The sequence below is a fragment of the Anabaena sp. UHCC 0399 genome (genome assembly GCF_034931465.1).
Lineage (GTDB): Bacteria > Cyanobacteriota > Cyanobacteriia > Cyanobacteriales > Nostocaceae > Trichormus > Trichormus minutissimus.
This window is the reverse complement of sequence record NZ_JAYGGZ010000026.1, coordinates 1-57,671: the sequence shown is the minus strand read 5'-3', so window position 1 is coordinate 57,671 and position 57,671 is coordinate 1. Positions and strand designations below refer to the sequence as shown.

Genomic DNA, 57,671 nt, shown 5'->3' with positions numbered 1-57,671 from the left:
TCAACAAAGAAAATGATTAGGGTAATTCGTCACCACGCATTAGAAGCAGTTTTAAAGATATTATCGTCATCAACTCCAGGGCGAAAACCTTTTTTACAAGTCATTATTGACTTAACAACTTTAGAAAAGCGCGGTAAATTTTCAGCATTTGGTGACTTAATTAGAGTTTATAATGGCAAGCGTGGTCTACATATAGTTGTTGTTTATTTAGTTGTAGGTAGATGGCGTATCCCTTCTCCTTACGGAGACGCTACGCGAAGGAATTTTCGAGTTTGGAGAGGTAAGGGGACACCTTCACCGGCACAACTTGGGCTGAAATTAGTTAAACGTTTACCTCAATCTTTAACTCAACACTTCCAGACAATTATTTTAGCTGATACAGCCTTTGGGAGTATAGAATTTCTTGAAGGTGTGCGTCGTCTAAAATATCATGTTGTTACAGGTGTATCTATTAGTCGTAAATTAGCCGATGGCAGACTTCTAAGACGTTTACATCAACAGGGGCAACAAATTTATTTGTTTGGTTTAAAGTTTCCTGTTACTGTTTCTTGGTATTACTTAAAGCGCGATAACGGCAAATTAGAAAAACGTTTTGTTTTGTCTATCCGTCCAATTAAAGCTTCTACTCTCAAATGGTGGGGTAAGCGTCGATGGCAAATTGAGGGTTGGTTTAAAACCGCAAAGCATCGTTTTGGTTTGCATCGCTTTGGGCAAGGAACTTTACTGGGTATGTATCGCTGGCTGATTCTTTCTCTGTCCGCTTATCTCATCGCTCATTGGACTTATCTACATACTCACTCAACATCACCACCTGATTGGGGTCAGGCTGCACAAACTGCCCTTGAGTCTATTTTTCCTCATATAGTTGTGTATCTACTTTTACTTGACATTTAACGGCTAACTCCCCTTGCACTTAGTCATGGTTTTGACATCCAGTTTTCCAGGTGCAAGAAGTGAGGCCGGTTAAAGCCAGATGGGTCATTGAAAGAAGTAATGCTTGGATGGAACGCTGTAAAAGCTTGGTCAAAAATTTTGAAAGAACTTTGGCGAATGCGACGACTAAAATTCATCTCTGCTTTGTCAGACTTATGCTCAAACGGTTAGCTACTTCATAGATCCCAAATGGGTTCTATAAAGCCTGATAGCAAGATTCCTTTTGATGAATGCTTTGATTCACTGCGGATCGCAAAGCAAAATATAGACTTGAGATTAAAATTAACCGTTACTGTTGTTGATAAGACAGATAGTAGCGTTACTGCTACTGCTAATAACTCTGAATTAACCGTATAGTCAGTTTAATTATTTCACTTTCAACCAACTAAAAATATCTGCTGCTTTTATTTGCCATTCTCCTAATACATCAAGAACAGTTAAAATATCAGTATCATATTTCACTACTGGCAACTGATTTGGTTGAAATACCAACACCGATTTATCATTTGGGTCAATAAACCAACCTAATTTTGTACCATGATTAATACAGAAAATAATTTTATTAATTACCCGATTAGGAGCTTGGTCTGGTGATAAAATTTCAATAGTCCAATCTGGGTAACTTTCAAACCTATTGGCAATCTCTCCATCTTCATCAGTTGGAAGGCGTGACCACTCAAATACGGCAATGTCTGGAACTAAGGAACGTCCAGCAAATGTACAGCGTAACTCGGTTAATGCTAAAGCTATCTTTTGAGATGTACCAAGTTGATTAATTTTAGATGATAACTCAGTTTGAATCCTGCTATGTTTTCCTTGAGGCATTGGTTTTTGATAAATGCGTCCATTGATATATTCGCTAGCTGGCTTAGTTTCTGGTAATTGCAAAAACTCATCCAAGGAAAGGTGAGAGTATACCTGACTTGATAGCGTCATCAGCAATAATTCCTTTACAATAGTTTTGCTAAAGGCAATGTAAATCCAGGTAAAATATCTTCACAGCTTAAAATTGTTGTGGCTGGATACGAGGTAATCGAACCATCACGACGATAAACTAAAGCTTGCTGATTTTGACGATCAATTAACCATCCCAATTGCACACCATTGGTGATGTATTCTGCCATTTTGGTTTTGAGTTTTGTCAAGCTGTCATTTTTTGAACGAATTTCAATTACAAAGTCGGGTGCTAGATTGATAAATCCATCTTCTTGGTGATCCCAATTTTCTGGTAAGCGTCCTTTAGCTACGAAAGCAGCATCAGGCGATCGCACCGCAGTATTTGCTAATCTAAAACCTGTACTCGTCCCAAAAACTTCGCCTAAATCCTGACTTTCTACCCAAACTAGTAAATAAGCACCTGCTTTTATCTCTCGATTGCCAGAAATTCCCCCGGTTGGTGGCATAGTTTCTATAGTTCCATCAGCATTACGTTCAAAACGGAGTTCTGGATTTTGCGAACTCATCAGCATTAGTTCTTCATCGGTGACAGTGTACAAAGATTGGCTGTTCATGATGCTATGGCTGAGTGAACACTTTCATTCTAGGCTGAGTAGAGATAATGAATGCTCAGGAAATGACTACAACAGGGGCGATATACTGCTCAAAAGTCGAACTATTAGAATCTGTATCGACTGTTAAGAGACTTTCCGCACCGTCTACTACTAAACGCGCTAGGTAAGTTCCTGGCGCACAGTCGTTGACTGCAAAGGTGAGTATGTGGGAACTATTACGCCGATTTTTGGTTTGCTCGTAGGAATATCCTGTAAATTGTGTGAGTGAGAGTTCCGTGAGGATTAAAGTTACTTGCTGGGCTTTACCAATTGTGAAATTAACTTGTACAGTGATATCAGCCGATTGCAAATCACTTCCCCTACCTTCTAAATTAGATACTGTGATTTCTTCGATGGTTGGACGCAACAATATTGGGACTAAATTTGAGCTAACTCGTTGCTGGGGATGAATAACTTGTACACTCTGCATCCCGGCGCGTAAGGATTCTATGGGTATGGAGGAGAGATTTAGAGTAATTTGTTTGTCTGTAACTGTTTGAGGTGTTACCGTCACATCACCGATGCGGACTTGAGTAATATCTGCGCTTAATTTATTGCCTTTTATGATTAAGGTGCTGGTAGCCAGAATCAAGGGGGTTGCAGCTAGCTGTGTTTGCCAGACTTGAGATAGTTCCTCTTGGACTTTGATTTGAGCGATCGCTGGTTGGTATGGTGTAACATGACGCTGGAGATTGCGTACTGGTAGGGGTTTTTTGGGTATCTCACCCGCATCAATTAAGACAACACTTGTTTTATACGCAATTGATAAACAATATGGTGTCTGGAAAAATACCGACCAAATTTTTGATATTTCTTCAACATTCAAATCAACGGGAGTGATAGAGATTGTCTCTACTTGTTCAGCTAAATCAGAATCTGCCAAAAATGTCAAGGTTGAATCTGCTACCGTCTCCCGAATTACCTCTTGGGTAATATTAGATTTGCTATTAAAGGTGCGAATAATGCTACCCATCAGGCGTTGCGGTTCTAACTCGACATCGTTACCGTAGCAAGTTAGTAAGTAGTAGAGATCCAAACCAGTTTGCGATCGCTTGGTATACTTTTCTTCTGAATGGCGTTGTCTTAAATCTGCACTCCGCCAAGCCGGATTGAGTAAAATATCATATAGGTAAATATTTACACCAGCTTCCGGTGAACCACTATTCAGGCGATCGGGTCTAACAGTTGTCACCCTAGCACCATCTACATCTATTTGTATACTGGCTTGCAAGCTTCTTTGCAAAGTTGCCGTCACAGTCGCAATGGCTAAATAATTACTCATTGGTGATTAGTTATTAGTCGTTAGTCATTAGTCCATAGTCATGAGTCTTTAGTCTATAGTCCATAGTCTATAGTTTTGAATTTCTCCTCATTTAATCACCTAAAAGCCTCAGAACCAATTACGTAGCTAGCTTATAGCCGAAGGCGAGTATTACGTAACCGATCACTGCATAGAGGTGTTACGAATTACAAATTACGAACTACGAATTACGAATTATTTTAGGGGCAAACCAAACCCAACTTTAAGGCTTTAACAATTGCTTGAGTACGACTAGTAACACTTAATTTGTCAAATATGGCAGTTAAGTGAGCTTTAACAGTGGCAACTGTAATATAAAGATGAGAGGCAATTTGTTCGTTAGATGCTCCTTGAACTAACCAGTTGAGTACCTCCCGTTCTCTTTCAGTTAGGTGAACTCCAGCACTGGCAACAAGAGATTGTCCAGTATAGTAATGAAACAAGCGAAAAAAGGCGGTTGCTACTTCTGGGGGTAAATAGACTTTGTTCTCAACAACCGTATTAATGGCTTCACATAATTGGGTGGCTATTTTGTCTTTAAAAACATAACCCCAAGCACCGGCTTGCATGGCTTTAAACACCCATTCATCTTGTTGGTGTGCTGATAATATGAGAACTTTGCCGTTATAAGATATTTCTGCTAACCGCATTAAAGCAGTAATACCATCTTCTGGAGGTAATTCTAAATCCAACAAAATTAAAGCGGGGTGTTGTTCGGTAGTTAATTTCACGGCTTGTTCTACAGAAGCCGCTTCACCTACTACATTAAAGCCTAAATAACTGCTGTTGTTATAAAAGTTTAATAAGGTACGTATTCCTTGCCGAAAATGTGGTTCGTCATCGACAAGCAGAATGGAAATAGGTTCTTTTTTGGCGTTCATGGTAGCTGACCTGGGGACAAATCAATTCAAAATTCGTCTTGAAAAGTTGAGCCACTGCGTTGGACGGGTTTCCCGGCTTGTAGCAAGTGGCGTTCCTACGGCGGGAAACCCGCCTACAGAACTTTTCGCAAAATTCAAAATTAAAGAAATTTTGGGGACTGGAAAAAAGCATGGCTGACTTTTTCTTGCCCAATTCCCTATCTCGGTAAAGTAAAAGAGAATTGCGCGCCGCCTTCGGGGAGATTTTCTGCCCATAAGTTGCCTTTGTGGTCGAGAATAATCTTTTGGGCGATCGCTAGTCCTAATCCTGTACCGCCGACTCGCCGAGAATAATAGGGTTTAAATATTTGCTTCAAGTCTGTTTCCGAAATTCCCGAACCGCGATCGCAAATTTCTATTAATACTTCATTTCTATAAATCCGCCAATCACAGGTTACTGTTCCACCTGGGGGGCTAAAATGAATGGCATTGCCCAATAAGTTATCAAATACCTGTTTCATCTGCCAACTATCAACTTTCACCTTGAGAGCTTTAGCAGGATGGGATATTGTGATATTTTTTTCTTTTAAGCTAGGTTCTAACGATTTGATACATTCAGCAATAATTGTTTGTAAATTGTGTAATTGAATATGTAATTTTGCTTTCTGCCCGTAATAGAGTAAGTCTGTTAACTTAGCACTCAACTCATCGACTGTTTGGCGAATTACTAAGGCTTGTGCTTGTAAAGCATTATCTGGCAAAGCTAAACGGAGATTTTCAGCATAAAGATTAATTAATGCTAAAGGATTTCGCAGTTGATGTTCGATTTTGCCGCACGCCTGAGATAAAGTATTAATTTGGTCAAGGTGATGCGATCGCTCTTTAGACATCGCTAAATATTGACTCAAAATCTGAGCGTTGCCTAGAAACCCTTGTTGCTGTTGAGTTGTGAGTAATTCATCTGTACAAATTAAGATGTACTCTGAGGCGATCGCCTTCTCTTCTCCTACACAGCAAACATAGACTTGATACTCGTTGACTAAATTTAGTTGAGTTACTTTAAGAAAAGATAAATCATTTAATAACCATTTTTCTTGTTGCAGATATGTAATAATTTGAGATTGGCTAGATGTCAAACTACTATTATTTATGGCAGCAGAATGTGCCACAAATTCGCGTTTGCCTGTATCTAAGTTTTGATATAACGTCCATACAGCCCTAGTCGGTAATAAAGTTGCTAACTGTTGCACAATCAGTTGGCAAATCTTGCTAACATCGACTACCGATAAATTATTGGGTAGATTTTGCATGGACGAAGGTAGAAGTGTCGGAGCAGTTAATTTTTGAGTCGCAACCTTCATCGTTTACTCTCCGGTTGAATCGCCAGAAACATCGCAGACTTAACCACATTGCAGATATTATCTGCCTGTAGTAGAAATAGTTACTCTTACTGTATAACTACGGACAGATTTTAGCTTACTCCACAGGTATGGAATTTTTTAAATTTACAACAATTATTTAGAATCTCGACCAAAGTCTAATAACTTCAAACGGACTGGATCTCTAAGCTATAAACATTTAGTCCCAAAACTATAAATCAACCAACCAGCCTCATTTAAAGGTTTATTTTGTGCTGCAAGCACTGAAGTTCCCCTAGTGTAGATAGCAAAGTCGCAACTTTGTGGTCTGCATCAGGGACTCTGGTAAGTACATCCCCACAACCACACATTCATTTTGGTGACATCAAATACACTCATCAAAGTGATTTGGGGCGTTTGGGGGCATTCTCCGAAACCCTGCTGTTGTGTCCTATGATTCCAGCTGCTACCCAGACTTTAGCAGAAATTTTAGCTGGTGGAATTTCTCTGCTTAGTACAGAGCAAATTGATTTTAGCCACCCTGGTATAAGCCAAAATCTAAACCCCAGACTGAATTTGTATTGTTACAACATTCAGGAAAACGTTTACATAGAGCAACATACCAGACAGGGAATAAAACCTCTACCGCCGCCTCGGTGGTTTGATGTGTCTTTTTTAGTGAGTGCTTGGGACTTTACCAGTTTAGGGGAACAACGTCTGCTGTCAGAGGCCTTGATACTACTGTTGCATCACGATTGTTTGCAAGAGGAGTTGCTAGCTCCGGCGTTACGCGGTCACGGTGAACTGTCGATGACCGTTTGTGCCATTAATCCCATTGATGCTGCGGCTTTGTGGAGTGCTTTGGGTGTGCCATTACGTCCAGCTTTGTATGTGACGTTGACAATTCCCTTTAATCGGCAAAGCGATCCTTTAACTCATAGTGATGAGGAAATTTTACTCAGACATCACTGAGCAAATGGATAGAGAGGACTAAGAACCGTTATTCAGCAACTACAGGAAAATGACTAATTATGCCTAGATTAGATTACTTTGCTCCTGGGGTCTACGTCGAAGAAGTAGATCGAGGTAGTCGTCCCATTGAGGGCGTGAGTACAAATATTGCTGGATTTATTGGCTTTACCGAAGATATACGCGGTGATGCCGAATTATTTAAACCGATGTTGGTGACATCGTGGAATGAATATCTAGAATACTACGCTAAACAAGGTTCTGACGGCTATACAGATTTTGATGCTTATTTGCCTTTTGCGGTCAATGGTTGGTTTTTAAATGGTGGTGGACGTTGTTGGATAGCCAGCATTGGGACGAAATTACCAGGTTCACAAGCACCATCTGCCGATGAAACAGCCCTAAAAATTCGTACCACAGGGAATCGTCCTTCTTTGCAGTTGGCGATCAAAGCCGCAGAAGGTGAGGATGCTAACGCAGAGGGGGGACGATTAAATGTAGTCATTACCGAAAGTGAACCGCTTCCGCCAGCAGACCCAGCCGCCGAACCACCCCTGAACACCGGTGAATTTTTTAAAGTCACCATCAGCCGCAATGGGGAAGTTCTAGAAGAGTATGACAACCTCTCGATGAACCCCCAAGTGCAAGCTGAGGCCGGTGTTTATGCGGTTACAGCTTTAGAAGGGTCAGAATTTGTCAGTGCGATAGACCTAGAAACACCAGGACAGCCCCTATCTCGCCGTCCAGCTAACGGCTTCTATGAAGTAAGTCCCCCCCCTGTTGTCTCCACACCCGATCGCTTTCCCCGTGATGTACAGGGTGTAAGAGACGATCGCACCGGGATGCAAGGTATCTTTGAAATCGACGAAGTGACCATGATTGCTTGTCCTGACTTGATGCGCGTCTATCAAGATGGCATCTTGGATCTGGATCAGGTGCATGGGATTATGGAAACAATGGTCAGCTTGTGCGAAAACACAGCTCCCAACCGCATGGTAGTGTTAGACCCACCCCCCTGCAAAGGTGGTGGTGAGCCTGTACCCCCGACCCAAGTGAAGCCCCAACATATTGCTCAGTGGTTGAGCGCATTTAACAGGCGATCGCAATTTGCCGCTCTCTACTATCCTTGGATTAAAGTCCCCAACCCTCGCAACGGCGGTAGACCAATTCTCGTTCCCCCAGCTGGTCATATGTTGGGCGTTTGGTGTCGCACCGATGAAACACGTGGCGTTTATAAAGCACCAGCCAACGACACACCCAGAGGTGTTATCGGTTTAGCCTACGAGACTAACCTGCGCGAACAAGAATTACTCAACCCCTTGGGTATCAACTGTATCCGCACCTTCCCCAACCGAGGTATTCGGATTTGGGGCGCACGCACTTTGGTAGAACCAGACAATGTGCAATGGCGTTATATCAGCGTCCGCCGCTTGATGAGCTACATTGAAAAGTCTGTAGAACTCGGTACTCAGTGGGTAGTATTTGAACCCAACGACCAAGATTTATGGGCGCGTGTCAGCCGTACCGTTAGCAACTTCTTAGAAAGACTCTGGCGAGAAGGTGCTTTATTTGGTGCGACGGCGGCGGAAGCCTTTTACGTCAAATGTGACGCTAGCATCAACACCCACGAAACTATGATGTTGGGTCGTCTATATATCGAAGTTGGTGTATGTCCTGTACGTCCGGCGGAGTTTGTTATCTTCCGCTTTAGTCAATGGTCTCCTAATCAGTAATATCAATTCAAAATGACGCTCGTTCGCTCTTAGCGTCTCCCTTTGGGAGATGACTCGCTAACGCTGCGCTAACAAAATTCAAAATTGAAGAAATCTAAATTTTAAAAGGTTTCTAAGTTTGAATATGTTACTGAATTTTGAATAATTGATCAGTTGTAGGGTGTGTTATGCCGCAGGCTAACGCACCCCACCAAACAAATGCTAGTAAAAACCATACAAAAACAAATCTTGTTGTTAATTTAAGGAGTTGCAAATATGCCCAGCGAACTGAAACCGATTGCCGCCAGTAACTTTTACTTTGAAATAGATGGCATGACCGATATGGCTTTTAGCAAAGTTGGTGGTGTCAAATTTGAAGCTAAAGTCAAAGGTCAAGATAAACCTTTAATGTCTACTAAAGGTGGAACTACTGTTCGACAAATTAACTCTGCTGGTTTTGAAGGACTATTCACAATTGAGGTGACAACCCTCATGAGTGGTGATAGTGATAGCACTAGCAAGAAAATGTATGATTGGTTTAAAAAGTGTATGCCTAAAACCGAAAAGGGTGAAGGTAAATGGGCAGAAGGTAAAAAAACAGGTTCTATTACTGCCTATGATACTGATGGAAAAGAGGTAATGCGTTGGGAGTTAAAAGAAGCTTGGCCTTCTGAATATAAAATCGGGGATTTAGACGTAAATGGTAATGACTATATTGAAGAAACTTATACATTAACTTGCGAAAACATGAACAGAAAAACATGAATTTGACCATAAAATCTAGCTGATTCATCCAAACCATTCTGAAACTATTTTGGGAGATTTAATTTATGCCAGAGTTTATTTCTAACGCCAAGTTCTACTGGGAAGCCGATGGACTTACTGAGATTTTAATTCAAAAAATTAGTGGGATGCAAATGAAAATGGTAGTTGCTGGTGGAGACGCACCTATCGGTGTTACCAAAGATGGCAAAACTCAAACACAAGCTACCATTGGTGGCGTAGAATGTTCTGAGATTACTATCGAATGTGTCGCAACTGCTGAATCTAAACAATTGCTGGACTGGTATAATAAATGTCATGCTGAAGCTCTTTCAGGAGGTAAAGCAGAGGGACGTAAAAATCGTAAATTAGGGAAAATCTCTATTTATGATGGTGAACAAGAAAAAGTGCAGTACGAATTCACAGATATCTTTCCTACTAGCTACGCAACAAGTGATTTTTCAGCCGGTTCTGGTGATTTACTAACAGAAACAGTTACGGTAGGTTTCACCTATTTTGAGCGCAAAAAGTAAACAGTGCTGAGTGCTGAGTGCTGAGTAACGCACCACAATCATGCGGTGCGTTACTTACGGCTAACTTCTACTATCTGTAACTCTCAAATTTTCACGCCTTAACATACCCTATTTGATGTAATTTTTACTTTTGCCTTGTTCTAATATTAGGTAATTAATGATGGCGGATTTTCCAGAAATCCTGACTAATAGCCGTTTTTATTTAGAATTAAAACTTGCTGGTAGCCAAGAACCTATCGATGGCTACTTTATGGAATGTCAAGGGTTTAAAACTACACAAGAAGTCATAGAAATATCAGAAGTTACACCTCAAACTTGGGGTAAAGCCGGAAATGCTAATGGTCGCATTGTCCGCACTAAAATTCCTGGTAATATAACTTATTCCAACATAATTTTACGCCGTGGCTTAACTATTTCTATGACTATGTGGAATTGGTTAACTGCTATCCAAGAAGGAAATTGGAGTGAGCAAAGACGCGATGGTTCTTTAGTGCTTTACAACCAAGCGGCTGAAGAAAAGTTTAGATTAGAATTTAAAAATGCCTGGCCTAGTAGTTATATAATTTCTGATGTTAAAGCTGATGGTAGTGAACATGAAATTGAGGAGATAGAAGTAGTAGTTGAAGAATTGAAACGAGTTAAAGTCAGTTAATTTTTATGCTCTTGAGTTTAATATTGAATGTTACAAACTGAGTTTGAATTTACTTTACCTAAAGGTTATCTTGATGAGGATGGGAATTTACACCGTAAAGGAGTAATGCGTTTATCTAGAGCCATTGATGAAATTGTACCGTTACGTGACCCCCGTGTAAAATTAAATCCGGCTTATGCTACGGTGATTATTTTATCTCGTGTGATTACTCGTTTAGGTGCTTTAGACGAAGTTACACCTGCGGTAGTTGAAAACTTTTTCGCCTGCGATTTAAGTTATTTACAGCAATTTTATCGCCAGATTAATGAATTAGAAGAGCAATAATCTTAAGAATGAGGAATAGAACTTTTCAAGCTTTTTTTGAATACTATTGTATAGAGTTTCTATTAATATTTAATGAATTAAATTTATGACTAATGACTATATTATTCAAACAGAATTTGATTTTATTCTACCCAGAGGTTTAGTAGATGCAGAGGGTAATTTACATCGTCATGGTGTGATGCGTCTAGCTACAGCTAAAGATGAAATTATAGTGCAGAAAAACCGCGCTGCTCAAGATAATTCTGGGTATGGTGTGATTGTGATATTATCAAGAGTCATCATAAAATTGGGTAATTTAACAGAAATAACTCCTGATTTATTGGAGAATCTTTTTTCTAAAGATTTGGCGTATTTACGAGAGTTTTATAATCGCATTAATCAGCAAGGTGATGCTTACATTCCCGTGCAGTGTCCCCAATGTCAGAATCAGTTTCAAGTGGAGTTAGCTTTAGCGGGGGAATAGTTGGCTACCCCTCAGAAATGTTAGATGAGGAGGTAGCCTGTATTGCTTTTCATTTCCACTGGAGTTTATCAGATATTCTCACTTTAGAACATCGCGATCGCCGTCGTTGGGTCGGAGAAATCGGTAAAATCAAAGCGGACGAGTCCTGAGTCCTGAGTCCTGAGTCCTGAGTCCTGAGTCCTGAGTCCTGAGTCCTGAGTCCTGAGTCCTGAGTCCTGAGTCCTAAGTCCTGAGTCCTGAGTCCTGAGTAAATAATTCTTTAATTTTGAATTGATTAGGTCTTCCCGCTACCCAACAAATACAACAACGCCATCCGCACAGCAACACCGCTTGTCACCTGCGACTGAATCAAACTAAATTCCGGGTCATCCATTAAATCAGAACTGATTTCCACACCTCGATTTACTGGCCCCGGATGCAAAACTTTGACATGAGGCTGACACAGTTGTAACTTAGCGCGGGTAATCCCAAATAACTGATGATATTCTCGTAAACTCGGCAGTAAATGGGCGGTCATACGTTCTTTTTGCAAACGCAATGTCATGACAAAATCAGCATTGTCTAAAGCCGGTTCTAACTGCCAATGAATGAATAGTTTACCTGGAGGTACTTCTATTCCTTCTGCATAGATATACTCACCAAAGAACTTAGGTAATAGAGTCGGTGGTGCAGCTAGATGTACTTCCGCACCACTGGCGATTAAACTCCAAATATTGGAACGGGCGACACGAGAATGTAAAATATCTCCTACGATCGCAATTTTCTTATCCTTTAATAGTTCCAGTCGGGGATTAGCTGGATCAATCAGACTACAAATTGTAAATAAATCTAGCAATGCTTGGGAAGGATGCTCATGTTGTCCATCGCCAGCATTGAGGACGCTAACTTTTACACCTAAACGATCCATTTCATCAGCGATCGCATTTGGTACTCCGGCCTCTTTATGGCGGATCACCATAATATCAGTTCCCATCGCCAAATAAGTTTTCGCTGTGTCGAGAATTGTCTCGCCTTTAGTCATGGAAGAAGTCGCAGCCGAAAAGTTCAGTGTATCTGCACTCAGGCGTTTAGCAGCGATTTCAAAACTGCTACGAGTGCGGGTAGATGGTTCAAAAAATAAATTCGCCACCACTTGTCCTTGCAAAGTTGGCACTTTCTTCGTTCGCCGTGATAATACCTCCCGAAAACTAGCAGCAGTTTGTAAAACGATATCGTATTCAGTCGAGGTGAAGTCAGTTAAAGACAGGACGTGATGACGATTCCAAGTGGATGTGGGCATGGACTGGAGATTGGGGACTGGGGATTGGGGACTGGGTACACAAGGGAGAAAAACAGCTTCTCCCACTCCTACAACCCTACACCCCTGCTTTCTAAGTTGGTAAATTAAAAACTTTCAAAGCTACAGAAATCATACTGAGGAAAGTTAAAAACCCAATTGTATCAAGCATGGTGGTGACTAAGGGGCCGCTCATGAGGGCAGGGTCTAGCTTTAGGCGTTTTAAAGCCATTGGCAGCAGAGTCCCAAGGGTTACAGCTACCATTGTATTAGTTGCCATGACCACTCCGGCAATTAAAGCGACCCATCTCTCTTGGGGTTTAGCCCAAATTAGCGAAAGGGCAAACATCGTTATAGCTAAAACTACTGCTGTACCTAAACCTGCGAGAATTTCCTTACGGAGAATTTTCATAGTATCTTTGGGTGTGACTTCCCCCACCCCCAAACCTCGGATAGTAACTGTGAGTGATTGAATGCCCACAGTACCACCTGTATTAGAAAATATAGGCATAATTACTGCTAATACTGGCACAGCTGCAATTACAGATTGAAATGGTGCGATCGCACTTGCAGCTCCAATATACAAAGCCATAATCCCCAACAACCAAGGCAAACGCTTACGCATAGTCACTTGGGGAGAAGACAAAGTATCTTCATCACCGCTAGCACCTGCCAATCTTTGGAAGTCTTCTGTCGCTTCTTCTTCTAAAACATCGACTACATCATCAATCGTAATAATACCGACTAATCGCTCCTCCTTGTCAACCACAGGGATAGCGATTAAGTCATAGCGTTTCATGATTTGGGCGACTTCTTCTTGGGGTGTATCAGTTCTTACCTTAATGACGCGATCGCTAGCAATATCTCGAATCAAAACTTCCGGGAAGGTAAACAACAACTGTCGCAGTGACACAACCCGCCCCAGCTTACGGTTATCATCTGTGACATAAGCATAGTAGATGGTTTCTTTGTCTTCATCTTGACGGCGAATCTTACTGAGGGCTTCTCCTACAGTCAATCCTTCCCGCAACCGCACATATTCTGTAGTCATGATCCGCCCGGCCGTACCTTCGGGATAACCGAGAATAGTTGCAGTTGCTTGCCGTTGTTCTGGACTCAGCTCTCGCAATAGCCGTTTAATGACTACAGCAGGCAATTCATCAAATAATTCTGCCCGTTCATCAGGACTCATTGCTTCTACAAGTTGCACCACTTGAGTATCATGTAGAGAATTGATGAGTTCTTCCTGAACCTCTGTTGGTAAATATTCAAATACATCAATTGCTTGATCTTTGTTGAGCAAACGAAAAGCGATCGCACGCTTTTTTTCGGGCAATTGTGCAATATATTCTCCCACATCCACAGGTGGCGACTGATTTAAATCCCACTTCAGCTGGTTTAAGTCAGCAATATCGATGAGCGAATTGCGAATATCCTGTGTGAGCATGATACTACCTCCTATAGTCTCCCCCGCGTTGGGAGACTAACTCGCCAACTCAGAGGAGGATGATACTGCCATCTAGTGGACTTTTGTCCATAAAATTCCAAAAATTGAACTCGATATTGAATTAAAGCACCGCTAAACAACAATCCTAACTCGGAATTTGTTTAACCGCATAGGTTTTGATGGAAAATGTACAATATTTTGACTTTTCCATATAAGTTCACTATATCGCCATGATTTTTAATTAGCTGTAAATTCTACTATTATCAGCATCTATCTCCAGCTTATTTGAGCATAACTGACTACAGAAGTTAGCAAATTCTCGGCGTAACTTTGCGCTTACCTCCGCGCCCCTCTGCGTTTAAACTTCCACCTCAATTCACACCCAATCAAGTTAAAATAGCACCACCCATCAAACGTTCATAGCGATATTTCAACTCTGCCTTCATTAAAGTCCAACGCTCTAAACTAGCATCTATTTCTATTACTTTCTCCGCCGCTTGCCTTGCTAACAATAAAACTTCCTCATCTTCTACTAAACTAGCCAAAGTAAAATCCGCCACGCCTGATTGGCGAGTCCCTAAAACCTCTCCCGGCCCTCGAAACCGCATATCCATTTCCGAAATGAAAAAGCCATCTTGGGACTGTTCCAAAACTTTTAATCGTTGTTGAGCATCAGGACTTTTGGAACTACTCATCAATAAACAGTAGGATTTAGCTGCACCCCGGCCAACCCGTCCTCGCAATTGGTGCAGTTGTGACAAACCAAATCGCTCCGCATTTTCAATGAGCATCACTGTTGCATTAGGTACATCTACACCAACTTCCACAACAGTAGTAGAAACTAAAATCTGCGTTTGATTATCACGGAACTTAGTAATGGCTTCGTCCTTCTCAACCGAACTCATGCGCCCATGCAACAACCCCACCTGAAACTCTGGAAAAATACTTTCTTTGAGCTTTTGGTGTTCTTCCACAGCCGATCGCAAATCTAGTTTCTCAGATTCTTCCACCAAAGGTAATACTACATAAACTTGCCTACCTTGGGCAATTTCTCGCCGCATCAGGTCATAAGCAGAGGTGCGTTGCTGACTGGTCAATGCTGTAGTTTGAATAGCTTGCCGTCCTGGTGGTAACTCATCAATCTGGCTGACATCCAAATCCCCATGTACAGTTAACGCCAATGTGCGGGGAATCGGGGTCGCAGTCATAGTTAAGACATGGGGTTGTTCACCTTTTTGTTGTAACAAAGCCCGTTGTTTCACCCCAAAGCGATGCTGCTCATCAATTACCACTAATCCCAATCGCTGAAAGTTTACAGTGTCTTGAATTAAGGCGTGAGTTCCCACTAGTAAGGGTAATTCACCAGTTACTAGCTGTGAATGGATTTCTCGCCGTTTCACAGTTTTAGTTGAGCCTGTCAGTAATTCCACTGGCAAATGTAACAAGTTAAACCAACTAACTAACTTACGATAATGCTGCTCGGCTAAAACTTCTGTCGGGGCCATTAAGGCTGCTTGGTAGCCCGATTGAATGGCAGCTAAAATTGCCACTACCGCCACAACAGTTTTACCTGAACCCACATCACCCTGTACTAGCCGATTCATCGGTGTAGTTTTTTGCAGGTCGTTGAGGATATCATTCAGGACTCGTTGCTGTGCGCCGGTGAGTTGAAATGGTAGGACTTCGTAGAAGTTCTCAATTAACTGTCCTTTGGGAGCGAGAATAGCACTAGTTTGGATAGCTTTGGCTTGCTGCTGACGTTGTAATAAACCTAGTTGTAGGTAGAAAAATTCATCAAAGACCAAGCGACGACGGGCAGTTTTGAGACTATCGCTATCGTCAGGGAAATGGATATTAGCGATCGCATCCTTTAATTCCATCAAACCATACTTTTCCCGCAAACCTTTGGGCAATGGGTCTTTCAGTTGCGCCGCCGCAGGTAAAACCGCAATCACCGCCTCTCGTACCATATTCGCCATCACTCCCTCAGTGAGAGCATAAATTGGTACTACCCGCCCCATAGTTAAGGATTCAATGCTATCCCCTGGATTTGCCAACACTTCCAACTCAGGGTTATCCAGCGTCAAGCCGTATTTACTACCTTTCACTAACCCACAAGCCGCCACCACACTCCCCACTGGGTAGCGTCGTTTTAGAGTTTCTTGCCAAGCACGACTAGTAAAACGCGCACCCGCCCAAAAACGACCGACTTTAATTTGGCCTGTATTATCTTTGAGGACTAATTCTAAAATCAATAATTTTTGATTTTTAGGGCTAGTAAAGCAGTTGCAACGTTTGACTGTAGCCACAATTGTCACCGTTTCACCCCCCTGCAACTCCCGGATATTCACCTGACGGGCATAGTCAATATGGTCACGGGGGTAGTAAAACAGTAAATCCCGCACGGTGTACAAACCCAAAGCCGCCAATTTATCAGCTTTACGAATGCCTATTTCTGGTAAATCACTGAGTTTTTGGTCAATTTTGGGAGCTAATCTCCGGCTAACTTCTGCTACAAGCGGCGCAGAATTAGGCACTTTAGATTTATAACTTTTCCCCTGCTCCCCTGCTCCCCTGCTCCCCTGCTCTTTTTCCAGTTGATAAAGATATCTCCGCGTTTCCGCTATTAAATGTTGACGCTCTTTCAGTTGTAGATTGGGATAATTAGCAAATTGCGCTGCTAGTTCTTGCCAGCGTCGGCGTTCCATTGGCGGTAAACTCGTAGGGAATTTCCCAAATGTCAGGCTGAGAAATTCACTGAAGCGGTATTGTCTACCCACCAAGTCTGTAAAGCCGTGTTCTGCTTCTACTGCCAAGGCTTTATGTAAGCGTATCCAATCTGGCTGATCGTTAGTCATTTAAAATTCAAAATTTCAAATCTCTTCCCCAGTCCCCAGTCCCTAGTCCCCAGTCCCCTCTTATTAATTGTCATACCAACTAGCTCGCCATGCAGCTTCTGCTTCTGCAATTGAGCGTTCCCTTTGCTTTCTTTGATACTCTCTTCCTAGTTTATTCAGTTGTACTAAAATGTCACGAATTTGCTTGCGACTAGTAGCAAGTGTCGCATCAGCAAATTCTATTTCTCCTAACCGCAAATTAATAGTCATAATTCGGGTTAAGCTGGATTCTTCTACATCTTGCTCATCTTCAATTTCAATAACTAAGTTTAAGATGTTAGGCGGCCCTGGCATCATTTCTGCTGAAGCTTCCGAGGCGGCGGCGGCGGCGGCTTCTAAAATGGGTTCTGGTAATTTTTGCGGCAAAACTCCAGCTTTTTGTAAGATCAAATTAGCTTCATGGGAAACTTTTCTCAGGGTGCGTTGGGTTTCAGCTTCTACGTGCTGTTGCCATTTTGCTAATTCGATTGGGTTAGAAATGTCAAAAATATGAGGTTCAGGAGCAGAATCAGGAGATTGTTCAATATCTGAGGATAATAAGCCAGATGTGACTTCTTCATCTGCCTCATTCTCCATGCTGTCAATATCTTCCTCATCTTCAACGGTGTCGGAAGTTGCAATTATTTCTACATCTTCCTCAATCATCAGATGAGTAAGTAATACCTCTGCTGCTTGTTGACCCAAATTGCGGATACTTTGTTGTAATTTTTGTCGCTGATTTAATGACAACTTCAGAAAATTTTCGGGATACCCTTGGGTACATAGGTGGTAACTTGCCAGAATTAACTGTTTTCGTAGTGCTTGACCCAAGGCTGCTAAATAATTAGTATAAGCACTTTGGAGTTCTGTGGCGATCGCTTGAATCGCTTCTTGCAACACCGCAATATCCCGTTCAATTCGCTCAATTGCTCTGGCCATATCTTTATCCACTTGAGCCTTAATAGTACAAATGTATGTAATTATTGGCAAATAATCATCTATATTCTTTAAAATTTTAAATAAAATACAGGTCAGGCTATTTGCTTGACCTGTCTGTAAAAAGTGCTGAGTGCTGAGTGCTGAGTTATGTTAGCGGTAGCGCGGCGTTTAGCCAGTGCTGAGTAACGAGTGATTCTATCATTTCTCACATACTTATGTACTTGTACTTGATGTCAACCATAAGCATTGTAGAAGTCTTTTAACTCACTACTCACTACTCACTACTCACTACTCAGCACTCAGCACTCAGCACTCAGCACTACGCAGAACTATTTCGCACCCATTTGAGCGGCAACTTCTTCAGCAAAATTGCTTTCTTGCTTTTCAATGCCTTCGCCTAGGATATAGCGAACAAAGCGGCGTGCTGAGATATCTTCGCCGACTTTAGCCTTCACTTGCTTCATTAAGTCTTCTACAGAAATACTTTGGTCGCGAATGTAAGGTTGGTCTAGCAAAGTCATTTCTTTCAGGCGTTTTTCAATTCGTCCCTGAACGATTTTTTCTCTGATGTTTTCTGGTTTGTTAGCCAAGTCATCCTTGCCCATTTCGATGTCTTTTTCTTTGTTGACAAATGCGGCAGGAATTTGGTCTACACTGACATATTCCACATTGGGACAAGCTGCAACTTGCATTGCGGCGTTCCGAGCCAATGCTTGGAATTCTTCGTTGCTAGCAGCTGCTTCAGATTGAGAATTCAGCTCGACTAAGACACCAACTCGACCACCAGTATGAATGTAGCTATCGACTACTCCTGGTGTATCGCCGATGGCGTAATTTACAAAGCGACGTACCTGAATGTTTTCACCCAAACTAGCAGTGGTTTGCTTGATGAATTCATCTACGGTGACGTTATTATTTTCAATGTAGGGTTGAGCTAGCAAAGACTCAACACTATCGGCAGTCGCGGCTTGCTGGGCTAGACTTTTAACTAGAGCTTTAAAAGCATCGTTACGGGCAACAAAATCTGTTTGGCAGTTCACTTCAATGAGTACGCCGACTTTGCCATCCGGTCGAATGTAGGTTTCTACCAGACCTTCTGCCGCAATGCGATCGCTTTTTTTACCCGCAGAGGCGATGCCTTTTTTCCGTAGCCAGTCTGTAGCTAGTTCTATATCGCCTTCATTTTCTTTCAGTGCCTTTTTGCAGTCCATCATGCCTGCACCAGTTTTTTGGCGTAGCTCTTGGACGAGTTTTGCAGATATTTCCGCCATGTTGCCTCAATTCCTAACTTGACCTTGAGTTGTAATCGCTCACCAAAACAGTGCTGAGTTAAAAGTGATGAGTGCTGAGTATCTAGGCTAGAAGTATTTGAAACTTATTTGCTTTGCTCGCGTTTTTTTATAGAGAAACAAGCAATTTTTTGTTGTTTAGTTCTCCAAACTTGAGCTATTGGGATCATACTCAGCACTCGTAACTCAGGACTCAACACTATGCAAGAGTTTTGAGTATTTCTATCTTACTCAGGGCTGGGGAAGAAAAACGATGAAATTTCAACTCTTGAAGATGAAGTATGAAGTGTGAGCTTTTTATTGTTCATGCTTCATCCTCATGTTGTGCTTATTCTCCCTCTTCTCCTTCGGGAGCAGACTCAGCGTAATCACTTTCGTCGTATTCGTAATCTTCCTCGCCACCTTCGTAGTCTTCGTAGTCTTCTTCTGCATCTAGCTGACCGTGACGACCTTCATAAATAGCGTCTGCCAATTTACCAACGATCAATTTAATTGATCTGATAGCGTCGTCATTTGCTGGAATGGGAATATCTACTACATCTGGATCACAATTTGTATCCAGCATCGACACGATGGGGATTGAGAGTTTTTGGCATTCTTGAACGGCGTTATATTCCCGACGCTGGTCTACAATCACTACCACATCAGGGACTTTCCGCATTGTTTTGATGCCGCCCAAATATTTTTGTAGCTTTGTCATTTCGCGACGCAGCATAGATGCTTCTTTTTTCGGCAGTAAATCTAATGCACCGTTTTCTTCCCGACGTTCCAAGTCTTTGAGGCGGTCTACTCTAGTTTTAATGGTTGCCCAGTTAGTGAGCATTCCACCCAACCACCGTTGATTAATATAATGAGAACCGCAACGGGCAGCTTCTTGGGCGATAATACCTGCTGCTTGCCGCTTAGTGCCAACAAAGAGAAACTTTTTACCTTGCTCCGCTTGCGATCGCATATAGTTATACGCATCATCCATCAAATGGGCTGTTTGCACCAAATCGATGATGTGTACGCCATTACGAGATGTGTAGATGTAAGGAGACATCTTAGGATTCCAGCGTCGGGTCTGATGACCAAAGTGAACCCCTGACTCCATCATTTGAGCCAATGAAACTACTGGCATATATTTTCTTTCTCCTATTCGGGTTAAACCTCCACCCAGGTGTATCTCCCAAATTGGAAACACCCGAATTCCTGGATGTGCGGAATTTTAGACAACCCCCCTAGGGTAGCACATTTATGCTTGGGCATTGGGTATATAAATTCAAAATTCAATAACTCCCCACTCAGCACTCAGCACTCAGCACTCAGCACTCAATTGAGCATAAGCCTCATAGACACCCTTGACGTTGTACCAGTTGAGGAAAATTCGGGCAATTTCTAAAGCTAGCTGTGGCTTGCCTAAATTAATCAACCATTGTAAAAACGGTGTCATTGTCCGTTCATTTAATGCGCCGTTGAGTGATAGAAGCCCCCATAGTAAACGATGAAACCAAGTCATTTGAATCATCATTTTGACTTCCCAAGTTGGGTGCTTTTGATAAAACAAAACGCCCATGCGACCGCGTTGAATTTCTTTCTCGATTAAGTTGGGAATTTGGTCTAAGTTAAATGCTGGATGCCAGTGATAACCAACGGCGGCTGGGCATTTGATGAGTTTTAAGCCTAGATTTTTCAGCCTGACACCAAGTTCTAAATCTTCCCAGCCGTAGAGTTGAAAGCCAGTGTCAAACAATCCGGCTTCTTTTAACCAATGCTTAGGAATGGCGACGTTCCCTGTAGCGAAAAACGCGGCGGAGAAATCTGTGATTTTATAGGGTTCGGCGGTGGGATTGTCGAAATTGCAAGTATTAATGACTGCACCGTAGGTAAAAAAGCGATCGCTTGCTAATTTCTCTTGACCCTGCACTAAAGCATCTGCATGAGCTTGCAGGAAATTTTCGAGGACGACTAAATCACTATCTATAAATATAATGATGTCCCCTTGTGCCTGTTCTACGCCCAAATTTCGCGCCGCCGCAGGCCCCGCATGGTCTTGCTCAAACCAGCGCACATGGGGAAACTCTTCTTTGTGTGCTGCTAACCAATCCAATGTACCGTCAGTAGAACCATCATCTACTAAGACAACTTCATAATCACCTACAACACTTGATGCACTCAGTTGCTGCATCTCCAAAGCCTGTAGGCATTTTTCTAAAATTGGCTGGCGATTATAAGTTGGTATCACAACGCTGATAAACACAGTCTCACCCACAACAGAACTATCCATCTCCAGAATAGGACAGTCCGACACTTAACACAGTTCCTAGTTCGTAGTAAGGACTTTATTCCTTGGAAGATAAGGACTGAAGTCCTTACTACAAACACTTACAAAAGAGCAGTATTTTCTCTCAAAAAATCCTTGTTAATAAACTCTAATTAATGAATATATAACCTAGGGTTAACAATTATTGATTAAATTTCAATAATTGTTGCCAGTATGAGCAGCTTTGACAGGTTTAGAAAATATTTGGAAAGTATGTTGTAATACAAATATTTAATTAGATCCGACACAATAACTTCCTATTGGCAGGGTTTGTGAGTCTGTTATTACTATGATTTCTTCAATATGAATCGAGGAAAACAGCAAGGGTTATCTGACTTAATCAAATATTTTCTAAAGTTGTAATTTATGCGGCTCATTCACTGTTGTACAGCCAGAAAAATTGAGTATCTTACGTAATTTTATAGAGCGTTTATTGACAATCACGATTGCTCTTTCTTTTAAAGAATGAACTGAACAGTAAAGCCGTTAATCCCAAAATGGAGAACAGAGAATGAAAGGACGCTTTCACCCGAAAAACAATGTAACGCTCAATCAATCTAAAAACGAGTCAATCCGTGACGTGATTGATCGTGTGAGTCTAAGTCGTCGGCGGTTCATCATGACAGCTGTCGGTACGTCGGTACTAACTGTTCTAGGTGATGTTTCTATTAGTGGCTTTCTCCAAAGTGTTGAAGCAGCACCAATTCCCAAAGGAACAGGATTTGCTGGCATTGGCTTCAAAAGTATTCCGCCAAATCTACGCAACCCAGCTACAGGACTCTTAGAAAAGGATCTTGTTAGTGTTCCCGAAGGTTACACAGCCAAAGTATTGATTGCTTGGGGAGACCCAATCATGCCCACCGCACCTGACTGGTTACCAGATGCCTCCCAAGATGCTGCGGCTCAAGAAATGCAGTATGGTATGCACGTTGATGGTATGCACTATTTCCCTCTACAACCAGGGAATGCTGTTGGTCGGACAGTTGGTTCACAAGCCAGATCATTAAGAAGCTTTTTAAATCAGGACATAAACACTGGCCTGTTGTGTGTAAACCATGAATACACCCAGGAATCAATCCTACATGGTTCTGAAGGCCTTAGTCCGGTCACAATTCAAAAAGTGCGTAAGTCTCAGGCTGCTCATGGCGTGTCTGTTGTAGAAATTACCAAGAATGGTAATGACTGGACTTTCAACCGCAATTCGTCTTATGGTCGCCGCATTACTGCCAATACCCCAATGCGAATTTCCGGTCCTGCGGCTGGTAGTGATTTGTTGAAATCCAAAAAGTTTGCTATCAACCCAGATGGCTCTGTTGAGATTGGCACAAACGACGGTTTCACCGCTTATGGTACAGCAAACAACTGCGCTCATGGTTACACTCCTTGGGGTACTTACTTAACCTGTGAGGAAAACTGGAATGGTTACTTCGGTAACAATGGTGAACCTTTAACTTCTACTCCAGGGATTGAAGATTCAGAAATATTGGCAGGACAAAATCGGTACGGTCTTTCCGCTAATGGTTTCGGTTATCGTTGGCATGAGGCTGATCCTCGCTTCAACAACCGCACCAACCCACTCGAACCCCACACCTTCGGCTGGATAGTAGAAATCGATCCATACACTCCCGGAAGCACACCAGTTAAACGTACAGCCCTGGGACGCTTCAAGCATGAAAGCGCACAAGTTGTTGTTGATGACAATAATCGTGTAGCCTTCTATCAGGGTGACGACGAGCGTAACGATTATATTTACAAGTTCGTTTGCGCCCAACCCTATAATCCAGAAAATCGTGATGCTAACCGCAATTTGCTCGATACTGGTGTTCTTTATGTTGCTAAGTTCAATGACAACGGTACTGGTCAATGGATACCTCTAGTCTATGGACAGAATGGTCTGACACCAGAAAACGGCTTCAGAAACCAAGCTGAAGTATTGGTTAAGACACGTCAAGCTGGTGATAGAGTCGGCGCGACCATGATGGATAGACCAGAGTGGGTAGCTGTACGTCCTCGGATTGGTGGATACAGAGAGATTGAGGTCTACTGCACCTTGACCAATAATAGCAATCGTGGTGGAAACCCAGTCTCCTCTAACAATCCAAATGGTTCAACAGCAGGAGGCAGTGCGCGCCCACCTATAGATCCTGCCAACCCACGTCCTAACAACCGTTATGGTCACATCATTCGTTGGCGTGAAGATGGACGCAGTGTTGCAGCTACTACCTTCAAATGGGATATTTTCATTGAAGCCGGTGACAAAACCAGACCTGAAACCAACCTTCAGGGCAACATTCAAGGTGATGACCTCAGTTCACCAGATGGTTTGTGGTTCGATGATTTCGGTCGTCTGTGGATTCAGACTGACCACTCAGGTGATGGTGTTGGTGATTTGGTAAACATCGGTAGTAACACGATGTCTTGTGCTGACCCCAATACTAAACAGGTGAGACGTTTCCTCACTAGCCCTACGGATTGTGAAGTAACTGGTGTTATCACTACACCTGATGGTAAAGCGATGTTTGTCGGTATTCAGCACCCTGGTGATGGTGGGACTACCGCGAATCCTACACTAAGAAGCGACTGGCCTCGCAGCCAAGGTTATCCTTCAAATTTCCCTCCAAATGCGCCCAGTCGCCCCCGTTCTGCAACAGTAGTAATTACCCGCAATGATGGTGGCGTTATTGGTGGTCTGTAATTTAAAATTTTCCCTCCGATAATTTTTGTAGAGATGTTGCACTGCAACATCTCTATTTTTTTAGACAACAAAAAAGACAGGTATAAAACCTGCCTAACTAGTAATGTTACCAACTAGTATTTCTAGCCTACTACTGCGGCTTTCTTCTTACGATTTATCCACAGACCCAGAGTAGCGGCGATCGCAGTTCCACCAACAGCAAACGGTTCTGGTACTTTCGCATAACTGACTGTACCTACTGCCCTTGTATTTACTGATCCGCTAATTGTGTAGAAGATGTTTCCTCCTACCTCTGGGGTATTCACATCACTACCGATGATAAACTGATCAGCAACAAAATAGCTGAGTCCTTGAAGATTGCCATCGTTAAAGGTGACTATAGGGAAAAAGTCGAAAGCTTCATCATCAGCCTCTGTATAGTTATTACCTAAGTAGTTGAATGCAACTTTTAATCCATTCTCAACTCCTAAAATCTCAGAACCTAAGCCAGTTAAGAATGAATCATCATATTTAAAAGAACCGAAATACTGGCCAGGATCGTCGCCAGATGTAGCATTGACAGTGAAATTGTAATTAACTATGGCAGCTTGTGCTGCTTTAGGTGCGATCGCCGCTACAGAGATAGCAGCAAAAGTAGCAATGCCTAAGCTCTTAGCTAATTTCATTAAATAATACTCCCAGGCTAAAAAGTGACTCGTTACGCAATTACACTTAATAACCCTTCAATCAATGACTACAGGTTAAGGAATATCAAATAAGAGGTTAAGTAGTAATAGCTTGACCGTAAAATTACGGCTATGACTGCGTTTTCTACTGCAAAAACAATTCTCTAATCCCGGTGCTACCAATCTCTACCGCCAAAGCAGCCAACAGAAAACCTAATAGTTGCGTGACAATCACCGCACCTTCAACACCAATCAAACTATCAATCTTGTTTGCCAAACGCAAAATTAACCAAGTAACAAACATCGCCCCCAAAACCCCCAACACTACAGCCAGATGGGGACTCTGGGACTTAGACATGAATAACATCACGGTTGTTAGCGTACCTGGGCCGGCTAACAAAGGCAAAGCTAAAGGCGTAATTGAGATATCCCGCCCTTGTTCATGAATGGGTGTATCTAATTCTCCCCTGAGCATTTGCAAGGCGATTAACAGCAGCAATAATCCCCCAGCCACCCGCAACGACCCCATGCTAATTTCTAAATAAGTCAAAATATATTGACCAGCAAAGGCAAATATTAGCAGAACTGCGATCGCTACAACCATTGCCTTATCAATGACTTTATTTCTTTCTTCTGGTGTTATACCCTTAGTTAAGGCTAAAACCACTGGTATATTGCCTATGGCATCTGCCAAGACAAAGACTGCAATAAAAGTTTGAATGAGAATAGCAGTATCAACCATCACGCCCAATTCATCAAGGTTTAATAACAACAGTCAACAAATTTTGGATTTTGGATTTTGGATTTTGCGTTCGCGTAGCGTGTCGTAGACAAAAGTTCTGTAGGCGGGTTTCCCAACCTAGGAACGCCACTTGCTACAAGCCGGAAAAACCTCCCAACACAGTGGCTCAACTTTTCAAGACAGATTTTGAATTGACCCCAACTACCAGGGTATGGGACTTGGAGATTGTGGATTTTGAATTTTGAATTGATTTCCCCTTTGTCAGATATTGAAGTAACGGTATATTTGATTATCTATCGCACACAACTACATTGCTTGCTAAGTCTATGAAGTCTTATTTAGCCGCCGCTATTCAAATGACCAGTGTGCCAGATTTACAAAAGAATTTGGTACAAGCTGAAGAATTAATTGATCTGGCTGTGCGCCGAGGTGCAGAGTTAGTGGGGTTGCCAGAAAATTTTTCATTTATGGGAGAGGAAACAGATAAACTGGCACAAGCAGAAGCGATCGCCCATGAAAGTGAAATTTTCATCAAAAAAATGGCGCAACGCTACCAAATTACCATCTTAGGCGGTAGCTTTCCCGTACCTGTCGGAGATACAGGTAAGGTCTATAACACGACAATTTTACTTGACCCTAGTGGTGAAGAACTCGCCCATTACAATAAGGTTCACCTGTTTGATGTGAATGTCCCTGACGGTAATACCTACCGGGAATCTAGTACAGTCGTAGCCGGTGAGCAACTACCACCAGTCTATTTCTCAGAAACTTTGGGAAATATCGGGGTGTCTATTTGCTATGATGTCCGCTTCCCTGAACTCTACCGTCATCTGTCAACTAAGGGTGTAGATGTGATTTTTATACCTGCTGCTTTTACAGCGTTTACAGGTAAAGACCACTGGCAAGTATTACTACAAGCTAGAGCCATTGAAAATACAGCCTACGTGATTGCTCCAGCCCAAACAGGCAATAACTATGGTCGTCGTCTCACCCACGGACACGCGGTAATTATTGACCCTTGGGGGACAATTTTAGCTGATGCTGGAGATAAACCGGGAGTGGCGATCGCCGAAATTAATCCCTCACGTCTAGAACAAGTCCGCCGTCAAATGCCTTCTCTACAACACCGAGTATTTAGTTAGGGAATGGGGAATGGGGACTGGGAATTTTAGATTTTAGATTCTAGATTTTGGATTGAATAATCTAAAATCCAAAATTGCAAATCCAAAATTGAAAGGCTGGGGATTGGGGATTGGGGACTGGGGATAAGGCATAAGCTATTCAATTTTAAATTTTGATCCTTCACTTTGTTCGAGGGCCAGATTTTGAATTTTGAATTGTTATGCCCTATTCACCACTAGACTTTTGTGGGGTAATTCCATGAAGTTTAATAAAACTATCGAAGGAATACCAAGCCAACACATACCAAGGAATAATTTCAAACTGCAAACCTTTGATTATTAACTGTCTCATCGCCAAAATACTCAGTCCCAAGGGAAAGAGAAAGCGGATATCTACAACACCATCAGTTGCTTGTTTGACTCGTTTATTCAAATCTACAACTGTACTAGCTACAGTTGTGGCAGCTTCGGTATTACCCTCTGTAATCTCTGCAAAAATGATGCCTAAGTCTCGTAGCGTTGCTAATACATCGTCCAAACTGCTATTTGTACCATCATGCTTAATCACAATACTGCCATGATCAATATTAGTCCGCGCCTTTTGAACATTAGGCTTGGCTTCTAGTGTATTAGCAATGTGTTGCATTATGTCAGCCTGACGGTAAGCATGGGCAATTCTCAACCGTAGTCTCCCTGGGGTGTTACTAACAATTTTGGTAGATATAGGTTGGGATGAAGTATTAAAATTGATGCGTTTTTTAACTGTTGGCATTGTAGTCAAATTCCCATGACTATTTGTTAACATCAATTCACCCTCCTAAGTTAATTCGTAATTCGTAATTTGTAATAAATTCGATTGACAAAGTAATATTAATGTTTTCCCAAATATCATTTTTATTGAATATTTAAATAAATTATCAAAATCCTAGAGATGGGTAAGACTAGTTATCCAAAATCGATCAGCAGATGCAAACCTGGAAATCCAGACTAAATCTGACTATATCGCGGACGATATTTTGTACTTTGAATTAATATCACCCATCTCCATTAATTCTGAAAATATGAGTAATTGATCATTGGAAAACCCAATTACCAATTACCCATTACCAATCTAGACTCCATTCTCAGCAGAAGCATCAATGGTACTAGCCGCAGGTTCAAAAGCTGGTGTTTCTTTATCTTCTGCTAGTTCAGCTTTAGCTTCAGCAACTACATCTTCCCAAGTTTCGCCTAGTTCAGCAAAAGCACCTTTGCTTTTTTCATAAGCAACGATTCCGCCTTTGATGATTGATTTAGCTATGGGTTTACCGATACCTGCAAAAACAGGGAGAAGTACAGGAGCTAGTAATACTGCACCGATACCAGCGATCAGTCCGGGTGCGCCAGCGTCTTCAATAAAGTCGGTGATTTTAGGGGCCATAATTCATTCCTCCGATATTTAAATTGGAAAACTTGTATGAAAGCTTTTTAGCCTAGTCTTGCTAGATTTGTCATCTCATCTAGCTGATGGTAGAGCTTTTTGAGATGAATGCTTGAGAATGGGACGTAAGCCGTTGACTCCAGCAACTATGGTTGAGCCGTTGTTAACAACAGTTGCTGCTAGGGGGTTCAAACCAAACAGCACAGCCATAATTAATGCTCCCAAGTTAGGTATAGCAACAATACCGGTGTTTTGGCGAATCAAGTGCTTGGCTTGACGAGCGATCGCGATCGCTTCTAATAATCCATGCAAGTCATTTTGCATTAATACCAAGTCTGCTGTTTCACGGGCGATTTCTGAACCGTGGGCAAAGGATACAGATACGTCGGCGTAGGCTAAAGCTGGGGAATCATTAATTCCATCTCCTACAAATGCTACTGTCTTCCCTTGTTCGTGCAGTTGGCGGACTACTGTTGCTTTTTGTTCTGGAAAAGCTTCTGCGTGAGTATGGCTGGGTGCAATCCCCAATTCAGTCGCTACAGCCTGGGCTGTGCGCTTGTTATCACCAGTCAGCATATGCACCTCCACACCTTCTACATTCATCAGTTGGGAGATGACTTCCCGGCTTTCTGGGCGGAGAACATCACTATATCTTATTCTACCTTGAAGTTGCCCATTACTGGCGACATAAATTACCGAAGTGGCTTTTTGCCCGTTGCCGTTGAGTACCTCCATATTTATGTCTTGTTGACGCAAAAATCTTTCGCTACCCACGTACACAGTCTCGCCATCAATCTCGGCTTTTACACCTAAGCCAAGTTGATAATCCCACTTGCTACGGCTGGGAATGTCTACTTTTTGGGCTTCGGCATAGCGAATCACGGCCTCGGCTACTGGATGTGTTAAACGTTGCTCGGCGGCGGCGGCTATTGCCAAGATGCGATCGCTAGATATTTCCGGATTATAACTTTCGACCGCAATTACCGATACTTCCCCTTGGGTGAGTGTGCCTGTTTTATCAAAGACAATAGTATCAACTTCTGCTAGTTGTTCTAAGGCTCGACCACTGCGGATGAGAATCCCTTGGCGAGCTGCATAGGAAAGTGCTGCTAATACGGTTGTGGGTACAGATACTCTAATCCCAGTAGCAAAATCGAGGGTCAAAACGCTAGCTGCCCGTGCCGGGTTACGAGTAGCAGCAAATACAACTGCTCCTAGGAAAAGCGTCGGCACAACGGCTTTTTCCGCAAATTTGATGGCGTAATTCTCCATGCGGGTATCATGGACAGGAGCTTCCTGCATTAGTTTGATGCTCTGTCCGGCGCGGGTGTCGTTACCTACCCTTTCCACTTGGATGTAAACCCGCCCTTCTCGTACCAATGTGGAGGCAAATACAGGCTGTCCTTTGGTTTTCAAAATAGGCACAGATTCGCCAGTTAACTTTTGCTCATCTAGGAGTGCCTTACCTTTAATAATGCTGCCATCTACTGGTACTTGTTCCCCAGGATAGACAATGACTATATCCCCAGCTTGTACCTGTTGGATAGGGATTTGCACCTTCTCGCCATCTCGTTCTACCCAAACAAATTGTCCTAGGGAATTGAGTAAATCTAGGGTTTGCATTTTAGAGGAGCGAGCAGTGCGATCGCGGATATTTTCGCCAATTTCAATTAAACTCAACATCAGCGATGGTGTGAGAAACTGTCCTTGGACGGTAGTAATGGCGATCGCCATAAAGTCTAAGAAGTCGATCGTAAATTTGCGTTGGGTCGTAATACCTACAAACGCTCTTTGAAATACGGGTAATGTCGCTAAGGCAATAGTTCCCGCCGTCAAAATAGGGGGGATCGACACTCCTAAAGGGCCACCCAGCAACGCTAAACCAGTGGCTAAGGCAGAAAGTTGCAATCCCGGCCAGGGTGTTTCTTCTTTGTCTTCTTGTGCAGCTAATGACTGTTTAGTATTGAGTGGGAGGATTCCCGGATCGCTAGCAGCCACAATGAGACAGCTAAGACGCGATCGCATTTTTATATCTGTAATCTTACTGTTTTTGTATATAACAACCACAGATGCCGCAGCTGGTTTGATTCTAGTCTGCGTGACTAGGGGATCAGCTTCTAACAAAGCTAACAGACGTTTTGCATAGTCTGTATCGTAGCGTAATCGAGGCACACGCCAGCGTAACCTACCTGGAACGGCATGGACTATATTGTGGCTAACTTGAGCAATCTGCTTGTGAGTTGGAACTTGAGCCGCCGTCACAAACACCTTGCTATGCTGTTTTTCTACTGTCTGATAAGAAACTATCGGCGTTACAAATTCCTCACTCTTGACTTCCACAACTTCTAAAGACTGAGGAATATGAGGCGACGCTAGTTGGATGGTTGTTTTTGCCATTGATTAATCCCTGATGCGCTGGATAAACTTGTTTTTGATAGTTGTCTCTTCGGTAAAAAAAATAAAACTAGACCTCTAGGCAAAACCCTCTTTTGCCCTCGTGTTTTCAGCACTAACTCCCATCTGAAGAGATTAGACTAAATGCAGATTTGTAATTTTGTTAAATGCCGTTGGTTTTGGCAGCGATCCCCACAGATGGAATCAGATACCCCAATTTCCTGATCTATCACAGTGAACAGGTGTTGCAGATATTGTGGATATTTACCAATTTTTGGGTGAGATAAAGTCAATTGTTCTAGCAATGCGTATGTGAGGCTATACGCTAGCTGTGCAGAATATGTGCAGTGATGTTCTCTCGGTCGCGGAACAGCATCTGATGCAGAATCGTCCATTTTGATTCCTCCCGGATTTCTAAGCTAGGAACTATTTAAAGTGGCAAGTTTGCGATAAAGTCTAAAGAATAAGATAGTGCTGAAGATTTCATATCAGCCCACCAACTGGATATATATATTGTTTGGACTTCAGCTGTTTTGATATTGTCTGGCTCAGTTAGCTGTTGAGCTACAACTGGCTCAGATGTAAGTGTTGGCTGTAAAACTTCGCTGACGGGAACTTTTGGGGGGGTTGTCTCTAGGGCTAATTCCATTAGACTCACCCAATGAGATACAGCTATTTCTGCGTTTGGTTTGTAGGTAATTGCAATTGAGGCTGCATCACTATTGATTCGCACATTTTCGACTACTGGATCAGTTTTCAACAACTTCTCCAATCTCCGTCCATAGGCGCGATCGCTAGTCAATATTGGCAGGTGAAATCTAATTCTTCCAGGTATTTTATGTATAACACTATAGGTCACTTTGGCTGACCAGGTTGTTATCTCTCTATCTTGTTTCACAATAGGGGCTTTAGTTTCTTTGTTTGCAGATTTATCACCCCCATCTCCACTTTCACCGTTAATCTCACCAGCAATTAGTGGTTTTAAATAATCAATTACCCGACGCGTGGCATCTGCGGTAATCATATAGACTGGAATCGATGCTAAACCGCTAATCCCTAATCTGCCTGTGACCGCTAACCCTGTCATTAAGGGGATGAAAGATATGGTCTGCTCTTTCCAAAAGTCAACAGATTTCCATGCAGCAAAGGGATCTGATACAGCCGCATCTGGGGATGTCTGAATATTTAGTTGTTGCAATATACCCAACATCTCAGACAGTGACAGTTGCTTTTCATCAAAGCTAACTACCAAGCTGCTGGTTTGCTCGTTGGTAGCAACTTCTTTCACACCTGGAAACTGCCGTAAGTATTGAATGATAGTCTTACAGTTGGAGCTAAAACTATCGTCAGTCGCTTTGATGCGTATTCGCCCATTGGTTGCGTGTACAACTTGCATACCAGTAGCAGAAAACCTTAATTGTGGCTCTGTAACCACTTTACTGCTATTCGTATTCATTTTTACTTTATTGTTGTGACGCTGAGTAAAGGTTAAGTCGAAAAATCTTGGCAGATGCAGATTTCGACTTAACCTTTCGCGACTAATAATAGTTTGTGACATTTATCCGATAGCTACACCTGACTTAAGGTTAATAATAGGTTAAGTATACATTAAAATAAGTTGTTGGGTATCATTCTTAAGAAGATTTTTTGTTATGTATTGTTGACTACATTTTTTGGTATTCTTCTTCAGTGACCATATCTAGATTAGATTCTAGACGATCTACAAAAACAACGCCATCTAAATGGTCATACTCGTGCTGAAATATACGAGCTACAAAGTCAGTTAACTCTTGTTTTTGCAAGTTGCCATTGCGGTCGGTGTACTCAACTGCGATCGCTTGATACCGAGGAACTAAGCCTCTGATACCAGGAACGCTGAGACAACCTTCCCAATCTTTAACTACCTCATTTGAGTGAGCCACTATCTTCGGGTTGATCATGGCAGTTGGGATCATTTCCGGCGCGTTGGGATACCTGGCGTTAGGATGAGAAGCCACAATAAATAAACGAACAGATTCCGCAACTTGTGGTGCAGCAATGCCAACACCATTAGCTTTGGTAGCAGTAGTAATTAAATCATCAATTAATTGTTGAATACGTGCATCATGAACATTTTCCACCCAAGCAGCCTTGTGTCGTAATGTGCGATCGCCTAATTGGATAATGGGAAGTGATTCAGTCATGATGTAATGCTCGTTAAGAAATTTGAAGGGATTGGGGATTGGGGACTGGGAAAACTTCTACCTTCCTCGTCCCCTTCACTTATCCTTCTCTCTGCACAGGTAAAGGTGCAGGGTTGACTGCTAATTGTTGAGTTTGCCCATCACGGACTATTTCAACTTGTAAGGGAGTACCAATTTGGCTATTTTCTACTAGCTTTTGAACTTGTTCAACTGTGGTTACAGGTTGATTATTAATTTTTTGAATTATGTCTCCACTTCTGAGTCCAGCAATAGCGGCGGGAGAACGAGGGACAATTCTGACTAATAGAACACCTTGATCTGCTGTAATATTGATGCGATCGCCAAACCTTTCATTAAATCTTTCTCTAAATTTTGGCGTAAGAGTTACCATCTGAACTCCCACATAAGGATGATCCACTCTCCGCTTTTCAATTAACTCCTGGGAAATTCTCTTGACAGTGTTAACGGGAATAGCAAATCCTAAACCCTGTGCGCCTTGAATTATGGCTGTATTCATGCCAATTACCTGACCATTAGCATCAAGTAATGGGCCTCCAGAGTTCCCCGGATTAATGGCTGCATCTGTTTGCAAAAAGTCAACACGCTTATCACTCGCACCAATATCACTACTAGAACGGCCAGTAGCACTAATAATTCCAGAAGTAACAGTGTTATTCAAACCTAGAGGATTCCCAATGGCAATAACAGGTTGTCCTGGTTGTAAGTTATCTGAGTTCCCTAAAGATAATATGGGTAAGTTCTGAGCATTAATTTCAATCACAGCTACATCTGTTACTGGGTCTTGACCCCATACTTTTCCCTCAAAAGGCTCACGATTCTTGACAGTGACTGTTACTTCATCAGCACCATCTACTACATGAGCATTAGTCAGAATGTAAATCTTGCCATTGCCAGAATTTTTGATAATAAATCCTGAACCGCTACCTCTTTGTACACGCTGTCTAGGTTGTGATGGTATAGGCTCACCACGAAAAGGAAAGGGCATGAGGTCATTAAAGTCATTGGGGACACGAGTCGTCACGGTTCTGGCAGAATCAATCCTCACTACTGCATCCCCTACACTCTGCACGACTTTGACAACAAAGTTGGGATCTCCAGAGGATGCAATTATCGGTGGAGGTGCAACTTCTAGAGTGTTATCTGTCGTAGTTTGAGCTGCAACTTGCGCCTGAGATTCATTCGGTCGGTTTTGTAGTGTCTTAGTCGGTACAAGAGAGCAGCCTCCCAGAGATACCAGTGCTACCCCACTCAGGAGCATTAACTTTATACTTTTAATTCCCCTGTGCTGAAACCAACTCTCAAGATGAATATTTTTTAAGCCGCTAACGTACTCTGTTGTCTTCATGTGTCTTTATTTCTCCGTGTTGGTCAGGTGGTGCTAGGATTTCTTGAGTGCTGAGTTATGTTAGCGGTAGCGCGGCGTTTAGCCAGTGCTGAGTTGTGAGTGAGTATACTACTCAGTGCTGTTAGCGTAGAGGGGTGTACTAAGCTACGCAATAGGACTATCCCCTAGGGAACGTAGAGAAACCTGTGCTAAGTCATGATTAGTTTACCTCTACTCAGCACGCTGCTCAACGCCCCGCTCTGCTAACAGCACTCATAACTCATAACTCAGCACTCATAACTTCTATTGTGACAATTAGTGGCAAAGGTAGTAAATGATGGAAATTACTATTGACAGTTTGTGGACTCAGGTACTAGACCGCTTACAAATAGAATTATCCCGTCCCACCTTTGAGACTTGGATTAAAACTGCTAATGCAGAAAGATTAGACAATAATTGTTTATTTATCGTTACACCAAATCCCTTTGCTCGTAATTGGTTACAAAAGTATTACATTAATACTATTGCTAATGTAGTGCAGGATATTTTGGGATATCCTATAGAAATTTCTATAAAGGTGGCTCAGAGTGATGCCCTTGAAGAACTAGGGGAGTCAGCAGTAAATTGGGAATTACCAACCCCAAATAATGCCTCGGAAAGTGGGACTAAAAGAAGGCAGCCAAACACAGACTTAAATTTTAAATATGTATTTTCCCGATTTGTGGTGGGGGCAAACAGTCGCATGGCTCATGCTGCATCGTTAGCGGTTGCTGAATCTCCTGGGCGGGAATTTAATCCTTTATTTTTATGCGGTGGTGTAGGTTTAGGCAAAACTCATCTGATGCAAGCAATTGGTCACTATCGCTTAGGAATTTACTCTGATTCTAAGATATTTTATGTTTCTACAGAACAGTTTACTAACGATTTAATTACAGCTATTCGTAATGACAAAATGCAGAATTTCCGAGAACATTACCGGGCTGCTGATGTGTTGTTAGTAGATGATATTCAGTTTCTTGAAGGTAAGGAGTATACCCAAGAAGAATTTTTCCATACTTTTAATACATTACATGAAGCTGGTAAGCAAGTTGTGATTGCTTCTGACCGCCCACCTAACCAGATTCCCAGCTTACAAGAGCGTCTTTGCTCTCGCTTTTCAATGGGGTTGATTGCTGATATTCAGTCTCCAGATTTAGAAACGAGAATGGCTATTCTCCAGAAAAAAGCGGAATACGAAAATATCAGATTACCCCGTGATGTCATTGAATATATTGCTGTTAATTATACTAATAATATTCGGGAATTAGAAGGAGCTTTGACGAGAGCCTTAGCTTACATTTCTATTTGGGGGTTGCCTATGACTGTAGAAAATATTACCCCTGTTTTAGAAACTCCCACAGAGAAATTTGAGGCGACACCAGGGGTAATTTTAACGGTGATAGCTGAAAATTTTGATCTCTCAATTGAAGACCTGAAAAGCAACTCCCGCCGACGGGAAATTAGCTGGGCGCGTCAAATTGGGATGTATTTAATGCGGCAGCATACTGATTTGAGTTTACCGAGAATTGGTGAAGAGTTTGGTGGTAAAGACCATACAACTGTGATGTACAGTTGTGAAAAAATTACTCAATTGAGGGAGAGCGATCGCAGTTTATCACAAACTCTGCGTCAACTGAGCGATCGCATCAACATGACTAGTTCATCACGGCGAAAATAATCCGACAAAGTTTTCCACAACTAGTAATAATGCCACTCTCTAAAAATGATTTAAAATATTAAGTAATGTATAAAAATAGATTAAATTTAAATCTCTTTTGTGGAAAATAGTATCCTTTTTGTGGAAAACTTGATATTTTCGGGGAAAAATTTCTTAAGTATAATTACCCTGTGGAAAATCTCAAGAAGTTTTCCACAAGTTTTCCACAGATATTTATCTTCCCAATTTTGACTAACTAGGGAACTACGGAAGGTTTTCCACAGTTTCCACAATTTTTAAAGCAGGAGAATAGTCTGATAGCCGTTAAAATGTCGCAAGTTAAATAAATTTTTATACTCAAATATTTTTGAATAAAACTAAAAACTACTCTCTTCTGCTCTCTTGCCTAGATATGGGAATGCTACTATATTTACTCACCAGCTGAATCTAATCATGAAATTAGTTTGCGCTCAAAGCGATCTCAGTACAAACCTCTCACTTGTTAGTCGTGCTGTACCTTCACGACCAACTCATCCTGTACTTGCCAATGTTCTACTGCAAGCAGATGCTCAAACTAACCAAGTAAGTCTCACAGCCTTTGATCTCAGCTTAGGTATTCGCACTAGTTTTAATGCTGAGGTGTGGCAAGAAGGAGCGATCGCACTTCCTGCTAAATTACTTGTAGATATCACCTCCCGTCTACCAGAGGGAGAAATCACCCTAGATGATGAATCGACAGATAGCACCGCCACAGGAGAAGGTTTAGTCGTTACCCTCACACCCAAAACCGGAAAATACCAGCTACGCGCTATGGGTGCAGAAGAGTTTCCCGAATTACCTCTGATTGAAAATACTCAAGCGATTAATATCACCGCCACAGCCTTAATTGAAGGATTGCGAGGTTCTTTATTTGCGACAAGTGGAGATGAAACTAAGCAAGTCCTCACAGGCGTTCATCTAACGGTTAAGCAAGACACATTAGAATTTGCTGCTACTGATGGACATCGCCTAGCAGTAGTAGAGACTAGTAATGAGCGTCCATTGGAAGATAACGAACAACAACTAGAAGTTACAGTACCAGCGAGAGCCTTACGAGAGCTAGAACGGATGTTGGCTCATAAAGCTGCATCTGATGAACCCATAGCCCTATATTTAGATCAAGGTCAAGTGGTGTTTGCGTGGGGTAATCAACGTCTTAGTAGCCGCACTTTAGAAGGTCAATACCCAGCTTATCGCCAACTTATTCCTAAACAATTTGAACGACAAGTCACAGTAGAACGCCGACAATTTTTAAGTACATTAGAGCGAATTGCCGTATTAGCCGATCAAAAGAATAATATTGTTAAACTTAGCATTGATAGTAATTCCCAAGAATTAACCCTATCTTGTGAAGCCCAAGAAATGGGTAATGGTAGAGAGTCAATGCCGGCTCAAATCTCTGGAACAGATATAGACATTGCCTTTAACGTCAAGTATTTGATGGAAGGATTGAAAGCCTTACCATCTTCAGAAATTCAAATGCACCTGAATCAAGACTTAACTCCAGTTATTTTTACGCCATTGGGTGGTTTAAAGATGATTTATTTAGCTATGCCAATTCAATTAAGAAATTAAAAATAGGATTAGGGATTAAGGATAGGCTCAAGTCTAGTCATGGTTTTCACCCTATCCCTGATAAATATTTCTGTCACCTGTCACCTATCCCCTATCCCCTGTCCCCTTTGATAAATAGGGATTTCAATCCAAAACTCTGTTCCTACCCCCAACTGTGAATCGCATTTAAATACACCGCCATGTTTATCGACTACAATACCGTAACTAATTGATAATCCTAAACCAGTACCCTTACCTACTGGCTTGGTAGTAAAAAATGGATCACATATTTTCATTCTTAAAGTTTCGGGTATACCTGGGCCATTATCTGCAACGCGAATTACCACGCTTTTGATATGATTTTTGAGTTCCCCAATGCTAGTAGTGATAGTAATCTTATTTTTATAAGGTTCTGATGGTGATTGCTCATAATCTTCTAAGGCATCAATGGCATTACTTAAAACGTTCATAAATACCTGATTCATTTGTCCGGCATAGCACTCTATCAAAGGCAGATCAGTATACTCTTTAATCAGGTTAATAGCAGGACTTTCTGGTTTGGCTTTTAATCGATGCTGCAAAATCAGTAAGGTATTATCTATACCGTCGTGAATATTCACAGCTTTCATTTCGGCTTCATCAAGACGGGAGAAATTTCGTAAAGACATGACAATTTGACGAATCCGCTCAACTCCAATTTGCATAGAAGATAGAGTTTTAGGCAAATCTTCAGATAAAAACTCTAAGTCAATCTTGTCTGCCAAATCTAGAATTTCCGCAGTCGGTTGAGCAAATTCCTGCTGATAAAGCTCTAGCATACTCAGCAAATCTCTAGCATATTCGCTCACATGAGCCAAGTTGCCATAAATAAAGTTCACTGGGTTATTAATTTCGTGAGCGACACCCGCTACTAATTGTCCCAATGAAGACATTTTTTCAGTTTGAATGAGTTGCGTTTGAGTTTGTTGTAAATGATGCAGTGCTTGAGTTAACGTTTCTGCTTGTTGTTGTGTTTGGCTGAGTAGTTCAGCTTGTTGTAGTGCTACTCCTAGTTGAGCTGCAATCTGAGTCAGGAAATTCACTTCCGAAGTTTTCCATTGTCTAGGAGATGAATGTTGATATGTCGCGAGCAAACCCCAAAGTTTCTGTCCTATAAAAATAGGTGCAAGCACAAAAGCATGAATCTCGAAATTTTCTAACATCTCCACATGGCACTGATCAAATCCCATTTTGTGGATGTCATCTACCGCAAATGTTTCTTTTTGGCGATATCTTCCTCCTTCTGTTCTTTGTAAATAAGTATCATTCCAAACTGTATTGACACATATTTGTGATTTATTTGACCAGTATGAATTAACTGCTTCAAAATCACCGACAAATTCACCACCCCATTCAGCATTGAAACGATAAACAGAAACACGATCTGCTGCAATTAACTGGCAAACTTCTTTAGTAGTAATTTGAAATATAGTTTCAGTATCAAGAAATTCCCGAATCTTAGTAATAACACTAAAGACTGCCTGTTGTTGTTCTACTGTTTTTTGTAATTCAAAAGTACGTTTTGTGATTTGTTTTTCTAAATTGTGATTAAAAGCTTGTACCTGTTGATATAGATCATATTGTTGAATTGCTGAGGCAAAGTGCTTACCAATTTCTTTAGCTAATTCTATTTCTTCATTTGTCCATTGTTGAGCTTGTGACTTTTTAGATTCACACCACAGTTGAAATGATTGACGAGGGTAAATTTGTCTTTTGTCTGGGTCATGCTGACCTGCCCACAGAGTTTCTGTGTCTATTTCATTGCGAAAAATACTTAAGTATCCTAGCAACTGCTGACGATACTCCAACGGAATCATCAAAATGCTGCGAATTTTTGTTGGTTGAAAAACAGGCTGTAAACTATGCAATGCAGGAGTTTGATATATATCGGTAATTGCCCACACATCATAATGATGAGATTTATAGTGTTCTTGCCAGACACTATATTGCTCAATGAGGGGATAGATAGTTGGTTCTGGAATAACTGGTTGTTGACCGCAGGTATAAATCTGGACACAATCGCTACCAGGAATTAAACATTCGGCTAAACTCTTGTGATGACTATTGTGTAGGTCAAGAGCTTGATTTTTGAGGCAAAGCCTACCACCAACACCGTTAAAAGCGGTAACTGCTGCTTCTAACGCAGGTTGTAGGACAATTGTGGGTAATGAGTGCAGTAGGGTAGCAATGCGATTAATTACAGCTTCCCGTTCTGCTTTTGCACGGGCTTGGGTGAGGAGGTAACTTTGAGAAATTGCCACGGATAATTGATCTACAACCATTTGCATAGCTGCCAACTCATGTTCGGAAATATCACGGGCTTGTGAGTGATGAGATACCAACAATCCCCAGAGTGCATCTTGATGGAAAATTGGGGCAACAACGGAAGACTTCACACCCATTGCTGTGAGATATTGAGCATGACATGGATCTACAGGACGATAACGGATTCCTTCTGGTGTTTCTTCTCCTGTTTCTAATTTATGTAAGGTACTTTGACCAATTTGCCCAGAATCTACATTAACTGCACAACGCACCTTTGACTTGATGAAAAGTTCCCTAGCTACGGGGGGAATGTCATCGGCGGGGAAATTTAAGCCTAGTAATGAAGGTAAAAGGTGTTCGTAAATCGATTCAGCAATGACCTGGCCGCTTCCATCAGTGTGAAACTTGTAGATCATGACGCGCTCAGTTTCTAGTAGTGCGCGTACTTCCGCCGTTGTCGCCGTAATAATATCTTCCAACTCTAAGGATTGACGGATACGAGTTGTAATCCGACGTAGTACACTTTCTTGATTGAGACTAACCTGTAAATCGGATGGAGCGATCGGGGACATTGCTTTTTATTAAATTAATTTCAGGAAAAATATTAGATTTTTATAAATCTAAAAACATTCTGTATTTTTATGAATCACATTGTCTACAGTAAAAATACGGCCAAAAGTATGCTAAATAATTTATTTTGAAAAATCGTCAATAATGATTTTATAAAGTATTGGTAAACTTCATAAAAGCTTAATAATAATAGCTAAAATTAAGAAAAAAAAGACGCAATATTGCGTCAATTAAAATCAGAAATAAAAGTCAATATTGCCCTTTATTTTCAGATATTTGGTCTAATTTATAAAACAGGATTTCTTTGCTTTCTTGATTTGCCAATTATTCGGATTTTGACTCTCTAATTGTCAATTATTAGACTCTTGCATTATCAGTAAAGCGAATTTTGAGATAATCGTCTTCCATCTTTGCACCTGCGGGTTGTAGTGCAGCTAGGGCTTGAGGCAGCACTAAGTTACGGCGATGATTACCAATTGTAATATTTAATTCGTCCCCAGTTTTATTGAGTTGAATTTGATTTTTGGGAATCCCTGGCAAGTACAATTCTAAGCTGTATTGATTTTGTTCTTGCACTACTCTAAGGGTAGTTTCTTTGTAATATATTTGAGTTGGGTCTTCATCTTTATAGAGGGTTTCTTTTAACCGCTCTAAGGCTGCTAAACCACACATTTCCTCAGAGAATAATGGTACTTCTTTAACAGGTAGAGGATGAAAATTATCATGAATTTCTTGACGATATTCCTCTTGATTTTGTTTCCAACGTTGGAAGAATGGATCTTGAACTTCCGCCGGGATAATTCGATTAGCTACGACTAAATCTGTGGCGACATTATACAAGCTGAGATAGGCATGAGCGCGTAGCGATTCTTTAATCACCATCTTCTCTGGATTAGTGACTAAGCGGACTGAAGTTTGGGTATTATCTGTTAATACTTTTTCCAATGCTTCAATTTGCTCATAAAATTCATAAGGCGCATCCATTACTTCTTTGTTGGGCAAAGAAAATCCCGCAATGGGTCTAAAAATCGGTTCAACTAGGGGACGCAATGCTACAGAGATATTTTGAAATGGCTTGTAAAAACGCCGCATATACCAGCCACCAACTTCCGGTAAACTCAACAGTCGTAATGCTGTGCCGGTGGGTGCAGAGTCAATAATCAAGACATCATACTCGCCTTCATCGTAGTGGCGTTTCATTCTTACCAAGCCAAAAATTTCATCCATACCTGGTAGGATGGCTAATTCTTCTGCCTGTACTCCATCTAAACCTCTGGCCTGTAAAACCTGGGTAATGTAGCGTTTAACTGCACCCCAGTTTCCTTCTAGTTCTTGCAGTGCATCTAGTTCTGCACCCCACAAATTAGGACGAATTTGCCGGGCTGCATGGCCTAGTTCCATGTCAAAACTGTCTGCTAATGAGTGGGCAGGGTCTGTACTCAAAACCAGTGTACGATATCCTAATTCTGCACAACGCAGTCCAGTTGCTGCTGCAACGGAGGTTTTACCCACGCCGCCTTTACCTGTCATTAAAATTACTCGCATGGATGATTTTGCCCTGCCTGAGAATTGTTTACATTTATTTACGCTATTTCTATTATCAATGCTTTTGGGGTTTGGGGCATTGGACAAGGGGTATTGGGTATTGAAGATTTATTTATCTTGGGGATTAGACTGCAATAGTTGATCTAGTTTGGTTTCGATTTCTGAGAGTTTGTTAAGAATTGTAGGGCGATCGCCATCTACGGAAAGTAACAGGTTAAATATGCCTTCTTGTACCTGGGTTAATCTTTCTACTGCTTTTTGCAGTTGGATCATGCCTTCGCGGAGTTCTTGCCGTTCTTCTCGTGTGTCTGCCATATCGTCTAACATGGCTTGGATTGTTTTAGCGTTAGCTTCTATGAGTTGTTTGAGTTCTTTATCGGCCATAGCGATCGCTCTTTTGGTTTCAGTATATTATTGATCCTGTTTTGTATGTGAGATTGGGTAAATACTCTAACTTAAACTCGATTTACTTATGGTTAGAGATTATGTGCTGTTTCAACACGTCTAGACGAGAACAGTGCCAATAATCAATGTGAGAAACTATCAAGCCATCTGAGTTAAGTCCTAGTTCACTCCAACCAGAAATAGAGATGCGCGGTTTCCAGGGTAGGGGAGTATTCCAACTCAGTGTCCATTCGGTTTTGATGGTGTCTCCCAAGGGTTGAATATCATGTACATCCATCCGACAATTTAAAAACCAAGTTTTGATGAATTTAATCATCTGTTTGTAGCGGTTAACACCACGAAAACTATTTAACGGATCTTGAAAATAAACATTGGCGGCATAAATGCTGTAGGTTTGATTGTCTGGGAAGCTTTGATAGTCCTGTTTGAGGGTTTCGATGATGTCCATGTGATTATTCTGGGTGAGATTCTATTTCATGCCATAGACGTTCTAGCTGCCGTTGCCAAGCTGCTAAAACTTCTTCTCTTGCGGCTGCCGTTTGGTTAATTTCTCCTAACAATCCTTCTGCATAGAACCGTTCTAGGGTTTGCATTGTGGCTTGCAGAGATTGTCCTTGTTGTTTTGCGGCTTGCACAATCTGCCGAATGCGATTTTCGATGAGGCGATTGAAGACATCGTTTAAGCCTGCGGTATGTAAGGATATGAGTCTAGCGATCGCATTTTTCAAATCATCTCTCATCAAAGTACCGCTATGATGCTGATATACTCCCCACATCACGTTGTCATACAAGGCATAGCGGACTTCTTGGGTGTCATCAAAGTTGGCTGATAAAAACTCTGCTAAGAATGGTTGCGCTTCTTGTAATGGCACAATCGGTAATAAAACCCGCAACCAATTGCTATCTTCTGACAGCAATACCAACAGTCTAAATGTAGATGTGTCTATCTGCCAGGAGCAAGATGTGATCTCTTGTACATTTGCTGTGCTAAATAATTCGGTCAGAGTCCCTGCAATTTCTTCAGGTGTCATAGTTTTTTGAGCTTTTAGCCTCTAGGGTAATGCTATTACTTTTCTGGATACATCAGCTGATTATTGAACTTGTTCTACTACTTTCAGTTAAAAGTTTAAATTAATCCGGATAAGAGCAATTTTTGTTACCAACTTATGGTTATGCTGGCGATCAAGCTTTGAATGTAAGCGACTGCTTATACCAAATCTCTGTGAGGCTTCACTGTATTAACCTGCAAGCTAGTTAAGAACATCTTCATAAAGAAATAGTATCAGCACCGATTCCCAAAATAATTGCGTTTTCTCATGAATTTTATTAATTTTGATTTTATTTTTACCTTTATTCTGCCACAACTGATATACGCAACTTTCGTTAGTGTAGTTATTGGGGCTGTAGTTGGCGGTATTATTGGGCTGATTATGGGAAAAAGCTCCCACCGCATGAAAGATACTCTATTTCCTGCAATGTTGGGTTCGTTTTTCGGTATGATGCTGCTGGCAATGATACCTATTTTTGCTAGTCCAGATACTTATATAGGAGGGCCTTTTGGTGGGCTGGCGATAATGTTGAAGTTCATTGTCGTAGCACCATTAGGTTCGATTATTGGCGGTGTGGTAGGTGGGATTTGTGGACTCAAGCTTTCTCCCCAATTTAAGTCCCGTTTTATTCTGATTGCAGTAATTTTCACATACAGTGTGATGTTGATTTCAATGTATGTGACCTTAGCACCTGCACCTTTTCAATTTGTGAAATCTAGTGGACAGGAGCAGAATTTTCTTCCTACCATCGGTAAGATTATCGGCTATGAGCAGAAATTTGGCTTATCTTCTTACGAAGGCATTCGTTGTTTGGGATTTACTCGTGATGGCAATAAACTAGTCATTGCTAATTCCGGTGATCTGAGAGTTTGGCAAATAGATCCAGGTAAATTACTGAACACCTTTCCAGGCCCACCGGACGGCAATACAACTCTTAATGATCTCATAGAAGCGATCGCTATTACTCCCGATGGTAAAACTCTAGTCACAGCCGCACCAAAACAAATACAAATCCGGGAACTAGCAACAGGTGACATTCTCCAGAGGCTGGAAGGTTCTGAGTTAGTCAAGCTGACTCCTGACGGTAAAACCCTCATCGGCTTCCACAAGGGAGATCAAGCTACAGCAGATATAGGGGTTTGGGAACTCAGCAGTGGTAAATTATTGCGGACTATGCCGGCTAACATTGAAACTTTGGGTTCAGGCTATCCTGTGGATATCACTCCAGACGGTAAAACTGTAGTCGTTGCCAATAGTTCCTACAGCAACCAGATAGAAATCTCGGATATTAATACAGGTAAGCGTTTGCAATCTTTTGGTGATAACAAAGGCGATCGCATCAACACATTAGCCGTTACACCCGACGCTAAAACCCTCATAACTGCCCAAGAAGAGAATCTCCATATCTGGGACATAACAACAAAAAAAGTGGTGCGAATTATCCCGAATGTCGGCACAGTCAATACCTTGTTAGTTACGCCAGATAGTCAAACACTGATTAGCAATGGTAGTTCCTTAAATATCTGGCAAATTAGCACGGGTAAAAAATTGTTAACTTGGCAAAAACCAAAGGGAATCACCATTTCTCAAGTAGCACTTAGCCCAGATGGTACGACCCTTGCTGCCACGGATAACCAAGGGGTTAGGTTATGGAATTTAGCTGTTAAGTAGGGAATATACTGAGTTTTTCAGTCCAAGTGCAGGCTAGGCAAAAAAATCAAATAGGAATCTGATAGGAATTTAGCAATTTAACTTTTTATCAAAAATTGGCATTGTGACAAATTGTTAATCTATACCTCTATCTAAAGGGATAAATTATTGAAAAAAATGAATTATATTGCGCGATAAACCAAAACCTAGTTTTTTTTGTTATGGTGATCCCAAAGAAAATATTCAATACACTAACAGCATGAAAACACGATCCCTCGTGTCAATATGGCTGTCAATTTCCAGATAAAAAAAACTAAGTCAAAAAAATAATATCAATTCTCCAAAAAAAAGATTAAACATGAAACTCTGAGTCTTTAGAGTTTCATCCGTCTCTCTTAATTACGAATTACGAATTGATATTAGATCATCAATTTGGGAGGTAATATTTATGGTTACAGTATTTCATAGCACTGTGCCTCAATTTGCCAAGGAGAAATCACTTGTTCTCTGGTTTGATCAAGTTGGGATTACGGATATAGCTTTAGTTGGTGGAAAGAATGCGTCTTTGGGGGAAATGATTCAGCAACTAACATCCAAAGGCGTGAATGTACCTACAGGATTTGCCACTACAGCTTATGCTTATCGTTACTTCATCCAGTCGGCGGGGTTGGAAGCCAAGTTAAGAGAACTATTTGCTGACTTGGATGTAGAAGATGTCAAAAACTTACAAGCAAGAGGAAAACAGGCGCGATCGCTCCTGATGAACACACCATTTCCTTTAGAATTACAAAAGGCGATCGCTAGAGCCTATGAAAGTTTATGTGAATTGTATAACCCCAACACAGATGTAGCAGTTCGTTCTAGTGCTACCGCCGAAGACCTCCCCGATGCTAGTTTTGCAGGACAGCAAGAAAGCTATCTGAATATTGTTGGTGTAGAAGCATTATTAACAGCCTGTCATCAATGTTTTGCTTCCCTATTTACAGACCGTGCTATCTCTTACCGCCATACCAAAGGATTTGATCATTTTAGCATTGCCCTAGCTGTGGGTGTACAGAAAATGGTGCGTTCTGATTTAGCTACCTCTGGGGTGATGTTTTCTATTGACACCGAAACAGGGTTTAAAGATGCTGCTTTAATTACAGCTGCTTATGGCTTAGGAGAAAACGTTGTCCAGGGGACAGTTAACCCCGATGAATATTATGTTTTCAAACCAACATTAAAAGCAGGTTTTCGTCCCATTATTGATAAAAAATTGGGCAGCAAAGAATTAAAAATGGTCTATGATCGAGGTACTAAATCTACTAAAAATATACCTGTATCTAATTTAGAACAAAATCAATTTGCCCTGAGTGATGAAGAGATTTTACAACTAGGGCGTTGGGCTTGTTTAATTGAAGACCATTATTGCCAAGTCCACGGTATTTATACGCCGATGGATATTGAATGGGCAAAAGATGGTATTACCAATCAACTATTTATAGTCCAAGCCCGTCCCGAAACAGTGCAGTCGCAGAAGAACGGTAACGTATTGCGGAGTTATCGGTTGGTATTGGGGACTGGAGACTGGGGACTGGGGACTGGGGAGAAAACTAGCCAAATCTCTACTCCTCAATCTCTACACCCCTTAGTTATTGGAAGGGCGGTTGGGGAAGCGATTAGTCAAGGAAAAGCACGGGTGATTTTAGATGTTAAACAAATACAAGAGTTCCAGGCTGGGGACGTTTTAGTTACAGAAAGAACTGACCCCGACTGGGAACCCATCATGAAACGCGCCAGTGCAATTATTACTAATTCTGGGGGACGTACCTGTCATGCAGCAATTATTGCACGAGAATTGGGTGTACCTGCGATCGTTGGTTGTGTTAACGCGACGGAAGTTTTAACAACTGGTCAAGAAGTGACGGTTTCTTGTGCGGAAGGGGAAGAAGGCAAAGTTTATGCAGGTTTATTACCTTTTGAAGTTAAGGAAGTAGCTTTAGAAAACTTACCTCATACCCGGACTCAGATTTTAATGAATGTCGGTAATCCCCAAGAAGCTTTGAGTTTATCTGCAATTCCTAATGATGGGGTGGGTTTAGCGCGGACTGAGTTTATCATTGCCAACCAAATCCAAATTCATCCTCTGGCGTTGATTCACTACGACAAATTAGAAGATGCAGACGCAAAAGCCAAAATTGCTGCTATCACCGCCATGTATGATGATAAACCCCAGTATTTTGTCGATAAATTAGCCCAAGGGATAGGTAGAATCGCCGCCGCCTTTTATCCCAAACCTGTGATTGTGCGAATGTCAGATTTTAAGAGTAATGAATACGCCAACTTAGAAGGTGGTAGACAATTTGAGCCAAAAGAAGAAAACCCCATGCTCGGCTGGCGGGGTGCAGCACGATATTATGATGAGGGCTACAAAGATGGCTTTGCTTTAGAGTGTCAAGCCATCAAACGAGTACGGGAAGATATGGGTTTAACCAATGTCATCCCGATGATTCCCTTCTGTCGCACTCCTGAAGAGGGACTGTTAGTTTTAGCAGAGATGGCAAAAAATGGGCTAAAACAAGGTGTGAACAACTTGCAGGTGTATGTGATGTGCGAGTTGCCTAGTAATGTAATTCTGGCGGAACAGTTTGCGGAGATATTTGACGGGTTCTCGATTGGTTCTAATGATTTAACTCAGTTGACACTAGGATTAGATAGAGACTCAGCTTTGGTGGCGCGACTATTTGATGAACGCAGTCCGGCTGTGAAGCAAATGGTCAAAATGGCGATAGAAGCAGCTAAAAAACACAACCGCAAAATCGGCATCTGCGGACAAGCACCCAGCGATTACCCAGAATTTGCTCAGTTTTTGGTAGAACAGGGTATTGATTCTATTAGTCTCAATCCTGATTCTGTGCTAAAGACAATGTTAGAGGTGGCGAAGGTGGAACAGAGTTGAGGAACTAGGAATTTTAGATTTTAGATTATTCAATCCAAAATCTAAAATTGCGAATCCAAGATTAAAAGGCTGGGGATTGGCTGAAAATTTAATTAGTTTTTTCGCTAAATGCGCGGATGGGTAGGTGTTAGAAATCTAATTAGAAAGACAATGGCTGAATTGCCCTCGGTACAAGAGTTTGAAGCAATCCTAACCACCGAAACACCCGCGCTCCTTACCCAGACTTGATTTCAGCAATTGATAGCCAATTTAATTAATATGGTTTATGCTATATGTTATCGCGATCGCGCATCTGAACCTTGAAAATCAAATACTGACTAGCTTTCCAGCTACCGCTATTGCAATTTCACTTAATCCCTATTAGGGATTGAAACGGTTAAGCTTTTATTATCAAATTGATTTACTTTTATTGCAATTTCACTTAATCCCTATTAGGGATTGAAACTTATTTATCAATTGGCTAAACAAGGACTAATACATTGCAATTTCACTTAATCCCTATTAGGGATTGAAACTTAATGGTGTGCCTATGAGTCTTGATACCAATATATTGCAATTTCACTTAATCCCTATTAGGGATTGAAACGATTGTGCAACTCTGGCGGAATCTTGGCAGCCACTAAATTGCAATTTCACTTAATCCCTATTAGGGATTGAAACTCTGTGCTTGGCGTGGTTTCGCCGGCAGTTCCCCAAATTGCAATTTCACTTAATCCCTATTAGGGATTGAAACGGTTGGTACTTTGGAATATACAAAACTACCTAAAATTGCAATTTCACTTAATCCCTATTAGGGATTGAAACTATATAGTGAGTATAATTACTTATTATCTATCTCTAATTGCAATTTCACTTAATCCCTATTAGGGATTGAAACGGGGTACGCAATAATAAACAATCTTTTTCTTTGGTGATTGCAATTTCACTTAATCCCTATTAGGGATTGAAACCCAGTTATCAACGACATCCACGCCATTACAACTGAATTGCAATTTCACTTAATCCCTATTAGGGATTGAAACCTGTATTGTAACGTTCGCTTGTCCGAATTTAGTAATTGCAATTTCACTTAATCCCTATTAGGGATTGAAACCAGCAAACTTTAGCTATGTGATTAATTAATAAAAGATTGCAATTTCACTTAATCCCTATTAGGGATTGAAACAAGCTGCCAAAAAATACCACCCTGATGCAAAAGGTAATTGCAATTTCACTTAATCCCTATTAGGGATTGAAACTTGACTATTCGTACTAATTCCCCTCGCCACTGGATTAGGCGAATTGCAATTTCACTTAATCCCTATTAGGGATTGAAACTTACAAAGGATATGAGGAAGTTTTGGAAGGGGTGATTGCAATTTCACTTAATCCCTATTAGGGATTGAAACGAAATTCAGAGGCTGATAACTGAAGCAACTGAGCTTATTGCAATTTCACTTAATCCCTATTAGGGATTGAAACACCTTGGATCAATGCAGACTCAGCGATCGCTGATTGCAATTTCACTTAATCCCTATTAGGGATTGAAACCAGCCATCTCCCATCTCCTAGCTCGCACCTCTTCATTGCAATTTCACTTAATCCCTATTAGGGATTGAAACAAAGTAGTAGAAAAAGTATTCCAGGAAGCCTACATATTGCAATTTCACTTAATCCCTATTAGGGATTGAAACGTGTCTGCCCCAAGATTTGCGAAAGAAAAGTCCTTGCAGAATTGCAATTTCACTTAATCCCTATTAGGGATTGAAACAATTCGCCTCAACTTGTACAAAGTCCCTGGGAATAGAATTGCAATTTCACTTAATCCCTATTAGGGATTGAAACAGAATTTTTAGTTATTGAGGTTACAGCGAAGGGAATTGCAATTTCACTTAATCCCTATTAGGGATTGAAACCCCTTTCTTGTAGAAGCCGGGAAATGTAAGCATCATTGCAATTTCACTTAATCCCTATTAGGGATTGAAACCTCCTTTTTATTGATACCAATCAAGATCGAAAATTGCAATTTCACTTAATCCCTATTAGGGATTGAAACTTAGAAGGACTAGCAGCTTCTGCTGCCCCATTTGATTGCAATTTCACTTAATCCCTATTAGGGATTGAAACTCATTAACTAGCAATGAAACCGATATTGAAACCGAAGGCAAATTGCAATTTCACTTAATCCCTATTAGGGATTGAAACAAGCCAATCAAAGGAACTAACCGCAGAACAGAAGCTATTGCAATTTCACTTAATCCCTATTAGGGATTGAAACCCAATAATTTCATTTATTCCTTGGTAATCTCCCCAATTGCAATTTCACTTAATCCCTATTAGGGATTGAAACAGAACTATTACACCGATTGTCAATCCTACTATTAATTGCAATTTCACTTAATCCCTATTAGGGATTGAAACTAGAAGCTGCTAGAGCCGCTCTCAATGCTAGAAATATTGCAATTTCACTTAATCCCTATTAGGGATTGAAACAACACGATAAAGTGACTTTACTGTAATTTCAGTAATTGCAATTTCACTTAATCCCTATTAGGGATTGAAACTGTCTCGCGGACACGAGCAATTTCATACTGACCAAATTGCAATTTCACTTAATCCCTATTAGGGATTGAAACATGTATTACCCCTTTGCAATGTTCCAGTTGTCGCATTGCAATTTCACTTAATCCCTATTAGGGATTGAAACCCCAGATATTTGTCCCACTGTGACGGCTAACTTGATTGCAATTTCACTTAATCCCTATTAGGGATTGAAACCAATGGGGCTGGAAGCACTACTTTTAGATTGTCTGATTGCAATTTCACTTAATCCCTATTAGGGATTGAAACTTTGTGTTGGGTGTAATCCCACTTCCCTATCAAATTATTGCAATTTCACTTAATCCCTATTAGGGATTGAAACAATGTCTGTAGCTGTTGCAGAATAAACAACAATCATTGCAATTTCACTTAATCCCTATTAGGGATTGAAACTTAATTGGTCGGCTTTAAATGCTCCAATGGGCTTATTGCAATTTCACTTAATCCCTATTAGGGATTGAAACGGAAATATCGGTTAGCCCAGCTAAGATGTCTACAATTGCAATTTCACTTAATCCCTATTAGGGATTGAAACATGCAGAACAAGCGCGTGTCATCCGCAAGTACATCATTGCAATTTCACTTAATCCCTATTAGGGATTGAAACTGGTTTGGGGCGTGTTTTTGATTACCCAATAAGCTAGAGCCAAATTGCAATTTCACTTAATCCCTATTAGGGATTGATTTTCCATTAGTCCGCACAGGCGGACTTAGTTTGTATAGCCGCGACTTCCAGTCGTTCTGGTTTAGTGCTTGCCTAAATGTATCAAGATTCAAGTAAAAGGGTATAACTACCAGTGCAATCCGTTATGCTTAACGCTGATATTCAGCAGCGATCATTAACTGCACACACCAGAACACATGAAAACGAAGATGGTCGGGATAAGTTATAGTTCGTAGTGGGTAGCTCATTGCGTATAGCAAGTATGATTAAGGACTAAAGTCCTTACTACAAACGTTAATAGAGCAACTCAAGAGTGACTAATAACTAATGAGTAATGACTAAGAATTGGTATCGAATTGGGTTGATGGGGATATTTCTGCTATCTCTCACCCTACGTTTTTGGGGATTAGATAGATTTAATACTTTGGTATTTGATGAAGTTTATTATGCTAAGTTCGGTCATAACTATCTTACCCATATACCATTTTTTGATGGTCATCCACCTTTAGGTAAGTATATGATTGCCTTGGGAATGTGGCTTGGTAGTCATGTTCCTTTTTGGCAAGAACCACTAAATGGACTGACAGGTTCTTTGCGATCGCCTTGGAGTTATCGCTGGATGAATGCTTTATCTGGCTCGTTTATTCCTATTATTATCGCTAATATTGCTTATCAATTAAATTACCGTCGCAGCTTTGCTTTACTAGCAGGTCTATTCACCGCTTTAGATGGTATATTAATTGTAGAATCGCGCTATGCTTTAATTAATATTTATATAGTTTTGTTTGCATTATTAGGACATTTGTTGTTTTTATTAGCATTAGCCAAGCAACAAAAACGTCAATTATATTTAGTGTTAGCAGGTATAGCTTTTGGTGCTTCCTGTGCTACAAAATGGAACGGGCTATTTTCTTTATTTGGTATCTATGTCATTTGGAGCTTCAGTTGGATATACCAATTACTTACGCATAGAAATCAAACCAGAGATATTATAAAAAATTTATTTACGTTTAATATAAATAATTCATTTAACCAGCAGTCAATTAATCTTTCCCATCTTTTACCAATACAAAAGCTTACGCAAATTAACTTTTGGCAATTTATCTTGTCTTTAGGTATTGTTCCCGTGGCTGTCTATAGTATCCTCTGGATTCCTCACCTGCAAATCAATCCTAAATATGGATTTATAGCAGTACACAAGGAAATTTTAGAATTTCACGAAAAACTGGGTGGTAATTCTCCTACAGTCCATCCCTACTGTGCTGCTTGGTACAAATGGCCTTTGCTGACTCGACCAATGGCTTATTATTATCAGACAACGCAAAGTATAACTGATCCTTTACCTGTATTGGGGCCTCCCTTACCTAGAGGTACAGGAAAAGTTATCTATGATGTTCATGCGATTGGCAATCCTTTTTTGTGGTGGTTTGCTTTCGCATCTATATTATTTCTGCTGGGGATGCTATTAACGCCTGTTGTGATTCCTGTCATCAAACAAAGACGCTTATCTTTACCTGAAAATATTTCTACTGACAGTTGGATAGCGTTATTTTTAGTCGTAAATTATGCTGTCAACTTACTACCTTGGGTAAAGGTAACAAGGTGTGTTTTTATCTATCATTACATGACATCTGTCGTATTTGCATTTTTAGCGATCGCCTGGTTTGTCGATCAATGTCTACACAGTTATCATCGATCACTCCGAGCTATAGGCATCTCTATTTCTTTCATCATTATCGCCGCTTTTGTCTTCTGGATGCCGATTTATTTAGGTTTACCCCTTTCACCTGAAGGTTATCGATTACGGATGTGGTTTAGTTCTTGGATATAAGCCCAAAAGACACTTGTTGAGACGCGGTTAATCACAGCTACAAATAGTTTACATAGCTAAACATAATCTGCTTAATCAATCACTTAAGTTTTCACATTTCTTATCTCTGCATATCATTAGTGCCTGTTAGACTGTAAAACGCAGGCAGTCTAGAAATCAACTGCCGCCAACTTACTGAGGAGTTAACAATTAGTAATCTGAAAACGTTACCTAGCGTAACAATAGCAGAACTAAAGGGCAAATTAACCAAAAATAGATGATCACAGTAGAGAATTTTATATTTTTATATTTCTCATGCAATCTATCTAACAATTGCTGATTTTTTAACTATAGAAATATCAGAATAGTCAAAATTTGCCATTGACTATAATTTTGATGACCTCAGACAATAAAAGAGGATAGTTAGTTATGACCATAAGCTTAGAAATAGCAGATATTAATGTCACAAGGTTAAAAGAAGCTCCAATTCATCTTTCTAGTCAAGTTCAACCTCATGGAGTGTTGCTCGTCTTAGAAGAACCTGATCTGAAAATATTACAAGTTAGCAACAATACCTGGGATATTTTAGATATTAATGCTGAATCTGTTTTACAGAAAAAACTAGAAGACTTACTCGATTCATTTCAAGTTGAGCGAATCAAAGCTGGATTATTAGAAGGTAATATCGAATTTATTAATCCGACAAAGCTGTGGATGCGGAAGAAAGGCGATGATTACGTAGTTTTTGATGCAGTATTTCATCGCAATTCTGAAGGATTTTTGATTTTAGAGTTGGAACCTGCTATTTCTCAAGAAAATATTCCTTTTTTAAGCTTTTATCATCTAGCTAAAGCTTCTATTAATGAGTTAGAAAGAACGGCGAATCTGCGAGATTTCTGTCAGATAATTGTGCAAGAAGTCCGCAAAGTGACAGGTTTCGATCGAGTGATGTTATATAAATTCGATGATGATGGACATGGTTCTGTCGTCGCAGAGGAAAAAATCGCCACCTTAGAACCATATTTAGGACTGCACTATCCAGAATCAGATATTCCTAAACCCGCGAGAAAATTATTTATTTCTAATTCTATTCGGCTGATTCCAGATTCTCAGGCTGAAGCTGTACAGATGTTACCAGTGAAAAATCCGGTAAGCGATCGCCCGCCTGATTTAACTAATTCTATCCTCAGAAGTGCCGCTTCCTGTCATTTGGATTACTTACACAATATGGGTGTAGGTGCTTCCTTAACTATTTCTTTGATTAAAGACCAAAAACTTTGGGGATTAATTGCTTGTCACCATCAATCCCCTAAATATGTTTCTTACGAATTACGCAAAGCCTGCGAATTTCTAGGACGAGTAATATTTGCAGAACTTTCAGCCAGAGAAGAAACTGAAGATTACGATTATCGAATGAATCTCACCCATATTCAATCATTGTTGGTTGAATATATGTCCCAAGAAGACAACTTTATTGATGGTTTAGTTAAACATCAGCCTAATCTTTTAGATTTAACCAGTGCGAAAGGTGCGGCTGTGTGTTGTGGTGACCAATTTACTTTAATTGGTGAGACTCCTAAAGAAGAAGACTTAGTTTTTTTGGTGCAGTGGCTGAAAAATAACGTCGAGTCAGAAATTTTCTCCACCGATTCACTACCACAAGTTTATCCAGATGCAGAAAGGTTTAAAAACGTGGCTAGTGGGTTGTTAGCCATTCCCATTTCCCATCGTAATTATGTATTGTGGTTTAGACCAGAAGTGATTCAAACAGTTAATTGGGGTGGTGATCCTCACAATGCTTTTGAAGTTAGCCAATCTGAGGGGAATGTGCGCCTCTGTCCCCGGAAATCCTTTGAACTGTGGAAAGAGACAGTCCGCCTCACCTCATTGCCTTGGCGATATGTAGAAATTAAAGCCGCGCTAGAATTGAAAAAGGCAATTGTCAATATTGTCCTGCGCCAAGCCGATGAACTAGCACAGTTAGCGCAAGACTTAGAACGTTCCAACGCCGAACTGAAAAAGTTTGCCTACGTTGCTTCCCATGATTTGCAAGAACCGCTTAATCAAGTAGCGAATTACGTCCAATTATTGGAAATGCGCTATGAAGAAAAGCTAGATGCAGATGCGAAAGAGTTTATCAACTTCGCAGTTGAGGGAGTCAGCCTCATGCAAACATTAATTGATGATGTCTTAGCATACTCCAAGGTAGACACCCAAGCGATCGCTTTTCAACTAACGGATGTAGAAACCCCACTAGAACGAGCATTAGGCAATTTACGCCAACGCATTGTCGAAGCCAAGGCTACTGTCACCCATGACTCCTTACCCACAGTCATGGCTGGTAGCACCCAACTCATGCAGCTATTCCAAAACCTGATTGCTAACGCCATCAAATTCCGCAGCGACAAACCACCCCAAATCCACATCGGTGCAGAAAGATTAGACGATGAATGGTTATTCTCAGTCAAGGATAACGGAATTGGGATTGATCCACAATTTAGCGATCGCATTTTTGTGATCTTTCAACGTCTGCATACACGAGACGAATATCAAGGTACAGGTATGGGTTTAGCAATCTGTAAAAAGATTATCGAATGTCATCGGGGACGCATTTGGGTAGAGTCACAACTTGGTAAGGGTGCGACCTTCTACTTTACAATTCCAGTTGGAGGCCGAGAGCGTGAGCGTAGAAACGGAAGAAAAACTCAAAACAATATTTTTAGTTGAGGATAACAAAGCTGATATTCGCCTTATCCAAGAAGCGTTCAAAAATAGCTCAATCCCACACCAAGTGGTTACAGTCCGGGATGGTATGGACGCTATGGCTTATCTTCGCCAAGAAGGTGAATATACTAATGCGCTACGTCCAGATCTGATACTGTTAGATTTGAACCTACCTAGAAAAGACGGTCGAGAAGTATTGGCAGAAATTAAAGCTGACCCCTTACTCAAACGCATTCCGGTAGTAGTGCTGACAACTTCGAGAAACGAAGATGACATTTTTCACAGCTACGAACTGCACGTAAACTGCTACATCACCAAATCTCGCAACCTTAGTCAACTGTTCCAAATTGTCAAGGGAATTGAAGAGTTTTGGCTGTCTACAGTTACGTTACCACCGGAGTAGGGGTATAGGGGTATAGGGGTATAGGGGTATAGGGGTATAGGGGAGGGGTGTAAGGGTGTAAGGGTGTAGGGGTGTAGGGAAGAATTTGTAATTTTCCACTCACAACTCAAAACTCAGCACCGGCTAAACGCCGCGCTACCGCTAACAGCACTCAGCACTCAAAACTCAGCACTCAGCACTCAGCACCGGCTAAACGCCGCGCTACCGCTAACAGCACTCAGCACCGGCTAAACGCCGCGCTACCGCTAACAGCACTCAAAACTCATTCCCAGGAGGTGAACCCAGAAGATGATAGTTGGACATTCAGTAAAAATTCTATTAATTGAGGACAACATAGCAGAAGCGAGGTTATTACAAGAATATTTGCAGCAAGCTGAATTCAAACAATTTCTTCTGGTTCATGTGAAGCGATTACGGGAAGCACTCAGCGAACTTAGTCACACTAGTTATGATGTGATTTTACTAGACCTTACTCTGCCTGACAGTCAAGGTCTATCATCTCTGTCTTTGTTGATAAAGCAAGACCCTAGTGTACCAATTGTTGTTCTAACTAATACTAATGACGAAGATTTAGCAATTGAAGCTGTGCGACAAGGAGCGCAAGATTATCTAGTCAAGCGACAGGTAAATGTTCATGTTTTGGTGCGGGCTTTATGTTACGCAATTGAGCGCAAGCAAGCATTGGAAACTTTACGAATCCTCAATAAATCTCTAGAAAATCGTGTTGAAGAACGCACGGCTGAACTGGTAAAAGCTCAAGAAATTAACCAGTTTAAAGCCGAGTTTGTCTCTATGCTTTCCCATGACATTCGGAATCCCTTAAATACTATTCTTTTAGCTGCTGGATTGTTACAAAATCATGAAGAAAAATTAAGTCAAGAAAAAAAACACTCTCACTTACAAATGATTCGTTCAGCAATCAAAAATATGGCACAGCTATTAGATGAAGTGTCATTAATAGGTAAAGCCGATTCTGGTAAACTTCAGTGTGACCTGATTGCTATGGATTTAGAAGCGTTTTGTCGTCAAATAGTAGAAGAAGCGCAGTTATCTATTAAAGATAAGCATCTCACAGTGATTTTTAACTGTCATCAAAAATTAGAACCAGTATTATTAGATGAAAGCTTACTGCACCACATTTTGGGTAATTTGCTTGGTAATGCTATTAAGTATTCACTACCCGGTGGTATAGTTAATTTTGAATTATTTGGTCAAGAACACGCGGTAATTTTTAAAATTCAAGACTGGGGTATTGGCATTTCCCCACAAGACCAAAAGCATTTGTTTCAGCCTTTCCATCGAGGAGAGAATGTTGGCGGAATTGCTGGTACTGGTTTGGGTCTATCAATTGTCAAAAAATGTGTTGATGCTCACCAAGGAGAAATTTTAGTTAATAGTGAAGTAGGCGTTGGAACAACTGTTTCCGTCATATTGCCTAGGGAATAGGAGAAAGGTGACAGGGGATAATGTTTTTAGTATTGAAATAACGCGATGTGCAACTTATTTTTGAAACCCCTCTCCATAGCTTGCTTCTCTTACGTTCCCTGCGGGACGCTGCGCGAACGCGTAGCGTGTCGTAGACAGAACAGACGCTACCGCGAACCCGCAGGGTACCTCTCCCCTACAAGGC

Annotated in this window: 45 protein-coding genes, 1 pseudogene and 1 CRISPR repeat array (1 of these 47 running past the window's edge); of the genes and pseudogenes, 20 read left to right on the top strand and 26 right to left on the bottom strand. The window is 41.1% G+C overall.

Annotated features, from left to right (window positions below; all coding sequences use genetic code 11):
- Positions 1–891 (top strand): annotated as a pseudogene (locus VB693_RS15450) (transposase); its annotated part reaches 183 nt to the left of the window's first position; the annotation flags it as partial.
- Between the two features lie 231 nt (positions 892–1,122).
- Positions 1,123–1,290 carry a hypothetical protein gene (locus VB693_RS15440; protein ID WP_323267031.1) on the top strand — a complete coding sequence of 56 codons (168 nt, stop codon included), beginning with the start codon at positions 1,123–1,125 and terminating at the stop codon, positions 1,288–1,290.
- Between the two features lie 9 nt (positions 1,291–1,299).
- Here the strand turns inward: VB693_RS15440 and VB693_RS15435 are convergent, their stop codons facing one another.
- From VB693_RS15435 to VB693_RS15415, 5 genes are all read right to left on the bottom strand, one after another.
- The gene (locus VB693_RS15435) at positions 1,300–1,869 is read right to left on the bottom strand and encodes a Uma2 family endonuclease (protein WP_323267030.1); all 570 of its coding nucleotides are present in this window, start codon (positions 1,867–1,869) and stop codon (positions 1,300–1,302) included.
- 14 nt (positions 1,870–1,883) lie between these two features.
- Positions 1,884–2,444 (bottom strand): Uma2 family endonuclease, encoded by a 561-nt coding sequence (locus VB693_RS15430; protein ID WP_323267029.1) that lies wholly within the window; start codon positions 2,442–2,444, stop codon positions 1,884–1,886.
- A gap of 55 nt (positions 2,445–2,499) precedes the next feature.
- The gene (locus VB693_RS15425) at positions 2,500–3,765 is read right to left on the bottom strand and encodes a DUF4255 domain-containing protein (RefSeq protein ID WP_323267028.1); all 1,266 of its coding nucleotides are present in this window, start codon (positions 3,763–3,765) and stop codon (positions 2,500–2,502) included.
- Between the two features lie 218 nt (positions 3,766–3,983).
- Positions 3,984–4,664 (bottom strand): response regulator transcription factor, encoded by a 681-nt coding sequence (locus VB693_RS15420; RefSeq protein WP_323267027.1) that lies wholly within the window; start codon positions 4,662–4,664, stop codon positions 3,984–3,986.
- 197 nt (positions 4,665–4,861) lie between these two features.
- A complete protein-coding gene (locus VB693_RS15415) occupies positions 4,862–6,004 on the bottom strand; it encodes a HAMP domain-containing sensor histidine kinase (protein ID WP_323267026.1) in 1,143 nt (380 codons plus the stop codon).
- Positions 6,005–6,322: 318 nt separating this feature from the next.
- On the opposite strand from VB693_RS15415, the gene VB693_RS15410 reads away from it, so the two are divergent.
- From VB693_RS15410 to VB693_RS15375, 8 genes are all read left to right on the top strand, one after another.
- The gene (locus VB693_RS15410) at positions 6,323–6,973 is read left to right on the top strand and encodes a Pvc16 family protein (RefSeq protein ID WP_323267025.1); all 651 of its coding nucleotides are present in this window, start codon (positions 6,323–6,325) and stop codon (positions 6,971–6,973) included.
- A gap of 59 nt (positions 6,974–7,032) precedes the next feature.
- Positions 7,033–8,703, top strand: a complete 1,671-nt coding sequence (locus tag VB693_RS15405; RefSeq protein WP_323267024.1) for a phage tail sheath family protein — start codon at positions 7,033–7,035, stop codon at positions 8,701–8,703.
- Positions 8,704–8,958: 255 nt separating this feature from the next.
- Positions 8,959–9,447 (top strand): phage tail protein, encoded by a 489-nt coding sequence (locus VB693_RS15400; RefSeq protein ID WP_190699496.1) that lies wholly within the window; start codon positions 8,959–8,961, stop codon positions 9,445–9,447.
- Positions 9,448–9,512: 65 nt separating this feature from the next.
- The gene (locus VB693_RS15395) at positions 9,513–9,977 is read left to right on the top strand and encodes a phage tail protein (protein WP_323267023.1); all 465 of its coding nucleotides are present in this window, start codon (positions 9,513–9,515) and stop codon (positions 9,975–9,977) included.
- 157 nt (positions 9,978–10,134) lie between these two features.
- Positions 10,135–10,629, top strand: coding sequence for a phage tail protein (locus VB693_RS15390; protein ID WP_323267022.1), 495 nt, complete (start codon positions 10,135–10,137; stop codon positions 10,627–10,629).
- Positions 10,630–10,656: 27 nt separating this feature from the next.
- Positions 10,657–10,953, top strand: a complete 297-nt coding sequence (locus tag VB693_RS15385; protein WP_190699488.1) for a hypothetical protein — start codon at positions 10,657–10,659, stop codon at positions 10,951–10,953.
- Between the two features lie 85 nt (positions 10,954–11,038).
- Positions 11,039–11,416, top strand: coding sequence for a phage tail assembly protein (locus tag VB693_RS15380; protein ID WP_323267021.1), 378 nt, complete (start codon positions 11,039–11,041; stop codon positions 11,414–11,416).
- Positions 11,371–11,565, top strand: coding sequence for a DUF6760 family protein (locus VB693_RS15375; protein ID WP_323267020.1), 195 nt, complete (start codon positions 11,371–11,373; stop codon positions 11,563–11,565). Before VB693_RS15380 ends, VB693_RS15375 begins: the two co-directional genes overlap by 46 nt.
- A gap of 125 nt (positions 11,566–11,690) precedes the next feature.
- Here the strand turns inward: VB693_RS15375 and VB693_RS15370 are convergent, their stop codons facing one another.
- The 7 genes from VB693_RS15370 to VB693_RS15340 all read right to left on the bottom strand — a co-directional run bounded on the left by VB693_RS15370 (position 11,691) and on the right by VB693_RS15340 (position 21,509).
- Positions 11,691–12,695: an aspartate carbamoyltransferase catalytic subunit gene (locus VB693_RS15370; protein ID WP_323267052.1), complete on the bottom strand. Its 1,005-nt coding sequence runs from the start codon at positions 12,693–12,695 to the stop codon at positions 11,691–11,693.
- Positions 12,696–12,786: 91 nt separating this feature from the next.
- Positions 12,787–14,139, bottom strand: coding sequence for a magnesium transporter (gene mgtE / locus VB693_RS15365; protein ID WP_190699476.1), 1,353 nt, complete (start codon positions 14,137–14,139; stop codon positions 12,787–12,789).
- Positions 14,140–14,525: 386 nt separating this feature from the next.
- The gene (gene recG, locus VB693_RS15360) at positions 14,526–16,997 is read right to left on the bottom strand and encodes an ATP-dependent DNA helicase RecG (RefSeq protein ID WP_323267019.1); all 2,472 of its coding nucleotides are present in this window, start codon (positions 16,995–16,997) and stop codon (positions 14,526–14,528) included.
- Positions 16,998–17,060: 63 nt separating this feature from the next.
- Positions 17,061–17,954: a hypothetical protein gene (locus VB693_RS15355; protein WP_323267018.1), complete on the bottom strand. Its 894-nt coding sequence runs from the start codon at positions 17,952–17,954 to the stop codon at positions 17,061–17,063.
- A 329-nt stretch (positions 17,955–18,283) separates the two neighbouring features.
- Entirely contained in the window at positions 18,284–19,225 is a 942-nt protein-coding gene (gene tsf, locus VB693_RS15350) for a translation elongation factor Ts (protein ID WP_323267017.1), read from the bottom strand.
- Between the two features lie 346 nt (positions 19,226–19,571).
- Positions 19,572–20,363, bottom strand: coding sequence for a 30S ribosomal protein S2 (rpsB, locus tag VB693_RS15345; protein ID WP_323267016.1), 792 nt, complete (start codon positions 20,361–20,363; stop codon positions 19,572–19,574).
- 177 nt (positions 20,364–20,540) lie between these two features.
- A complete protein-coding gene (locus VB693_RS15340) occupies positions 20,541–21,509 on the bottom strand; it encodes a glycosyltransferase family 2 protein (RefSeq protein WP_323267051.1) in 969 nt (322 codons plus the stop codon).
- Positions 21,510–22,056: 547 nt separating this feature from the next.
- Here VB693_RS15340 and VB693_RS15335 point away from each other — a divergent pair.
- On the top strand, positions 22,057–24,240 hold the full coding sequence (locus VB693_RS15335) for a PhoX family phosphatase (protein ID WP_323267015.1): 2,184 nt from the start codon (positions 22,057–22,059) through the stop codon (positions 24,238–24,240).
- A 122-nt stretch (positions 24,241–24,362) separates the two neighbouring features.
- Here the strand turns inward: VB693_RS15335 and VB693_RS15330 are convergent, their stop codons facing one another.
- Positions 24,363–24,905: a PEP-CTERM sorting domain-containing protein gene (locus VB693_RS15330; RefSeq protein ID WP_323267014.1), complete on the bottom strand. Its 543-nt coding sequence runs from the start codon at positions 24,903–24,905 to the stop codon at positions 24,363–24,365.
- Positions 24,906–25,050: 145 nt separating this feature from the next.
- Positions 25,051–25,647, bottom strand: a complete 597-nt coding sequence (locus tag VB693_RS15325; RefSeq protein ID WP_190699457.1) for a MarC family protein — start codon at positions 25,645–25,647, stop codon at positions 25,051–25,053.
- Positions 25,648–25,973: 326 nt separating this feature from the next.
- Between VB693_RS15325 and VB693_RS15320 the strand changes: the two genes are divergently transcribed.
- Positions 25,974–26,789 (top strand): carbon-nitrogen hydrolase family protein, encoded by an 816-nt coding sequence (locus tag VB693_RS15320; protein WP_323267013.1) that lies wholly within the window; start codon positions 25,974–25,976, stop codon positions 26,787–26,789.
- Between the two features lie 205 nt (positions 26,790–26,994).
- Here the strand turns inward: VB693_RS15320 and VB693_RS15315 are convergent, their stop codons facing one another.
- The 7 genes from VB693_RS15315 to VB693_RS15285 all read right to left on the bottom strand — a co-directional run bounded on the left by VB693_RS15315 (position 26,995) and on the right by VB693_RS15285 (position 34,131).
- Positions 26,995–27,573, bottom strand: coding sequence for an HMA2 domain-containing protein (locus VB693_RS15315; RefSeq protein ID WP_323267012.1), 579 nt, complete (start codon positions 27,571–27,573; stop codon positions 26,995–26,997).
- Between the two features lie 306 nt (positions 27,574–27,879).
- Positions 27,880–28,188 carry a DUF5132 domain-containing protein gene (locus tag VB693_RS15310; protein WP_190699450.1) on the bottom strand — a complete coding sequence of 103 codons (309 nt, stop codon included), beginning with the start codon at positions 28,186–28,188 and terminating at the stop codon, positions 27,880–27,882.
- A gap of 75 nt (positions 28,189–28,263) precedes the next feature.
- Positions 28,264–30,585, bottom strand: coding sequence for a heavy metal translocating P-type ATPase (locus tag VB693_RS15305; protein ID WP_323267011.1), 2,322 nt, complete (start codon positions 30,583–30,585; stop codon positions 28,264–28,266).
- Between the two features lie 137 nt (positions 30,586–30,722).
- Entirely contained in the window at positions 30,723–30,977 is a 255-nt protein-coding gene (locus tag VB693_RS15300) for a hypothetical protein (protein ID WP_323267010.1), read from the bottom strand.
- 35 nt (positions 30,978–31,012) lie between these two features.
- A complete protein-coding gene (locus VB693_RS15295) occupies positions 31,013–32,140 on the bottom strand; it encodes an HMA2 domain-containing protein (RefSeq protein WP_323267009.1) in 1,128 nt (375 codons plus the stop codon).
- A 106-nt stretch (positions 32,141–32,246) separates the two neighbouring features.
- Complete coding sequence (def, locus tag VB693_RS15290; RefSeq protein WP_323267008.1) at positions 32,247–32,765, bottom strand: peptide deformylase; 519 nt, start codon at positions 32,763–32,765, stop codon at positions 32,247–32,249.
- A 79-nt stretch (positions 32,766–32,844) separates the two neighbouring features.
- Positions 32,845–34,131, bottom strand: coding sequence for an HhoA/HhoB/HtrA family serine endopeptidase (locus VB693_RS15285; RefSeq protein WP_190699434.1), 1,287 nt, complete (start codon positions 34,129–34,131; stop codon positions 32,845–32,847).
- Between the two features lie 316 nt (positions 34,132–34,447).
- Here VB693_RS15285 and dnaA point away from each other — a divergent pair, with 316 nt between their 5' ends.
- Together dnaA and dnaN are read left to right on the top strand one after the other, a co-directional pair.
- On the top strand, positions 34,448–35,827 hold the full coding sequence (dnaA, locus tag VB693_RS15280) for a chromosomal replication initiator protein DnaA (RefSeq protein ID WP_323267050.1): 1,380 nt from the start codon (positions 34,448–34,450) through the stop codon (positions 35,825–35,827).
- Between the two features lie 432 nt (positions 35,828–36,259).
- A complete protein-coding gene (dnaN, locus tag VB693_RS15275; RefSeq protein WP_190699428.1) occupies positions 36,260–37,420 on the top strand; it encodes a DNA polymerase III subunit beta in 1,161 nt (386 codons plus the stop codon).
- A gap of 80 nt (positions 37,421–37,500) precedes the next feature.
- On the opposite strand, the gene VB693_RS15270 is transcribed toward dnaN, so the two are convergent.
- The 5 genes from VB693_RS15270 to VB693_RS15250 form a co-directional block, all read right to left on the bottom strand.
- A complete protein-coding gene (locus VB693_RS15270; protein ID WP_323267007.1) occupies positions 37,501–40,275 on the bottom strand; it encodes a GAF domain-containing protein in 2,775 nt (924 codons plus the stop codon).
- Positions 40,276–40,630: 355 nt separating this feature from the next.
- Entirely contained in the window at positions 40,631–41,818 is a 1,188-nt protein-coding gene (locus VB693_RS15265; protein ID WP_323267006.1) for a TRC40/GET3/ArsA family transport-energizing ATPase, read from the bottom strand.
- A 108-nt stretch (positions 41,819–41,926) separates the two neighbouring features.
- Positions 41,927–42,202, bottom strand: coding sequence for a hypothetical protein (locus VB693_RS15260; RefSeq protein ID WP_323267005.1), 276 nt, complete (start codon positions 42,200–42,202; stop codon positions 41,927–41,929).
- 82 nt (positions 42,203–42,284) lie between these two features.
- The gene (locus VB693_RS15255) at positions 42,285–42,671 is read right to left on the bottom strand and encodes a DUF2358 domain-containing protein (protein WP_323267004.1); all 387 of its coding nucleotides are present in this window, start codon (positions 42,669–42,671) and stop codon (positions 42,285–42,287) included.
- Positions 42,672–42,675: 4 nt separating this feature from the next.
- A complete protein-coding gene (locus VB693_RS15250) occupies positions 42,676–43,254 on the bottom strand; it encodes a hypothetical protein (RefSeq protein ID WP_323267003.1) in 579 nt (192 codons plus the stop codon).
- Positions 43,255–43,539: 285 nt separating this feature from the next.
- Between VB693_RS15250 and VB693_RS15245 the strand changes: the two genes are divergently transcribed.
- From VB693_RS15245 to VB693_RS15220, 6 genes are all read left to right on the top strand, one after another.
- On the top strand, positions 43,540–44,943 hold the full coding sequence (locus VB693_RS15245; RefSeq protein WP_323267002.1) for a hypothetical protein: 1,404 nt from the start codon (positions 43,540–43,542) through the stop codon (positions 44,941–44,943).
- A gap of 427 nt (positions 44,944–45,370) precedes the next feature.
- The gene (gene ppsA, locus VB693_RS15240) at positions 45,371–47,860 is read left to right on the top strand and encodes a phosphoenolpyruvate synthase (protein ID WP_323267001.1); all 2,490 of its coding nucleotides are present in this window, start codon (positions 45,371–45,373) and stop codon (positions 47,858–47,860) included.
- Positions 47,861–48,197: 337 nt separating this feature from the next.
- Positions 48,198–51,127: a CRISPR direct-repeat array (repeat unit 37 nt; unit sequence ATTGCAATTTCACTTAATCCCTATTAGGGATTGAAAC).
- Positions 51,128–51,438: 311 nt separating this feature from the next.
- Positions 51,439–52,935, top strand: coding sequence for a dolichyl-phosphate-mannose--protein mannosyltransferase (locus VB693_RS15235; protein ID WP_323267000.1), 1,497 nt, complete (start codon positions 51,439–51,441; stop codon positions 52,933–52,935).
- A gap of 408 nt (positions 52,936–53,343) precedes the next feature.
- Positions 53,344–55,641, top strand: coding sequence for an ATP-binding protein (locus tag VB693_RS15230; RefSeq protein WP_323266999.1), 2,298 nt, complete (start codon positions 53,344–53,346; stop codon positions 55,639–55,641).
- Entirely contained in the window at positions 55,595–56,041 is a 447-nt protein-coding gene (locus VB693_RS15225) for a response regulator (protein WP_323266998.1), read from the top strand. Before VB693_RS15230 ends, VB693_RS15225 begins: the two co-directional genes overlap by 47 nt.
- Positions 56,042–56,332: 291 nt before the next feature.
- Entirely contained in the window at positions 56,333–57,487 is a 1,155-nt protein-coding gene (locus tag VB693_RS15220; RefSeq protein WP_323267049.1) for a hybrid sensor histidine kinase/response regulator, read from the top strand.
- The last annotated feature ends 184 nt before the right edge of the window (positions 57,488–57,671 follow it).

Bases quoted from the DNA above. Each gene is read 5' to 3' on its own strand.
- def (WP_323267008.1), bottom strand. From the start codon at position 32,765: ATGACTGAATCACTTCCCATTATCCAATTAGGCGATCGCACATTACGA.
- VB693_RS15305 (WP_323267011.1), bottom strand. From the start codon at position 30,585: ATGGCAAAAACAACCATCCAACTAGCGTCGCCTCATATTCCTCAGTCT.
- VB693_RS15435 (WP_323267030.1), bottom strand. From the start codon at position 1,869: ATGACGCTATCAAGTCAGGTATACTCTCACCTTTCCTTGGATGAGTTT.
- VB693_RS15325 (WP_190699457.1), bottom strand. From the start codon at position 25,647: ATGGTTGATACTGCTATTCTCATTCAAACTTTTATTGCAGTCTTTGTC.
- VB693_RS15250 (WP_323267003.1), bottom strand. From the start codon at position 43,254: ATGACACCTGAAGAAATTGCAGGGACTCTGACCGAATTATTTAGCACA.
- VB693_RS15300 (WP_323267010.1), bottom strand. From the start codon at position 30,977: ATGGACGATTCTGCATCAGATGCTGTTCCGCGACCGAGAGAACATCAC.
- VB693_RS15370 (WP_323267052.1), bottom strand. From the start codon at position 12,695: ATGCCCACATCCACTTGGAATCGTCATCACGTCCTGTCTTTAACTGAC.
- VB693_RS15315 (WP_323267012.1), bottom strand. From the start codon at position 27,573: ATGTTAACAAATAGTCATGGGAATTTGACTACAATGCCAACAGTTAAA.
- VB693_RS15260 (WP_323267005.1), bottom strand. From the start codon at position 42,202: ATGGCCGATAAAGAACTCAAACAACTCATAGAAGCTAACGCTAAAACA.
- VB693_RS15425 (WP_323267028.1), bottom strand. From the start codon at position 3,765: ATGAGTAATTATTTAGCCATTGCGACTGTGACGGCAACTTTGCAAAGA.
- recG (WP_323267019.1), bottom strand. From the start codon at position 16,997: ATGACTAACGATCAGCCAGATTGGATACGCTTACATAAAGCCTTGGCA.
- VB693_RS15295 (WP_323267009.1), bottom strand. From the start codon at position 32,140: ATGTCACAAACTATTATTAGTCGCGAAAGGTTAAGTCGAAATCTGCAT.
- VB693_RS15385 (WP_190699488.1), top strand. From the start codon at position 10,657: ATGTTACAAACTGAGTTTGAATTTACTTTACCTAAAGGTTATCTTGAT.
- VB693_RS15440 (WP_323267031.1), top strand. From the start codon at position 1,123: ATGGGTTCTATAAAGCCTGATAGCAAGATTCCTTTTGATGAATGCTTT.
- VB693_RS15285 (WP_190699434.1), bottom strand. From the start codon at position 34,131: ATGAAGACAACAGAGTACGTTAGCGGCTTAAAAAATATTCATCTTGAG.
- VB693_RS15375 (WP_323267020.1), top strand. From the start codon at position 11,371: ATGTCAGAATCAGTTTCAAGTGGAGTTAGCTTTAGCGGGGGAATAGTT.
- ppsA (WP_323267001.1), top strand. From the start codon at position 45,371: ATGGTTACAGTATTTCATAGCACTGTGCCTCAATTTGCCAAGGAGAAA.
- VB693_RS15395 (WP_323267023.1), top strand. From the start codon at position 9,513: ATGCCAGAGTTTATTTCTAACGCCAAGTTCTACTGGGAAGCCGATGGA.
- VB693_RS15430 (WP_323267029.1), bottom strand. From the start codon at position 2,444: ATGAACAGCCAATCTTTGTACACTGTCACCGATGAAGAACTAATGCTG.
- VB693_RS15255 (WP_323267004.1), bottom strand. From the start codon at position 42,671: ATGGACATCATCGAAACCCTCAAACAGGACTATCAAAGCTTCCCAGAC.
- VB693_RS15415 (WP_323267026.1), bottom strand. From the start codon at position 6,004: ATGAAGGTTGCGACTCAAAAATTAACTGCTCCGACACTTCTACCTTCG.
- VB693_RS15235 (WP_323267000.1), top strand. From the start codon at position 51,439: ATGACTAAGAATTGGTATCGAATTGGGTTGATGGGGATATTTCTGCTA.
- VB693_RS15330 (WP_323267014.1), bottom strand. From the start codon at position 24,905: ATGAAATTAGCTAAGAGCTTAGGCATTGCTACTTTTGCTGCTATCTCT.
- VB693_RS15390 (WP_323267022.1), top strand. From the start codon at position 10,135: ATGATGGCGGATTTTCCAGAAATCCTGACTAATAGCCGTTTTTATTTA.
- VB693_RS15405 (WP_323267024.1), top strand. From the start codon at position 7,033: ATGCCTAGATTAGATTACTTTGCTCCTGGGGTCTACGTCGAAGAAGTA.
- dnaA (WP_323267050.1), top strand. From the start codon at position 34,448: ATGGAAATTACTATTGACAGTTTGTGGACTCAGGTACTAGACCGCTTA.
- VB693_RS15270 (WP_323267007.1), bottom strand. From the start codon at position 40,275: ATGTCCCCGATCGCTCCATCCGATTTACAGGTTAGTCTCAATCAAGAA.
- VB693_RS15420 (WP_323267027.1), bottom strand. From the start codon at position 4,664: ATGAACGCCAAAAAAGAACCTATTTCCATTCTGCTTGTCGATGACGAA.
- VB693_RS15245 (WP_323267002.1), top strand. From the start codon at position 43,540: ATGAATTTTATTAATTTTGATTTTATTTTTACCTTTATTCTGCCACAA.
- VB693_RS15380 (WP_323267021.1), top strand. From the start codon at position 11,039: ATGACTAATGACTATATTATTCAAACAGAATTTGATTTTATTCTACCC.
- VB693_RS15320 (WP_323267013.1), top strand. From the start codon at position 25,974: ATGAAGTCTTATTTAGCCGCCGCTATTCAAATGACCAGTGTGCCAGAT.
- VB693_RS15355 (WP_323267018.1), bottom strand. From the start codon at position 17,954: ATGGCCAGAGCAATTGAGCGAATTGAACGGGATATTGCGGTGTTGCAA.
- tsf (WP_323267017.1), bottom strand. From the start codon at position 19,225: ATGGCGGAAATATCTGCAAAACTCGTCCAAGAGCTACGCCAAAAAACT.
- VB693_RS15340 (WP_323267051.1), bottom strand. From the start codon at position 21,509: ATGGATAGTTCTGTTGTGGGTGAGACTGTGTTTATCAGCGTTGTGATA.
- dnaN (WP_190699428.1), top strand. From the start codon at position 36,260: ATGAAATTAGTTTGCGCTCAAAGCGATCTCAGTACAAACCTCTCACTT.
- VB693_RS15335 (WP_323267015.1), top strand. From the start codon at position 22,057: ATGAAAGGACGCTTTCACCCGAAAAACAATGTAACGCTCAATCAATCT.
- VB693_RS15230 (WP_323266999.1), top strand. From the start codon at position 53,344: ATGACCATAAGCTTAGAAATAGCAGATATTAATGTCACAAGGTTAAAA.
- VB693_RS15400 (WP_190699496.1), top strand. From the start codon at position 8,959: ATGCCCAGCGAACTGAAACCGATTGCCGCCAGTAACTTTTACTTTGAA.
- VB693_RS15310 (WP_190699450.1), bottom strand. From the start codon at position 28,188: ATGGCCCCTAAAATCACCGACTTTATTGAAGACGCTGGCGCACCCGGA.
- rpsB (WP_323267016.1), bottom strand. From the start codon at position 20,363: ATGCCAGTAGTTTCATTGGCTCAAATGATGGAGTCAGGGGTTCACTTT.
- mgtE (WP_190699476.1), bottom strand. From the start codon at position 14,139: ATGCTCACACAGGATATTCGCAATTCGCTCATCGATATTGCTGACTTA.
- VB693_RS15265 (WP_323267006.1), bottom strand. From the start codon at position 41,818: ATGCGAGTAATTTTAATGACAGGTAAAGGCGGCGTGGGTAAAACCTCC.